Source organism: Pseudarthrobacter sp. rb, from assembly GCF_056389225.1.
On record NZ_JBWJAR010000010.1, the window covers coordinates 73,808 to 130,074 of the forward strand.

Sequence of the window (56,267 nt, forward strand, 5' to 3'; positions counted from 1 at the left end):
GCGTCCGGGAAGGGGGAGTGCGCATCACCGCTGACCGATACCAGAAGACAAATGACCACTACGTTGAAGGCCCCTCCTAGGAGGGGCCTTCCCTTTGCGCGCAGGCGGCTACAGCTCAAGACCCCGGGCCTCAGCATCTTCTTGTCCAGACGATCCCGCCAGGGCCATGCCGTAAGACTCCGGGCTGACGCGGCGGTCAGAAGCGGACGGAGAGGACGGTGTGCCATGTGCCGGCCTCTGTAGTTGGTGGCGGGGATGTAGACCGCGTGGCGGTTGGAAGTGCTCACAGAGTCAGCCGCGCTTAGTTTAAGCGGAATTGGCCCGGGAATGGGGAGCGACCAGAAATAGGGTGCCCCTAACATTTACCTATTCAGACATCGGGAATGCCGCAGGTGAATTAGGGGGAACACTACTGCGTTCTTAGTTGCAGAAGAGTCTTGCCATCAATGAGGAAGGCCTAGAATTCTTGCAAGGCCGCGCTGGGTTGGCCGTTCGTTGACCAGGGAACGCCGCCGTAGCGAGGAGGGCCAATGTCGGAGAAGAACCATACTACTTTTCTTACTGTTGCCGAAGTTGCTGCCGTTATGCGCTTGTCCCGAGCTACGGTCTATCGTCTAATGAGGGATCACGAAATTATGGCCGTCAGATTTGGCCGGTCGTACCGCATACCGGAGGCTGCCGTTGCGGAGTACATCGCTCGTGCGGGTCTTGATCTCGGCGCACTTGAAGCTTTAGAACTTTTTTAGCTGCCAATGTTGACATGACAACGAGGAATATCCTGAATAACTCCTGAACCAGGATCATCCTGCGATTGAGTCAGGCGAAATGTTGACGCCGGGTGCCGTCTCCGTATGCGGCATAACCCGGTGCCTCCCCTGCGCAAGATGACTGATCCCCGTAACTGGTGACCGAGTTTGGTCTTAAGGGTCCGCCTATCGATCCAAGACGCAGTGGAGCCAGAATTGCTCCGCATCAACGCCTACCGCGGGGCTCGAGGAACATGTTCCAGACTATTGTGCCGTGCTCTCGCTGCCATCTGCTTCGTGGCGGAAAACCTGAACCGCTTAGTTGCGCGTACCGTCGGAGAACCAGCACCGGCTGGTAGAAAGTTTTTTCTCCGGCTGATGCTTCGCAAAAGTTCGGCACATTTCTATTAAGTTTTGGGCTGCCGATGACGGTCGTGGGCTCTGATTTGTTCGTCACCATCGTCATCCGTTTCACCAGTAACATGGCGCTCTGATGCCAAGCGAAAACCAAGTGGTCGTATAACGACAAGGTTACAAAAGTGAGTACCCGGTCCAGGCCAAGCGTACGGGTACTCAGTACCGCGGCGGGGTGAGTGCGGCTACCTTTGTCCCTACCCGGTGATCGGGTTGCAGGCAGGGGCCAGCAGCGACCCCGCGTTCCTTGATGAAATCGAAACCGCCTGCAAGGAAGACGACCAAAACTCCCAACCTATTAGGGGGAAATATGCGTGTCCTAGTGGCGGGCGGAGCTGGGTTTCTCGGCCCGCATTTGTGCAAACGGTTGCTGAAGCGCAGCGACACTGTGGTCTCTTTGAGTGGTCTTTCCACCGGGCGGCAAAGCAACCTGGCGACGTTCGATCCGAAATTAGGGTTCTTGTACGAGGACCGCAGCGCGGACAAACAGGTGAAAGTAAGAACCGATGCAATAGCACACCTGCCGAGCTCCGCTTCCACGCCCGGTTGCATGCTACCGCTGGAAACGCAAGCTGTAATCAATCACCCTCAGTGTGAGCAGTATTGGGGCAATGGCGGGTTTGTCGCCCCAAGAAGTTCGGATGGATGGGCCCACCGGTCCACGTGGGGGACGGATTGACTTCACATGCCGTACTCTGTCACGCCCGTGGGCTTGCCCGCGCCGGCGGAGGCCGCACAGTCGGCGCTCCATCTGGTGGGACGATTCCTGCTCAGGATCTCGATGACGATGTTCCTCGCCTACCTGCTATTCATACTTGGCGCCATCGTGGTGTCAGGCCTTCTGCGCACGGCTCGCTTCGTTCACACGCGACTCGCGCACGACGTATCAGCCGCATCGGCAGTCCGCAGTCTGCGGCACCGTTTTGGAACGTCGACTCGCGGACGACCGGGATGGAGAACGGGTGTAGGGAACGAAGACCATGATGATTCTGTATGGCCAGCGCATCGACGTCGTCCTGATCCTGGCCGTGGGCTTGGTGCTCCTGGCGGTTCTGTACGGCATGCTGATGCTCGTGTTGTCCCGCTTCGAACCGGCGTACGCGCGAGGTCGAGCGATGACTTTCCCCGCGACCGCGGACGAGAGAGCCGTCATCTTCGTGGTGCCCTGCCTCAACGAGGAACGGGTCATCGCGGCAAGCCTTGATCGGCTCGCGGAGATGGAGTACCCGCGGATGCAGATCTTGGTGATCGACGACGGCTCGGACGACGGCACAGCGGCCATTGTGCGAGCGCACCCCGATCCCCGGGTCAGTCTGCTGCAACGACGACTGCCGACCGCCCGTCAGGGCAAGGGTGAAGCGCTGAACGCCGCGATTCGACACATCCGCTCCGGTGCGCTTGGCGCCTGCACCGACCCCTCGCACGTCGTCGTCTGCGTCGTGGACGCCGACGGGAGGATGGAGCCGCAGGCCCTGGACGAGGTAATGCCGCTCTTCGCGGATCCTCGGCTGGGCGCCGTACAGATCGGAGTCCGGATTAATAACCGCCACCAGAACCTGCTGGCACGAATGCAGGACATCGAGTTCGTGCTTTACACCGAAGTCTTCCAACGCGGTCGCCGGCACCTGGGGAGCGTGGGGCTGGGTGGCAACGGGCAGTTCGTGCGGCTCTCAGCCCTCAACAGCCTAGGCAACGAGCCCTGGTCCAGGAGCCTCTCCGAGGACCTCGACCTCGGCGTGCGGCTGCTGATCCGCGGGTGGAATATGGAATTCTGCTCCACCTCGGCTGTGCACCAGCAGGGTCTCGTGGACGTCCGGCGCTGGGTGAAACAACGGACCAGGTGGTTCCAGGGGCACCTGCAGTCCTGGACGCTGGTCCCTTGGGTGCTGCGGGATTTGACGGGCGCGCGCCGTATCGACCTGCTCTATCACCTGACCAGCCCTTGCCTCCTCCTGCTCGCCTCCTTCCTCAGCGCCGCCTTCGTGCTGTGGATCGTCAGTATCGGTATCGGCGTCTTCACCGGGTCCCTGGACTTCTCGTGGTGGTGGGTCTCGGCTTACGCCGGGGCCTTCGGACCCGCCCTGATGTTCGGAGCCGTCTACTGGCGTCACGAACGCGATCATGGCTTCGGTCCATTGGCCGCCGTCGTAGTCCTGCACGTCTACGTCGGCTACGCCGTTCTCTGGTACGTCGCCGGCTGGAAAGGTGCTTTCCGCTCGCTTGCGGGCCACAACTCCTGGGCAAAGACTGACCGGACCACAGACGACCAGGACTCTAGCCCCCAGGAGATGGACCAACCGCTGGCGGCACCGGCATGAAGAAAGCACTATTCCTGGGGTCAGCCATCCTCCTCGTAGGTTCCATCGCTCTCACAGTCGTCCTGAGCCAGCGCCACACAGGCCCGTGGTCGGATGGTGAGGTCCATGGACGGTGGACCGTGATGTACACCGGGTACGGCGACGCCTCGGGAAACGACGAGGAAGTGGTGCTCGAGCCCAAGCCGGCCGTCTCTGCGGACATCACCCACGCCGCGCTCGTGCACACTACACGCTCTTACACTGATCCTGACTTCGCGGTGACGGTGCACACCGAGGCCCAGGTGCGGGACGGTCCGCCGAACGGCTGGGAAGTGGGCTGGGTACTGTGGAATCTTCGCGACGACGAGCACTTCTACGCTGTGGCACTAAGGCCCAACGGGTGGGAGATCTCCAAACAGGACCCCGCCTATCGCGGCAATCAGCGGTTCATCGCCTCTGGTGTGGAACCGCAATTCCCTATCGGCCAGGACTACCGGGTGCGCGTGAAGCAGGACTGGCCCCGCATGACGGTGAGCGTCGACGGACGTGAGCTCGCAACCATCACCGACGACGAAAGACCGTACCGCGGCGGAACCATCGGCCTGTACACCGAGGACGCGAGAGTCCGCTTCACCCACCTGGATATCCTTCACGCCGCCTCCGACTGACCAGGCTTCGGCCTTAACCGGACACCCATAGCATCAGGAGCAATCCCATGTCTCACTCATTTCCCAGGACGCCCATCTCCATCATGGCGATCTACGGCACACGACCAGAGGCCATCAAAATGGCACCGCTCGTGATCGCACTGCGCGGCGATCCGCGCTTCGAAGTCCGCGTGGTCGTCACGGGCCAGCACCGTGAGATGCTGGATCAGGTCAATGGCTCCTTCGGAATCATCCCGGACCGCGACCTGAACATCCATGCCGCCGGTCAGACGCTGACCGAGATCACGACGCGGACGCTGCACGGGTTGGCTCAGGTATTCGACGACGACCGACCGGATGCGGTTCTGGTGCAGGGCGACACGACGACCACCTTCGCCGCGTCCCTGGCGGCCTTCTACGCCGGCGTTACGGTGGTGCACACGGAAGCGGGACTGCGAACGGGCAACAAATACTCGCCCTACCCAGAGGAGATCAACCGTCGCCTCACCGGCCAGATGGCGTCCCTCCATCTGGCCCCGACATGGGCCGCGCGAAACAATCTGCTGCACGAGAACCTACCTTCCGACTCGATCGTGGTGACGGGCAACTCGGTCATCGACGCCCTGTTTATCACTGTCGCCTCCCGGCCGAGGATCGAGGACCCCGCACTGCGCGCGCGGCTGGCCATGGGGCGTCCGGTGGTGCTTGTGACGGCACACCGCCGTGAATCGTGGGGAGAACCGCTGCGTCAGGTTGGCCGGGCGGTCGCCCGGCTGGCTGAAGCCCAGCCCGGTCACGACTTCGTCTTCCCGGCGCACCGCAATCCCCTGGTGCGCGAGGCAATCCTGCCTTCAGTGCAGCATTGCGCAAACGTCCTGGTTACGGAACCCCTGCCCTATGCACAGTTTTGCGCACTGCTGGAGCGCTCCTCCATCATTCTCACCGACAGCGGCGGAGTGCAGGAGGAGGGGCCCTCGCTGGGCAAGCCGGTGTTGGTCATGCGGGAGACGACCGAACGGCCGGAGGCCGTGGCCGTGGGCGCCGTGCAACTGGTCGGCACGGACGAGAAGAGGATCGTGGACGCGGTGTCCATCCTCATCAAGGACGAACGGATTTACCGACGCATGGCGAGAGCGGTCAATCCTTACGGCGACGGTCACGCCGCCGAGCGGACCGTCGGAGCCCTGGCGCGCCACTATGGACACGACGACACCGTGCAGGAGTTCCAGGACTGGGCAGCAGTCGTCCCAGTCGCCTGAAAGTCACCGCACGCGGAATTCCCTCCGGCCAACGAAGCCGTCACCCAAACGTCGAGGAGAATCCATGGAGAAGCAATACCAGTTGTCCAGAAGAGGGCGCATGGCGTGGTTAGTCGCCCTGGTGTCCCTGCCCCTGGTCGCCGCGGGCGCTGTCTTCGGCCTCACCGACGACAGCCTCGATGAAGGAGAGAACTCCCCACTTGCCCAGCGTTACACCACGGTAACGAATTCCGATGCTGACGCGTCGCGCCTCGGCCGACCGGACGGGAAGCGCACGCTCGTGCTCTACGACGGCCCCGGTACCGCCTCGAAGGACGGCGAGGTGTACAGCATTGCCGCTGGGAATGTAGCCAAGCACTTCGGCGCGGGCAAGGTCGCCGTCGTGGGCGACTACACCGCCGACATGATGAAGGACTTCGACGCCGTCGTATACGTCGGGAAGGACTCCGCGGCCACGCCCCCAAAGGCCTTCCTCGCCGACGTCCTGAAGGGCAGCGTGCCCGTGCTCTGGGTGGAGAAGAACATCGATGACCTCGTCGGATACGCGCCGGACTCGATCGCGCTGTTCGTGTCCCGGTACGGCTGGGATCCCACCGCCCCTCTGAAGGTGAGCGACGACCAAGCAAAATACGTGTCGTACAAGGGCCGTTCCCTTGGCCGTAGCACGCTTGACTCTGACGCCGTCTATAGCCCCCGCATTGTGGAGCCTGGAAAGGCCTTGACCCTTGCGACCATCGTGTGCGGTGACCCTGAAAGCCCCCATGCTTGTGAGGTCGAGGGCGAACCAACGATGACTGGACTGGCCTGGGCCGTAAGATCAGGCAACCTCACCTATTTGACTGAGATGCCTGTCAATGACATCGATAACAACGACCTCTACCAGATCTTCTCAGATCTGTACGACGATCTCCTCCGAGCCAGATAACCACAGGAAGTTCGCCGACTACCTGCACGATGCCGGATACCTTTCAAGGTGGCCGTCCCGCTTCGTGGCCCCCACCCCGACAAATCCCGCTGGACGGACTGAGCCTGCCAGCCGCCGGTCCCGAAGTTCAGGGTCCATCCAATGCCGAACCTGAGCGGAGCCGGCAGTGCCCGGTCGCCGCGGTGCATAGAGACCAGGCCGGCGCGCGCCAGAACCGGTCGTCGTCACGGTGCAGGCCCTGGAAGTCAAGGTGCAGGCCCTGGAACCAGCCGCCGGCAAGTTTCGCCCCCCCTGAGTCCATGATGGGCCAGAAAGAAGCCGCCATACCGCATTCTGGCCGAGGGTGTGGCCCGCGGATCCCCGCCCATGAGGTGCTCAAAGACTGCCCGCCACTGCCCGATCCGTATGGCGCCACAGAGCAGGAGGGCACACCATCATTGTTTTCGTGATTTTGGACCTGGTGTTGCTGGATCTCGTTCTGCTGGGGCCGCTCTCCGTGCTGGTGGGCACCGTGGGCGATCGCCGCCACGGTGTGGCCCCCGGGATTGGCCGGTAGAGGGGGACGTCAGCAGCCAGGTCCATGTTGAGGATGCGCATTACAGGTGAGGCTAATACATCCATCTTTTTATCCGCGTCTGCAGGAACCGCCGTTCCGCTTCGTTTTCGGTGAGGATCAGTGCCTCTTCAAACGCCATCCGGGCCTCCTTCACGCGGCCAAGCCTCCACAGGAAGTCGCCCCCGGCGGCGGCAAGGTAGGGGTAGCGCGCCAACTGTGGTTCGGCTCCCAGCGCATCCAGTTCCGCCAGGCCGGCAGCCGGACCTGCAGCAAAACCAAGGGCGATGGCCCGGTTGAGCTGCACCACAGGAGAGGGCCACCTTTTCACAAGCAGGTCATAGAGGCCCAGGATCTCGTGCCAGTCGGTGTCCGCCCAGGACCTACTCTCGTCATGCACGGCTGCGATGGCTGCCATGAGGGCGAAACGGCCGGGTGGTCGCGCAGCCAATGACACCCCCAGCAGCGACAAACCCTTCTCGATTGCTTCCCGGTCCCACTTTGACCGGTCCTGGTTTTCGAGCAAGACAATTTCCTGTCCGTCGACCCGGGCGCTGGTACGTGCCTCGGTGAGCAGGAGCAGGGCCAACAGCCCGGCGACGTCGGCATTGTCGGGAAGCAGCACGCGCAGCATTACGGCCAACTCCAACCCCCGTTCGGCGAGATCCCGGCGCATCAAGTCGGCGCCCGAGGGAGCAGTGTGCCCCGTGGTGTACACCAGGTACACCACCGCCAGCACCCCATCAACTCTCTCGTTCAGCTCCGACGCCCCCGGCACACGGTAGGGGATGTGCGCGGCTGCGATCTTCTTTTTCGCCCTGGTGATCCGTGCCGCCATCGTGGCCTCCGGGACCAGGAACGCCCGCGCCACCTCGGCGGTGGAGAGCCCGCACAGGAGCCTCAGCGTCAGGGCCACCTGCGCCTCGAACGCCAGTGCAGGATGGCAGCAGGTGAAGATCAGTCGGAGGCGGTCATCCGCGATGTCGGACGCTTCCAAGCCCGGGAGACCGCCGTCGTTATCCTCCGGGCTCAGCAACTTGGGCAGCGCCCGTTGCGCAGTTGCCGCGCGGCGGCGCATATCCAGCGCCCGACGCCGTGCCGCCACCGTCAGCCACGCCCCCGGCTTCCGGGGAATCCCCTTGTTACCCCAGCTGACCAATGCACTGGCATACGCCTCCTGGACGGCCTCCTCGGCGGTGTCGATGTCGCCGGCCACCCGGACCGTGGCCGCCAAGACGAACGCCCACTCGCGGCGGTGGGCATCCGCCACCGCCCCGGCGACCTCCGCGTTGGCGGCCCCCGGCATCAGCTGGCCACCCGCACCGGCCACACTTCTACTCCGGCGCCGGCTGGAACATCCTTGGCGATCTCCAAGGCCTCATCGAGGTCCCCGGCCTCGATCATGTAGTAACCGCCCAAGGTTTCCTTTGACTCAATGAACGGGCCGTCCGTGACCGCAAATCCACCGGACCCATCGCGTCGGATCGAGGTCGCTGTGGAGGACGGATGCAGGGCGGCTCCAGCGAGCAGGGATGAGCCGCGCCGCTGCTGGAACTCTTGGTAACTGGCGCTGATGGACTCCCCTTCGGCCTGCCTGGCCAGGGCCTCGTCCTGGTAAATCAGGATCAGGTACTTGGACATGTCATGCTCCCTTCGTTGTCAGGCCCCCTCCATAGGGCCCTACCCATACGACGCACACCGGCTATACAAATCGACAACTATGTGGACTTTCGATGCGCCTTGCCGTGGTTGTTCTCCGTCGCCGGAGGTCGGTTTCCATCATGTCAGGGGCCACGGCGGTGCGGGCACCTGGTACTTGCTGATGGCTGCCTTCGCCTGCTGATAGCGGGCATCGCTTGACATGAGCATGTCCTGCTCCATGAAGCTGAACCCAAACAGCCCGTTCACCTTCAGCTCTGCCATTTTGGCGTCATTGAAGAACCCGGCCATGTCGGCGTCGTAAACGGCCAGGGAGTTGTTGTCGGGTTTGTAGTGTGCCAAAAGGGAAAAGCCGTTTCCGTAGCCGTGCAGGGCTTTCACCATCCAGGTGGACTGCTCCACGTTCCCGCTATTGCCCATTGCCTGGAACGACTGGAAGTCGGATTCGTCCATGACGTCCTTGAAAAACGGAAGCATGGACCTGCCGCCTCCTCGGGAAGGGTCATCGAAGGTTGCAGCCCAGCCGCCCCACGTCAGGGCGACCTTCGAATTCGGCGCGAACTTATGGAAGGTGTCTTTGGCCTCGCGATAGGCATCCTTAAGGGCTCTGTAATAGTTCTGGCCCGTGTCCCAGTAATTCCCGTCCTCCCGGCAGGGGTAGGTCTGAAACTCAGTGAACATGGAAACGTACAGCGGCGGCCCGTTTGCTGCGCCCCCAGTGTTCTTTGCCAACCGCACCATGTCGGTCTGGAACTCACGGGATAAGGGGTAGCTGGCCCCGCAGACCGCCCCGTACTTTGTCTGCACAATACCCGCATCCGGCCACCCCTTCGGACCCGAAGTGTCGGTTGTGTAGCCATCCCAGATGACCAGGTGCATCGCTTTCCCGGCCGCATAGATCTGTGGTGTGACGGACGTGCGGAATTTGTCGAAAAACGCCATGTCTGACCGGTAGTTATACCAACTGGTAATCATGTCGACAGGCACTTCCTTGACGATCGGTTTATCGAGGGCGCCATAGGCCTGTGATCCCACACCGAAAAGAAAGCCGCCGTGGATCTGTTTCGACTGTCTGCCCGGGGCCGCAGCGGATGATGAGGGAGGCGCCGGTGGCGGCGACGCAATACACCCTGACAGGAGAAGGCACGCCGCGAGCAAACCGGCGACCAACCGCCCCCGAAGTGCAGTAGGCCAGCCGTGAAGGTCACGCACGGACGGAATATCGCGGAGGTATTTCCGCTGCCGTTTTCGGTCCAAAATGATCCATCCTCCGGGTGGCCCAGGCAGGAGCCTTGATGAGAAAGCCCGGGCGCAGACCCCAGCAGCCGCTCAAGGGCCGTACACATGACGACAACTAGTACCGGATCGATCAGGCTCAGGACCGCACTTTCCGACAATGTCGATATTGCCCCGTGGAATGGTCCTGCCGCCACAAGGATGACCCTAAAAATCCCGATGGTGGGGAAATTAGGGGATTTGCGCGTTCAGCTCTGTGACAGGCCGCGGACGCCCATGCCGTAACCTTATGGGGTAATTCCTGTTGCTCGGGCCGACATCTGGGAGGGCCTGCCCGGCGTCCTTTCAGGAACATGCCTCCCTCGGTCTCATAAAGGGAAAGAACCTTGACAACTACAGCCTTGCAGGCTCCCAAGCTTGGTCCGCTCGAAAACCTGGGCTGGACTTCCCTGTCCATCACTGCCGCTGCAGTGCTGCTTCCGGCGATCGGCGTCAAGGCCTTATACCGGGCAGTCTTTCCCAAGGCTGCTGCCGATGTCGACGAGCGCCATTACCTGATCCAGTAGCAGTAACCGCCGACGCCTCCGGGTACTTCCTGCCGGCTGACCCCTGCCGCACGCCCTGCAGCCGCTTCCATTTCAAGGTACCTCGCCACCGGGGCCTTGCCGCAAGACCCCGGTGCTGCAGCATACTGGCGGTCGGGCACACGAGGGGATGGCGGGGACGAGATGCACGATGTGGTGATTGTCGGGTGCGGGCCCACGGGCTTGATGCTGGCGGGGGAGCTGCGGTTGGCGGGAGTGGACGCAGTTGTCCTGGACCGGCGCCCGTGCCAGGAGCTGGCCGGCTCGCGCGGGGGCGGAATTCATTCGCGCACCATCGAACTGCTGGATCAGCGCGGCATCGCGGACCGGTTCCTCGCCGCGGGCAAGCCTGTCCAGACGGCCTCCTTCGGCAGCACACAGCTGGACCTGGGCGGAATGCCCACGCGCCACCCGTACACGCTGGCGCTGTTCCAGAACCACATCGAGCGGCTCCTGCTGGAGTGGGTGGGGGAGTTGGGCGTGGAGATCCGGCGCGGCGTTGAGGTCACCGGAGTTTCAGCGGACGACGACGGCGTCGAGGTCCAGCTTGGCGCCGGCGGACCTGTGCGTGCCCGCTATGTGGTGGGTGCCGACGGTGGGCGCAGCATGGTGCGGCGGGCGGCGGGTATTCCGATGGTGGGTCCGGACGCGACGCGGAGCAGCTTGATCGCGGAGGTGAAGGTGGCGGGGGAGCCCGTCCAGCAGGGGAAGGTGGACGGGCGCGGCATCCATGGGCTGTACCCGATGGGTGGGGGCCTGGTCCGGGTGGTGGTGACCGAAGCCTCCCTTGGCCCGGCCACCGAGCCCACCCTGGCGGAGCTGCGCCAGGCTCTGACCGACGCGTTCGGCACCGACTTCGGGGTCCACAGCCCCACATGGCTGTCGCGCTTCACGGACGCCACCCGGCAGGCGGAGTCCTACCGCAAGGGCCGGGTGCTGCTGGCCGGTGATGCGGCCCATGTCCATTCACCCACGGGCGGACTCGGCATCGGCCTGGGGCTGCAGGACGCCGTCAACCTGGGCTGGAAGCTGGGGCAGGTGCTGCAGGGTATCTCCGGCGCCGAACTGCTGGACACCTACCACGCGGAGCGCCACCCGGCCGGGGAACGGGCGCTCAAGTACACCATGGCCCAGTCCCTCTTCCAGAAGACCGATCCGCGGCAGGAGGCCCTGCGCGACCTACTCGGCGAGGTGCTCCGCGTTGATGGTGCAGGGGCACCGATCGCGGCACTGATCACCGGGCTCGACGTCGCCTACGACGTGGGCACGGGCCACCCGCTGCTGGGCCGCCGGATGCCGGACCTGGACATCGCCACTGGCTCCGGGCCAACCAGCGTGTACGGGTTACTGCACCGGGCACGGCCGGCGCTGCTGGAATTCGGTGGCCCGGGGCTGGAGCCTGGCGCGTGGGCCGGGTACGTGCAGCACGTCCGGGCAACGTACGACGACGCATGGCAGCTTCCCGTGTTGGGCGCGGTTGCCGCACCAACGGCAGTCCTGGTCCGGCCCGACGGCTACGTAGCCTGGGTGGGCGAAGGCTCAGCGGACGGGCTCACCGAGGCCCTCGGCACGTGGTTCGGCAAGCCGGTCCGGTGAAGAGTTCATGAGCCGTCCGGGCGCCACAGATGCATTAATCGCGGGAAATTGACCAAAAACTGCGGGAACGCCCCCTATTGCCAGGCGGCACGCGTTTGTTAGGCTGATCCCCGGGTCAGGCAGGCGGCCCATCTGTTGCCGCTTGAGGAACCCTTTTCCAGTGCCACCCCGCCCTTTCGGCCGGGCGATTGGCCAACCGCTCCCAAGCATGCGACCGTCCGTGAAGCTGACGCGGATGTGGCCCAGGGTATCCAATTTTCGGGGGTGGGCCACATCCCGTCTTACACTCCGGGGACCAGCAGCGTCGCTGGCCCCGGGCCACGGACTCATCAGTCGTCGAAGTGCGCCTTCGCATCCTTCGGGCCGGAAAAGCGGTTCACCAGCCCCTCGGCAAGCTCATTCAGTTTTTGGTTCCTGCTGTTGGACGCGCTGCGGAGAAGCTCGAACGCGTCGTCCTTGTTGCACTTGTTTTGCGCCATGATGATCCCGCAGGCCAAGTCAATGACGGTTCTGGTGTCCATGGCGGCTTTCAGGTTTTCAGCGCGCTGCTCCGCTGACGCGATCCGCACGGCAAGCCGGAGCGCCTTTCCCGCCATGTCGCCGAACCTTGCCGCGTCGGCGACCACCCGCTCACTGAAGAGTCCGCTGACGGGAGCAAAGAAATCGAGGACCGCGCCGGCGTCGTTATCCAGTTTCACAGGTACGCCCAGCGAGCTGGCGACGTCCGCGGCGGAAAGTGCCGTGCGGTACTCCGGCCATCGCGGGTCCGAGGACACGTCATCCAGCAGGACGGGAACCCCGGTTTCGAGGGCCTCGATGCAGGGCCCGTCTCCCAGTGATTGTTCAATGCGGTCCAGCACCACGGCGCGCCCGCTGCTGCCACCGATAGTGGCTGTGCGCTTGCGGCGGTGCAGTGTTGCTGCACACTCAATAGGCTTTCCCGTGGTGCTGGTCATGGTGGCTGCCGCGTATCCGGTCAGGTCGTCGAGGACGGATTTGATGTCCTCCATCCCGGCGATGAGATCCACAAGCTCTTCGAGGTCTTCTGCCATGTCCTGGTCAACCATGCCTTCAATGTAGAAGCGGCGGCCAGCCTTCACAAGGGCGCTCCGGCCCCTCTCTTGCCAGCCGCAGCCCAGCTGCCATCCAGCGCAGTTATGGAAACGTTATATATGCTTGCTGAGTGGTTTTGAGGTCAAGCAGCGGAAATTTGTCAGCAACAGCACGCCCGGCGGCGCCCGGAACAGGGCTCCTCGCCGGGCGCAAGCATGCCCTGGACGGGCTCCGGATCGTCGCCGTCGCCGGCGTGTTTTTCTTCCACACGGCAACCGAGTCCATGCCGGGCGGCTCCATCGGGGTGGACGTGTTCTTCGCGCTCAGCGGCTTTGTGATCACGCTGCTGATCATGAAGGAACGGATCGCCACCGGCAGGCTGCACCTGGGCATCTTCTACGCCAAGCGCCTGGCCCGCCTCTGGCCGGCACTGCTGGCCCTCTGCGCCGTGATCGTGGCGGCAGGCGCCATGTTTCCCGACTCAGGCTGGGGCGGGCAGGCGGAGTTTGTCCTTCCCGCTGCCGGCTACGTGATGAACCTGGCGCACTTTGGCATGTTCGGTGATTCCATTGCCGGCGAAACCCTGGGCCCCACGTGGACGCTGGCCGTGGAGGAGCAGTTCTACCTGGTGTGGCCGCTGCTCTTGCTGGTGATGCTCCGGTTCTGGAAGGTCCGCACCACAGCCATCGCCACCGTGGCCCTGGCCGCAGCCTTCCTGCTGAACCGGTTCCTGCTGGTCAATGCGGGGCAGCCGCTGGACCGCATCTACAACGGCCCGGACACGCGGGCCGACGAACTGCTGATCGGCTGCGCGCTGGCCCTTCTGTTCACCGCGGTGCGGCAGGGTTCCCGGCTGCACAATGCCATGGCATCGGTGGCCCGCTGGGGTGCCCCGCTTGCCGGCCTGGCTCTGGTGGCCTCGCTGTTCCTACTCAAGGAGCCCGATACCCCCGGCGCCTGGTTCAACACGTTCTGGACCGTGGGCCCCACCGCGCTCGCGCTGATCTCGGCCGTATTGATCGGATCGCTGGTCCTGCAGCCTGCCGGTTTCCTGTCGCGCATCCTCAGCCACCCCTGGCTGGCGCGCCCGGGCCGTGACCTGTCCTACGCCATGTATCTCTGGCACCTGCCGGTCTACCTGCTGCTGATGCCCCTCATTCCGGCGCTTCCGCTCCGCATCGCCCTGACCGCGGCCTTCACCGTGCTGCTGGCGTACGCGTCCTTCCGTTTCGTTGAGCGGCCGCTCCGGCTCTGGGCGAACCGGAAGCTGGAGCCTGCCGTCGTGCCTTCCCCCGGCGAGCCTGCCAGGGCGCATGTGGCGGCCTCAGCAGGCTAGGCGCCCCTCGTCCTCTGTCCGCTGCCCAAAATTCAGTCCTTCCGGACGGTCGGCAGGCCCAGCGCCTGCGTGCCGGCTGAAGCGGACGCCGAACTGGACGTGGAGCAGCCTGGGCAGCAGTCCGTCTGTTCTTCGGCGGCTTCCCCCAGGGGCGGAACAGCGCAGCAGGAGTCCCCGCGCCAGGCGTTGATGCCTTCACGGACGGCAATGGCGGCGATGACCAGTGCTGCACCGGCGTCGGCCCACCACCAGCCCAGGGTGCTGTTCAGGACCAGGCCAACCAACAGCACGGCGGAGAGGTACGTGCACAGCAGCGTCTGCCTGGAGTCCGCCACGGCCGTCCTGGACCCTAGTTCCCGCCCGGCTCGGCGCTGCGCCCAGGACAGGGCCGGCATGATGACCAGGCTCAGCGCCGCAATAATGATGCCCGGCACCGAGTGCTGTGCCTCACCGGCGCCGGCCAGGGACCGGATGGAATCCACGGCTACGAAGGCGGCCAGCGCGAAGAAGGAGACGGCGATGATCCGCAGCGTCAGATGCTCGCGCCGCTCGGGGTCCTTGGCGGAGAACTGCCATGACAGCGCCAGGGCGGAGGCCACTTCGATCACGGAATCCAGGCCGAAGCCGATCAGCGCGGAGGAATCAGCCGTTCCTCCGGCCCACAGCGCCACGATGGCCTCGATGACGTTGTAGGTGATGGTGGCTGCTGCGAAGAGCCTGATCCGCCGGCCCAGTACCCGGCGGCGGTCCAAGCTGGGTGCATTGAGTGCTCCGGTCATGCCAGGCACTCCCCATCGGGGGCGCAGCAGGCAGGGTCCACCGCGAGGACAACGCTCAGCAGATCCTTGACGGCGTGCCCGATCCGCGCATCCGCCAGCTCATACCGGCTGCGGCGGCCGTCCGGCACGGCAACCACCAGGCCGCAGCCGCGCAGGCAGGCCAGGTGGTTGGACATGCTTTGGCGGGACACTCCGAGGGTGTCCGCCAGGTCCGACGGATAGGACGGCGCCTCCGCAAGTGCCAGCAGCACCCGGGCGCGGGTGGGGTCCGAGACCGCATAGCCGAAGCGGGCCAGTACGGGGGCATGGGTCAGCGTCTGCATGCTCCCAAAGTACAGCCGCAGATGTATTCAGGCAAAATTGGATTCAGCTTGCCAGAACGGACTAGTAGCCGGTGGGGTTGGCTGACTGGCAGGTCTGGTCGCTGCCGGTCTGCGCCACCACGCTTCCGGAGGAATCAGCGGACGACGGCGGTGCGGCGGGTTTGGTGCCGGTGGCAAAGTCCGTGCCGGCGTACAGCTGCACGCCCTGGATGTTCGCCACCTGCTGGACACTGGTGGCGGGCAGGCCGAACAGCGCCGCCACATCCGCGGCGACGTCCTCAAACCCGGCGGAGTAGTAGACCATGGTCTGGCTCTGCGCCTGGGCCTGCAGCTTGGTCAGCTTGGTGAAACCGGCATCCGAGAGCAGACCGGCAATCGCGGTGCTCCGGCCCGTGACCCCCGTGCCGTTGGCGACGGAGACCGGCTGCAGGGACTTGTCGTACGCCGGCGCCGCAGGCGTTGCGGGCGTTTCCGTGGGCGCCGCGGGGGCGGGCTGGCTCAGGTCCGGGCTGTTGCGCAGGGCGGCGAAGAAGTTGGACGCCGCCGGTTCATCAAGAGTCAGCCGGTTGGGGTCCTGCGGGGACGGCACCGTGGGGGTGGTGATGAAGTTGATGTTGGCGGGATCGATGTTCTTCAGCCGGTTGGCGATGGTGAGCAGCGACGGGATGGAGGACAGACCGGAATCAACCGTCAGGTTCTTGGTGATGGTATCGGCGATGGTCAGCGTCTTCTGCGGGTTGCCCAGCGTGCCCTCGGACTTCAGCTTCCGGCTGAGTGACGCCAGGAAGCCCTGCTGGGCCTGGATGCGGCCCAGGTCCCCGCCGTTTGCGAAGGCATGCCGGGTGCGCAGGAACGCCAGCGCCTGGTCGCCCTGCACCTGGGACTTGCCGGCGGGCAGCGTCAGGTGGGAATCGGGATCGTTGACGGCAGCGGTGACGCAGACCTCCACGCCGCCCACTGCGTTGGAGAGCTCCTTCACCGCGTTGAAGTCAGCCATCATGAAGTGGTCCACTTCCAGGCCCGTGAGCTTGTTCACCGTGTCCACGGCGCAGCCGATGCCGGCCTGGGCCATGGCGCTGTTAATCATGGCGCTCTTCTGCTCGGGATACTTCTGGTTGGTCTTGGAATCCGTGCACGCCGGCACATCCACCAGCAGGTCACGGGGGAAGCTGATGACGTTGACGTGCTTGTTGTCTGCCGAGATGTCCAGCAGCATCATCACGTCCGACTGCCCATAGCCGGAGGACTGGTCCGCCGTGCCGAACTGGCTGTTGTTGCCTTCCCGCGTGTCCGAGCCCAGCACCAGGATCTGCAGCCTGTCGGTGCTGTCATTCACGGCGCCCTCGGTGCGCTGGCCGCCGGCGGTCAGCTCCGAGGTGCTGATGTTGGACTGCAGGCGCCAGGCCCAGTAGCCGCCGAACGCCAGGACGCCCAGGAGCAGCACCGACACCAGTGCGGTGACGGCCTTGACCCAGCGCGGGGCACGGCGGAAGGGCCGACGGCGGCGGGAACTTGCGGCGTACAGCTCGCCCTGGCCTGGGTAGGCGGCGGGGCTGGCGGCTTCCTGTTCCGGGCCGGGGGATTTTCTGGAACCGAACACGACAAAATGACCTTCGGGAGGGGACAGGTTTCCGCTACGCTACACGCCCAAGCTGGCAATTCGCCCAGAACCGTGGCGGTGGCGGGTGTCCCGGCGCCTCCGCCGGCGTGCGGGGGCGTACTCTTTCTTCTCGGCGGTACCCGCCCCGGAGATGGGCCCGGCCATGGGGGAAGCCCTGGTGTGCAGGCTGAGGAACGGACAGATGAATACAGGACAAAAGCAGCGCGGGACGGGCCGTCCTGCCCGGCGCGGGTTGGGCAAACTGGCGGTCTGGCTGGAGGACGACTCCCCGGGACGCCTCCGCCCGCTGATCCTGGCGGTGGTCCTCACGCTCTCGGCGATCGGACTCGTGGAGGTGGCATCGGCGTCGTCTGTGGAATCCGTGGCGGCAGGAAACAATCCGTACGATCTTCCCCTGAAGCAGGCCATGTGGACCGTGGCCGGCGTGGTGATCATGCTGGTGCTGGCGCGCATGTCCGTGCGGCGGATCAGGTGGCTGGGCTGGGGGATGTTGATCGGCTCACTCTTTGCCCTGGTGCTGGTGTTCACCCCGCTGGGTATGTCCGTGAACGGCAACCGGAACTGGCTGAGCGTGGGAGGCTTCACCGCGCAGCCGTCCGAGTTCGCCAAGCTGTCGCTGATTGTCTGGGGCGCCGGGATCCTGGACCGGAAGCAGGCCCTGCTGGGGCAGTGGAAGCACGCCGTCGTCCCGCTCGCGCCAGCCGGAGCACTCATCATGGGCATCGTGGCGCTGGGGCACGACCTCGGCACCACCATGATCATCATGATGATCCTCGCTGCCACCATGTTCTACGGCGGCGTGCGGATGAAGGTGTTCTCCGTGGCCGGCCTGATCTGCGCGGCGGGCGCCCTGGTGCTTGCAGCCACCAGCGGCAACAGGATGGGCCGGATCTCCTCCTGGCTGGGCATGGGCTCCGAGGAGGACGCGCAGGGCATGGGCTACCAGGCGCAGCACGGCGCCTACGCCCTGGCCTCCGGCAGCTGGTTCGGCGTGGGCCTGGGGCAGAGCCGGCAGAAGTGGAACTGGATCCCGGAAGCCCACAACGACTTCATCTTTTCCATCCTCGGCGAAGAACTGGGCCTGGCCGGTTCGCTCCTGGTGCTGGCCCTGTTCGCCATCCTGGCCATCGCCGTGTTCAAGACCATCGCCCGCACCACGGACACGTTCTCGCGGATCGTGGCCTGCAGCGTGATCACCTGGATCCTGGGCCAGGCCGTGATCAACGTCGCCATGGTCAGCGGGCTGCTGCCAGTGATCGGCGTGCCGCTTCCGTTCATCTCCTACGGTGGTTCAGCCATGGTCTCCTCCCTGGCCGGGATCGGGGTGATCCTTGCCGTGACCCGTCCGGAAGGAACTGTTCCCCCCGCCCGCCGCGGCATCCGCCTGGGCCGCGCCCGCTTGAACGGCGCCAGGCAGAACGGTGCTGTGGCTGATCGTGCAGTGAAGCAGGTCCGGGAGCATGCCCACCAGCGCTAGCGCCGCCGGAAGGGGTCCCGCGGCGCCCATGACCGCCATCCGCTTCATCCTGGTCTTCGGGATCATCAGCGCGCTGATGGACATGGTGTACGAGGGCGCCCGGAGTGTGACCGGTCCGTTCCTCGGTGCGCTGGGCGCGTCTGCGCTCCTGGTCAGCGTGGTCACCGGTGCCGGGGAGGCTGTGGCCCTGGTCCTTCGCCTGGTGTTCGGGCGGCTGGCGGACAGGCCCGGGCTGCGGTGGGCACTGGCGATCGGCGGGTACGCGCTGACGGCCGTGTCCGTGCCGCTGCTGGGAATCACTGACGCGCTGTGGGTTGCCTGCCTCCTGGTCCTGGCGGAGCGGCTGGGCAAGGCCGTAAGGAGCCCGGCGAAGGACACCATGCTGGCCGAGGCAGGTTCGGCGCTGGGCCAGGGCAAGGCCTTCGCGCTGCACGAGGCGCTGGACCAGGTGGGAGCGCTGCTGGGGCCGCTGCTGGTGGGGGTGGCCCTGGCGCTGTCGGGCAGCTACGGACCGGGGTTCCTGCTGCTTGCTGTTCCAGGCCTGGCGGCCATGCTGATTCTCCTCCGGCTGCGGCGGAGGGTCCCTGATCCGGCCGTTTACGAGGTGGCGGGCGCGCCCTCTGCCGCAGCCGGCCCCGCTCCCGGCGGCCCTGGCCCCGCTTCCGTGACGGCCGTTCCCATGCCCCGGCAGTACTGGCTGTACGCCGCGTTCAGCAGCCTGACCATGTTCGGCTATGCCACGTTTGGGCTGTTGTCCTTCCACCTGGTGGCCACCGGTCTCCTCCCGCCGGCGGTGGTCCCCGTTCTCTACGCCGCGGCCATGGGGGTGGACGCCGTGGCCGCCTTGGCCTCCGGTTGGCTCTTTGACCGGGTGGGGCTGAAAGTCCTCCTGGTCCTGCCCGTCCTCGCGGCGGCGGTGCCGTGGCTGGGCTTCAGCAACAACACGGCGCTCGCGGTCACAGGGGTTCTGGTGTGGGGAGCGGCCATGGGCGTCCAGGAAAGCACCATGCGGGCAGGCGTGGCGGGGCTTGCTCCGGTGGAACGGCGGGGGAGTGCCTATGGAATGTTCACTGCGTGCTACGGCCTCGCCTGGCTGGCCGGGAGCTTCCTCATCGGTGTGCTGTACGAGTACTCAAGACCTGTCCTGGCCGTCACCGTCACGGCAGTGCAGGCAGCTGCCATGGTGACTTTCGCCGTCGTGCGTCCTCATGCCGTGGCCCCCTCTGCTGCCACACAAGAAACCCAGGCGGAAGATTGATGACCCGCGCTGAGCCTGACAGGGGGCTCTTCAGCCGGGCCGACCAAGCTGATTCTTCTACGGAGCGAGTAGAAGTCCCATAAATGGTGGCCGCCGTTCCCCTAACGTTTTGAAAAACGAGTACTCACTACTCGTGCACGCTTCTCCGGGCCACGGGTCTAATGGCAGCGGGGGCAGAAGCTTCCTTGGAGTACCTGGGCGCCGAGCACCGGGACAACCAGTGAGGAGAATTCATGAGACATCCGTTGAACCGCATCCTGAGCCATGGACTGGCGGCAGTCCTGGTGCTCACGGGTATGGGAACGCTTCTGGGAGGGCAAGCATCGGCCGCTCCTACTGTTTCGGACCCCCCGGTCACCCCTACATACGGCACTCCAAGCATCAGCTATTCAGGCGCTGGGCAACCGCCTACCGCTGACAAACCGCAGAGCAAGCTGTGGTGGAACGACGGCAAGTGGTGGGCCAACATGTGGACCACCGGCAGTGGCTGGCACATCTATATGCTCGATCGCGGCTCCAAAACCTGGGTCGATACTGGCGTGGCCAATGACAGCCGTACCAACACGCATTCCGATACGCTTTGGGATGGCAAGTACCTGTACATTGCCTCGCATGTGGTTACTACCTCCACGGAGACCTCTATAACCCCTTCCTTGCCGAACCAGCCAGCAAGGTTCTATAGGTACAGTTACGCCAACGGCAAGTACACGCTGGACAGTGGTTTTCCTGCCGTCATTGCTAAAAACAGCAGTGAGTCCATGACTATCGACCGGGACAGTACTGGGACCATTTGGGCGACCTGGACGGAAGTAGCGGCTGACGGGACCAGCAGCGTCTACGTTAATCATTCAGCACCCGGCGGGGGCGGCTGGGCTGAACCCTCGGTCCTGCCCGTAGACAATCCGCATCCCGAAGCTGACGACATTTCAGCTGTTGTCGCGTTCAACAAGAAGCAGATCGGGATCATGTGGACTGACCACCTCACGGGATCCGTCTGGTGGGCTACCCATAATGATGGACAGTCGGCTGCCACATGGAAGACCCAGCCTGCACTTCGCGGCGAGGGCATCGCGGATGACCACCTGAACCTGAAGTCACTTAATTCGGACAGTGCAGGTCGCGTATATGCCGCGGTCAAAACAAGCCTCGACGTCACGTCAACGGATCCCAAGGCTCCGCAGCTGCAGATGCTGGTATTCAAGCCGGGAACAGGTGCCTTTTCAGTGAGCACCATCGCCACCGTCGCGGACTGTGTTACCCGTCCTCAGGTGGTGTTGGACTCGCAGAATAACGTGGTGCATGTCTTCCACACCGCTCCGCCGACCTCAGCCAGCGGCTGTGCTTACACCGGTACCGCGGGAAGTATCTACGAGAAGACAGCCTCCCTGGACAATCCCGTCTTTTCGGCCGGGCGCGGTACCCCAGTGATTCAGGATGGAACGTCGCCCAACATCAACAACGTGACCACCAGTAAACAGGGCGTCAATAGCACCACCGGCTTGGTTATTCTTGCCAGCGACGATGTTGCCAAACGTTATTGGTACGCGGATGTGCCGCTGGGGGGCCCGTACAAGCCACCAGCGACTTCTCCATTCACCGACGTCTCTCCCGGCCAGCTGTTTTACAACGAAATCTATTGGCTGGCAGAGAAGGGTGTCTCCACGGGGTGGACCGAACCCGACGGCACGAAGACCTTCAGGCCGCTCCTCGCGGTGAACCGGGACGCGATGGCAGCTTTTATGTACCGTCTCGCCGGCCAGCCGGCCTTCACCCCACCAGCTGTTTCACCCTTCACTGATGTCGCGGTCAGCTCGCAGTTCTACAAGGAGATTACCTGGCTGGCCAAGCAGGGCATTTCCACCGGCTGGACCGAAGCGGACGGCACTAAGACCTACCGTCCGCTACAGCCAGTGAACAGGGACGCCATGGCTGCCTTCATGTACAGGCTTGCTGGCAAGCCCAGCTTCACGGCCCCAGGTATTTCGCCCTTTACTGACGTTCCGGTCGGCACGCAGTTCTACAAGGAAATCACTTGGCTCGCCAACCAGGGCATTTCCACCGGCTGGACCGAAGCGGACGGCACCAAAACCTACCGTCCCATTCAGCCCGTAAACAGGGATGCTATGGCAGCGTTCATGTACCGGTACAACAGCAAGCTCGGCTCCCTCTAGGGCAGCGGGTATAAGGCTTCACCCCCGCACGGGGGAGGGCAAAGGAAGAGGTTCCGGCCATCGATGGCCGGAACCTCTGTCCTTTTGCTGCGGGACACGGGCCTGACCTCTGCAGTAGCCTCCGTCGGGCGTGAAAGGGTAGGTGCACGTTTACGCTGATCGCTGCCGGCTTCCCGCAACTGCTCAACTGGGCCTTGAAGCCAGTCGCCGTGCCCGCCAAGCAGCTTCTTGTCGTTCGTTCACTTCCTGGCGACGGTGAAGCGGGGCACATCAGCAGCCAAGTGTTCCGCCTGTTCTTCGCGAAGTGAGCAATGCGCCACCTGGTGGAACTTGGGGCCGATACTTAGGCCACCGCTCCGGCAACCTCGGGGCACTCAGCGCAGCGGACGTCCGCAACCAGGGAACCGGCGTCGTCCTTTTGGAAGTGGGTGACGTGATTGGTGGTCCTGCCGCAGGTGGGGCAGAAACTCTGGCTTTGTTTAGTCCACATGCATGAATAATACGGAACGCCGTGATAAAGGAAAGATTGCCGGCCGAAACCATGTGGATTTCCGCATGTCCCGTGACCGGATCTTGACCAAAGCTGCTGGCGATTCTTCAGCGAACACCGAGTTTCGCCGCGTAGTTTTGGCGCATCAGGCAGTACGGAGGCAGGACGGAAGGAGCGCAGGACAATGACCATCACCGATTACATCGTGGCTCTCGGCGGCATGCTGGCTTCACTCGGATGTGCAGGACTCGTGGCGGCCGGACTCATCAGGGCGCGGTCGCGGCACCAGGCATAACTCCCGCGGACAACAAGGAAGGTTCGCTGCAGTCCTAGGCAATCGCCGGCGGTTCGAAACGGGTTCTGGGCGCACCACTGGGCATCGCCTTCAGGATGCCGTCCGCCACGCTGCGCACCTTAAGATTGCGGTTCCTTGAGGTGCCGGCGAGCCTGCTGAAGGCTTCGGCGTAGGAGCAACGGTTTTGCGCCATCAGCACTCCGCAGGCAACATCGATGCTGGTCCTGCTCTCCAGTACCTGCTTGAGGTTGTCGCCCGCACGGATCACGCCGTGGACGTCGAGGGCCAGTTTGAGGCTCTGTGATGCCACCTCGCCGAACCATGCGGCGTCAGCGAGGATCCTGGTGGGGAAACCGTAGTCGGGCGGGCCCAGGAAAACGAGGGCTGCGGACGAGCCGGGCTGCAGTTCCAGGGGGAGGGCAAGGGCGGCGCCGAGGCCATGCTCCAGCAACCGCCGCCGGTAGCCCTGCCAGCGTGCGCCGGCCTGGCCGATCACTGTTGGAGCGGCCAGGGCGGAGCCCAATGCGGTGGGGCCGTCCACGTGCTCATCCTCCGTGGCTGCAAGGGCGGCGGTGCCCGCCGTGCTTCCGGCCGTGACGGTACAGGACCTTTGCCGGTGCAGCACGGCTGCGCACTCAACCGCCGTGCCTGCCGTGGTGCTCATCCAGCGGGCCGCTGCGCCGGCGAGTTTTTGCAGGGAGTCTGCCTCGCCGTCGGCCCCTGTCACTAAATCCAGCAGGAACCCTTGCCGGTCGGGCCCCTTATTATCTGCCGGGCCAAAAGCCACCCTGCACCCCCATCTGCGATTCCCCCGTGGCCGTGCTGCCTGGGGGTTGCACAAAAACCTATTGGGCGCGCGGGGCAGCGGCACGAGTAGCCGGTACTCTACTTTTCCTCCAAGGCTTCCGCGGGTACCCGTTCGCCCGTCGACGTGTGGAGCAACCGCCACAGCAAGTGGGCTACCATAGGTTTGTTAGACGGCCAAGCAAGTAGGATATCGAAGGAATTCGCATGAACCCGCATGGTGCAAGCGAAGGCTACTGTTACCCACCCCGCGAGGGCGCGCAGCCCGGCCCTGTTGACGTCATTAATGCCCTCAGGGAGTTTCGGACCTCTGAAAGCGCCATGAGAAGGCGCACCCGTTCCTCCGCCGCGATGGGGGAGACCGATCTTTTGGCGCTCCGGTACCTGATCGATGCGGAAGCTGCCGGCGTTGGAATCCGCCCCACCCAGCTTGCAGCCCGCCTGGGCATCACCTCCGCGTCCATGACCAGCCTTGTTGACCGGCTGGTGGCAGCCGGCCATGTGACCCGGGAACCCCACCCCTCCGACCGGCGGGCTGTCATCCTCAGGCCCACGCCCGGTGCCGAGGAGGAGGTGCGGCACAACCTTAACCAGATGCACAAGCGCATGCTTGAGGCCGCCGAGTCGCTGTCGGCGGAGGAGATCAAAGCGGTGCTGCACTTCCTGAGCTGCATGCGTGAGGCCGTGGATGCGGTGGAAGCCGCTGCTGGGGTGGGTCGGCGGTAGACAAGGAGCTAATCCTAGTTAGACTAGCTACATTGTTTGATAACTATCGGATGGCGGATCGCATGACTGCAGTACTTGAACCTCAGGCAGCGGGACAACGGATCCACGTCCAGGCCCACGACGAATTCCAGCTCCAGCCGACTGCACCAAGTGCGTTTGATAAGTCCACAGTGCCCGCGCTGATGGACGATCCGGCGCCGGCCATGGAGCTTGATGAGCCGGCCGCACCTTTCCATTGCGGCGTGGCAATGACCTCCGGGCCGGTTCCGATCGCCTCCCTGGGGTGGGCGCCACTTGAGCTTGGTGCCTCGGAATGGTCCTGTATCTGCGGCTACACCGTGGACGGCAGTCCGGCCGGCGATCCGCTGGAAGCAGTCCAACTGGCTTCGGCAAGGGTGGAGAGCCTTCAATGGGAGCTCGACGCTGCGCAGGAGCAGTTTGAGAATGCAGTCAGGAATGCCTCGAAGCACGGCGCGGGGGAGGGAGCCCTGGGCAGGGCTGCCGGCCTGAGCGCGCTGGAGCTCCGGGAATTCCTGGATGGCGAACCACGGCTGATGTAAGTTTTGGGTCCCGCTGGGGGCCCGGGCTCCGAACAACCCCGAAGTGCAGCCATCCGTCTGTTCAGATGCAGCTGCGCTTCGGGTTGTTGGAGCGGTGGAAGAAGTGGTTGACGGCCTGCTCTGGCCCGAAGCGTGGGCGCGGCGAGCGGCCGGGAGTCCTATGCGGCCAGGCGGGCCGGCGCAGTGCGTGGATGCCGCCGGTCGGCCAGCACGCTGATGGTGCAGGGCGCCTGGTCCGGATCGATCATTGCGGGCAGCTGCCTTGTCTTGGAAGCGGCGTGGAGCATGTCCAGTGCCTCCTGATCCACCCAGGCGCTGGAGACGTCGAGCTCCAGGTCCAGGCCTCCCTTGAGGGAGTTGGCGCGCTTTGCCACTACATAGAGGGCGTTGATGCTGTGGATGGTGATATGCCCCTTTGCAATCACCTGGGCCTTGCTGTGGTCCAGATCGACCCGGACCGCGATGTTCAGCTTAGAGTTCAAGATGTAAAGCCTTCCCCGGCATTGGCTGCGACGCTGCAGCTTCTTGCATGGCCTGTTTGCTTAAGCCTCAACTAGATTAGGCAACCAATGTGATGTGCGCAACACCGTGACGTTTATTACATCGACCGCAGTTTCCTATCACTTTGGGAATCGGCGGATGGCAGCCCGGGCCGCTGCTTGGCCCTGGCCTGCCAGGCAATGAAAGAATCGGACGGGGTGATCAGGGCACGCACAGAACTACTGACCACCCAACTCCTGCCCGCGCAGCCCGCGGACGCCCCGCAGTACCGCCACCGAAGGACACGCAATGAGCAAAGAACAGCTGATCATCATCGGCTCCGGCCCCTCCGGCTACACCGCCGCCATCTACGCCGCCCGTGCCGGACTGAACCCCTTGGTCCTGGCCGGTTCCGTCACCGCCGGCGGCGCGCTGATGAACACCACCGAGGTGGAAAACTTCCCGGGTTTCCCGGCCGGCGTCCAGGGCCCCGAGCTGATGGACGGGCTGCAGCAGCAGGCGGAAAAGTTCGGCGCGCGCATTGAGTACGACGACGCCACGTCCGTCGACCTGAAAGGTCCCGTCAAGCGCGTGGTCACCGGCGGCGGGGAGACCTACGAGGCCCAGGCCGTCATCCTGGCCACCGGCTCCGCCTACAAGGAGCTCGGTCTGCCGGAGGAGAAGAAGTTCAGCGGGCACGGCGTCTCCTGGTGTGCCACCTGCGACGGATTCTTCTTCCGCGAACAGGACATCATCGTGGTGGGCGGCGGCGACTCCGCCATGGAGGAAGCAACCTTCCTGACCCGCTTCGGAAAGTCCGTCACCGTCGTCGTCCGCAAGGGCGAACTGCGCGCCTCCCGCATCATGGCGCAGCGCGCCAAGGACAACCCCAAGATCCGCTTCGCCTGGAACTCCGCCGTCACCGCCATTCACGGCGACGGCAAAGTCAGCGGCGTCACCCTGACGGACACCCGCACCGGTGAGGCCCGGCACCAGGACGCCACCGGCATATTCGTGGCCATCGGCCACCTGCCGCGCACGGAACTGGTGGCCGGCCAGGTGGACCTGGACGACGAAGGCTACATCAAGGTGGATGCGCCCACCACGTGCACCAACCTGCCCGGCGTCTTTGCCTGCGGCGACGCCGTGGACCACCGCTACCGGCAGGCCATCACCGCCGCCGGCACCGGCTGCGCCGCCGCGCTGGACGCCGAGCGCTTCCTGGCCGCGCTGGAGGACGCCGCAAGCATCGCCACGGCGCTGGTGGAGGAGCCGACCCACAGCTGAATATGGTGCAGCGGGAAGGCTCCCCAGGTCAGACGACTTCGGGGAGCCTTCCCGTTAATACGGAAACGGGGGCCGATGACCAGCGCTCGCGTTCCGGCTCGTACGAGATCACCATGGACGCGTCGCTTTCGCGCGCCTCGTCGATTGCCAGCAGCAGGGCATCCTCCATGTGCCTGGCATATTCCAGCCGCTCGGGCAGCGAACCCTGCAGGCCGCCGTCGTCAATCAGTACGTGGCCCTTGCCGTCCACGATGACCTTCAGTGAATACCCGCAGTCCTCGTGCAAGGACCCTCGGGTGGATGAAATCTCGGTGACTCGGTCTGCCCGGACCAGCCCGTTGCCCAGCGTGCGGATCCATACTTCACCCATGAACTGACCTCCCCTTGGATTGGGACGCGCTTCAGCACCCCATAAGGCGAACGCTACTCCTCGCCGGGCCCTTTGTGACCCCCGCATTTTTGGGGGAGCCTGCCCGAGGAATGTGACATCTGGCCGGCAAGTAAAGTTATGGTGGGTTCCGTGCACCCGGCTGGGTTCGCCTGACTTCGGAAGGTCAATATGTGGTCAAAACTCGATACGTATCTCTTTCCACTCCAGCCCTCTGCGCAGTGTCCTTCGGGGACCTTTAAGCTGCACGTTCCCTCCGGAAAGATGGAATGGTCCGAGGGCATGTACGGCATCCACGGGCTCAAGAAAGGCGACGTGGTGCCTACCTGGGAACTGTTCATGGCCCACAAGCACCCGCTGGACCGGGAGCCGGTCCGTGCCCTCTGGACGAACCTGCTGGACGGCGGAGGCCAAGGGGCGCTGCTCCACCGGGTCATAGACGTCCGGGGCAGGGAACGGCGTGTCTTCTCCGCAGTCCAGGCCGTTCCAGAGCCGTCGGGGCAGGTGGAGTATGTCCGCGGGTTCATGGTGGACGTGACCCAGAGCCTGCGGATCGAGTCCCAGCACGCGGCGGAGGAAGCGATCGAGGGTGCGTACGGGCACAAGGCCCTCATTGAGCAGGCCAAGGGAGTTGTCATGGCGCTGGGCGGAGTGGATGGCCAGGCCGCCTTCCAGGTCCTGGCCACGCGAAGCCAGCACGCCAACACCAAGCTGCATATCGTCGCAGAGGAACTGGTCAACGCGGCGGCGGACGGCAAGGCCGCCGAGGTCCTGGCGGGTTACTGAGCCCGGGCTCTGTGGGACCTTCGGCACTTCCCGCAGCGGCGTGCCCTGCGCGACTCTGGTTTCGCGCCCGTTGACGCCCGGAGGACCCATTCCCGGCACCGATTGCTGGGTAACTGCCGTTTTGACTCCCGAAAAGGACAAATACGGAGCAATCGATGCCCATCCGGGCCGGCAATGGGATCGCATCGACCTCGGAGGAGGGGCATGGCGGACAGGACCATCAGCCGGAGCCGCAGCATTGGCTCCGCCATAGTCAATGCCCTGCTGCTGTACGGGATCAACGTCTGGCCCGGGTGGCGGGTGCTGCCGTTCCTGACTGCGGACATGCCCCGCGCCCTGGACCTCCTTAATGCATCCTTGATCGCGGGCATCATCGTGAACCTGGTCTGCGCGGTGATTCACGCCAGGGCACTCCTGGCGCTGGGAAACCTGGTGGTCATGGGCATCGGCGTGGCCGCCATGATGCGCCTCTGGGAGGTCTTCCCGTTCGACTTCGGCACCAGCTGGTCCGGCTGGCCGGTTGTGGTGCGGGTGCTCCTGGTTGTTGGGATCGTGGGTTCGGTCATCGGCGCCATTGTTGAGCTGGTCAATCTGTTCCGTGCCCTTGCCGGGCTGGAGCCGCGGGCCCGCTAAGAACCGGAGGCGCCGGGGACAGCCGGCGATGCAGGGGGTGCGGATCCGGCGGTCATAGGATAAATCCGATGACTTCCCCGGATGACCCCGAGCCCTTCAGCCTGCGCAGTATTGCGGTGGCCGCCTTCGGCCCCACACTGCTTTTCGGAATCGGGCAGGGCGCCATCCTCCCGGTAGTGGCATTGTCCGCCCGCGACCTGGGCGCCTCGGTGGCGGTGGCCGCCCTGATCGTCACCCTGATCGGGCTGGGGTCCTGGTTCTTCAACCTGCCCGCTTCCCTGGTGACCCTGCGCTTCGGTGAACGCTGGTCCATCGTGGGCGCCGCCGTCGCTGCCGGCCTGGCCCTGGCGGCCGCCGCCACCTCCGCCCTGGCCCCGAAGGGACTGTGGCTCCTTGCGGTGGCGATGACCGTCGTCGGGATGTCCGGCGCGGTCTTCGGCCTGGCGCGGCAAAAGTACCTCACCGAGGCCGTGCCCGTGGCGTTCCGCGCCCGCGCGCTATCCACGCTGGGCGGCGTCAACCGGATCGGTGTGTTCATCGGCCCGTTTGCGGGGGCAGCGGTGATGCAGTTCTTCGGCATCGCCGGCGCCTACTGGGTGGGGGTGGTGGCCATGGCGGCCGCCGCGCTGCTGTCCCTCGCCATCCCGGACCTCACGACGCCGGACGTCCACTTGGGCGCGGACGGGGGCCCCCAGCCCACGCTCCGCAGCGTCGCGGTATCCCATGCCGGCGTGTTCCTTTCGCTGGGGATCGGCATCCTGCTGCTCAGCGCATTGCGGTCCTCCCGGCAGGTGGTGATCCCGCTCTGGTCCGACCACCTGGGCATGGATGCCACCTCAGCGTCCCTGATCTACGGGCTGTCCGGCGCCATCGACATGCTGGTGTTCTACCCGGCGGGAAAACTCATGGACCGCAAGGGCCGGCAGTGGGTGGCGGTTCCGTCCACGCTGCTCATGGGGACGGCGCTGCTCCTGATCCCGCTGACCGGGTCATTTGTGGGGCTGCTGCTGGCCGCGCTGCTGATCGGGTTCGGCAACGGCATCAGTTCCGGGCTGGTGATGACCCTGGGCGCCGATTTCTCACCGGACCGCGGCCGGGGACAGTTCCTGGGCCTCTGGCGTTTCATGGCGGACGCCGGCTCCACCGGTGGACCAGTGCTCCTCTCCGGGGTGACGGCCCTCGCCTCCCTGGGCCCGGGGATCTCAGCCACGGGTGTCCTGGGCTTCGCTGCGGCGGCCGTGTTCGCCGTCGTGATTCCCCGCCTGAAGCACCGTCGCAACTACTGAGGCGTGTTTGCGGGCCCGGTTGGTGGGTAGGCGCCCCGCTGAGGTTATTCTCGACTCATGAGTGATCCCGGCGCCGCTGCCCGCATCAGTCCGCTGCAGAAGGCTGTGTGGTGGGCGCAGGACTATGTGTATGCCGCAGGCTGGCAGGTCCGCGGATTCCTGTCGCGCGTGCAGCCGGCGTCCTTCCGCAACGGGACCCGGCCGCCCGTGGTGATCATCCCCGGCGTGTACGAAAACTGGCAGTTCATGATGCCGCTCATCCAGGCCATCCACGATGCCGGTCATCCGGTGCATGTGGTCACGGTGCTCCAGCGCAACAAACTGAAGGTGCCGGACGCCGCCAAACTGGTGGCCCAGCACCTGGAGGAGGCGGGGCTGCGCGATGCCATCCTGGTGGCGCACAGCAAGGGCGGCCTGATCGGCAAGTACACCATGCTGTCCCTGGATCCCGAGCACCGGATCGACCGGATGATCGCTGTGTGCTCGCCCTTTTCCGGCTCGCGCTACGCCCGGTACATGCTGCTGCCCAGCCTCCGGATCTTCTCGCCGCGGAACGCCCTGACCCTCCAGATGTCCCGCGAGCTGACCATCAACAGCCGCATCACGTCCCTCTACGGACCGTTCGATCCGCACATTCCGGAGGGGAGCGTCCTGCCCGGGGCCACCAACATCGAGCTGCCGGTGGCCGGGCATTTTCGGATCCTCGGGGACCCCGCGACCGCCCGCATCATTGTGGAGCAGCTGAACCTTCCGGCCTGACGTCCCCGGGCAGTTGCGTTGTCCCTGATCCGCGTGGCACTTCGGCGGCGATGCACCGGGCTATGAAGGCTGCGTCCCTGCCCACGCCGTGGACCATGGAGGATGCCAGCGACTGCTGGAACGTGGCTCCCAGGAAGTACAGTCCCGCCTGGGCTTGGGCCACCCCGCGCTCCTGGTCCGGCTCCCCGTCCGGGCCGAACACCGGCAAGTCAATCCACGCCAGGTCCGGCCGGAAGCCAGTGCACCAGATGACGTTGGCGATATCCGGCGTTCGTCCGTCAGCCAGCAGCGGCCGGCCGTCCCGGACGCCTTCCGTCCTGGGAACGCGTTCGACGCCGGCACGCACCAGGTCCCGGTTCTTCACCCTGACCAGTGGCCCGCTGTGCGCAAGGATCTGCGGGCGGGCCTTCCGGCCGGCGGGAGTGTTGAGGTTGAGGACGTGGGAGAACGCGAAGAAGACAGCGAGGGTGAGGGGCCGGGCCGCCACGGCATCGATGGGCCAGGGGATCTGGCCGGGGTGCCGGCCGGAGAGGTAGGTCGTGCGGTTGGGGGCGAGTTCCAGGGCGATGTCCGCGCCGGAGTTGCCGGCCCCAACCACCAGGACAGGGCCTGGCGCAAGGTCCTTCGGGTTCTTGTAGCTTCCCGCCGTGAGTTGCTTGATGTCCGGGTTGAGCTGCTGCGCGAAGGCCGGCACCTTGGGTGTTCTGTCCCAGCCGGGTGCCACCACCACATTGCCGGCTTCCAGGTATTGGCCGCCAGCTTCGATGGTGAAGCTGTTTCCATTGTGGCTGACGCGGTTGACCCGGACGTTGTTCCGTACCGGCAGCCCAAACTTCTCCGCATAGCTGCTGAGGTACTCGGCGAACTCTTCACGCGACGGGTAGGACCAGGGCGGGGCGGGGTAGCGGCTTCCGGGAAGGGCATCGTACCGGGCCGGCGTGAAGAGCCTGAGGGAGTCCCAGCGGGTGCGCCAGCTGTCTCCGGTCCGGGGGTTCTCATCAAGGATCACGAACGAACGCTTAGCGCGGGACAAGTGGTAGCCCATGGCCAGGCCTGCCTGGCCGCCGCCGATCACCACGGTGTCGAAATGCTCTGACATGGTGTCCTGCCCTTCCGCCCCTGTTCCGCTGCGTGGATGCCGTGCCTTGCGTCTACGCCGTGCGTTGCTGTCCGGGACTTCCTGCTATAATTCATCCGAATGGCATTCGGATGAATTAAGGCTAGGCCCGGCGATGAGTGAAGTCAATGCCCCCGCACGCCGCTACCACTCGCCCCGGCGGAAGGAGCAGGCGGCTGCCACCCGCGATGCGGTGCTGGCCGCCGCCCGCGAGCTCTTTGTGGGGGAGGGGTACCGGTCCACCACGGTGGCTGGCATTGCGAGGAGGGCCGGAGTCGCCGTCGACACCATCTACGCGACCGTCGGGCGGAAGCCGGATTTGCTGCGTGAAGTGGTGGAAACAGCGATCTCGGGTACCGGCCAGGCGGTACCCGCGGAGCGCCGCGGTTACGTGGTCCGCCTGCGGGAGGCGAAGGCGGCGTCCGAGAAGATCTCCATCTATGCCCACGCTCTGGCCGGCATCCAGCCCCGCCTCGCGCCGGTCTATTTGGCGCTGCGCGACGCCGCCGGCACCGATCCCGACTGCGCTGCGCTGTGGACTGAGATTTCCGACCGCCGCGCTGCAAACATGCTGCTCTTTGTTAAGGACCTCGCTGCGACCGGGGAGCTGCGAACGGACCGCCCCGCGGCCGAACTCGCCGATGCGGTCTGGAGTATGAGTGGGCCCGAGTACTGGGTGCTCCTGGTGGACCGGCGGGGGTGGGGGCACCGGCAGTTCGCTGAGTGGCTGACCGATGCCTGGTGCAGGCTGTTGCTGACAGGGGATCGGTCGTAGGGGGCTTTCCGGCGGCTAGGAATCAGCAGGACCAAGGCGGCCTGGGTGGGCGGGCGATTCATCCACGCCCGGGTTCTCCCGGCGGGGTTCCTTCAGCTCGATAAAGAGGCAGTGTGTGGGCGTGGAGCCGGTGTTCGTCCCGGAATGTTCCTGCGCTTCGAGCCAGCGGGCTTGCCCTGCCTGCAGCTCCACGTCCGCTTCCCGGTCTCCTGAGCGGAGGCGGCGGGCGAAGGAACTGAGCGTGACCATCACGCTGTCAGGGTGGGAATGGGTGCCGGTGGTGTCTCCGGGGCCGTCGCTGTACTCGAGGACGCGGACCCGGTCGTTTTCGAAGACGAGCCGGTAGTGCTGCGGATTCACTGCAATGGGATCGGCCACGGGAAACCCCTCGGTGAGTCTTTTATGGGACATCCGTACCATAACGGTACGTCTGTATCATAAGTCTTGTGCCCGTACGCCACAATGAAAAATATCTGGAGACCGGCAGGACCCGGCAGAAGTCGCGCACCCGTGAAGAGCTGGTGTCCTCGCTCCGGGACCTGCTGAAGGACGGGCAGGATCCTTCGGTTGCGGAAGTCGCCGCCATTGCCGGGATATCGCGGACGACTGCCTACCGCTACTTCCCGGACAAGGAGGCCCTCCTGCACGCGGCCCTCCCCGAGACCGGGTTGGGGTCGCTGCTCGGCGAGGAACCGCCGTCGGACGTCCGTGCCCGCCTGGTGCGCACCCTGGACGCGCACTTCGAGTTCATCCGGACCTGGGAACCGCAGTTGCGGGCATCGCTGCGGCTGTCCCTTACCCCGGGCACCACCCGCCCCACTCTTCGCGGGGGCCGGGCTGTGGGCTGGTACCGCGACGCCCTGTCTCCGCTGGAAGCCGCCGGATCCGGGATCGACATCGCCGCCCTTGCCGTGCGGCTTCGTGCGGTTGCAGGGATTGAACCATACGTCTGGCTGCGGGACGTGGCAGGCCTCCGGCCGGACCAGGCATTCAGTGCCATGCGCGCCAACGCCCTGGACATTCTTGACGCCGAACTGGGCCGGCAACGGTAGCTGGCGCGCTGCCCGGCAGGGGAGGCGCCAAGAGCAGCATTTGCGATAGAAGCGCAGGTCAGGGCAGGGTTGAATGAATTTTCACATAACTTGAGCTTTTGTTGACGTTTTTCCTCCTCGCTTCCTGAGGTTGGACGGGCAAAGTGGTCCTCAGCTAGACCACCACCCCGGCGGGGGTCAGGATCGTGGCCACTTTCGCAGGCGGTGCCCAGGCCACTGCATCCGTGAAGGTGAGCCTGGAGATCGGCACGGGACTTAAGAAGATCTATTGCGCCTGAGGTTTCCACCCGCCAGCTCGGCGGAAGAAGGTGCCGCTGCATCCCCCCATGCAGTGGCACCGTCTCCCGCCGAGCTGGCTATTTGGGTATTTGGGCACGTTGGATCGTGCCGGCGACGTGGGGGTGCTGAGATGGTTGTTCCGGGAATGGGCCCGGGCGACGCGCATATTCCTGTCCGACCCGCCGCTTCCCCTGTGCTCCGGATATTGGGGCCGCGAGAGGCAGGATGCGGGTCGCGGATGCATGTCCGCGTCGAGGGGAGCAGGGGCGCCGGGACGGATCATCGGGTTGCAGGGCCAGCGAAGGTGCGTGCTGCCGTCGTGCCTTCCCCGTGTCCGTACGGCCGGTGGCTTGGGGCGATCCGTACACTGGCACCATGTCATGCCGAATCAGTGAACTGGTCCTGAACTGCGACGACCCGGAACTGCTTGCGCGGTTCTGGAGTGACGTCCTTGGTTATGTCGAGCTGGACAGGGAGGACGGCATGATTGAGATCGGGCCGGCTAACGCCGGGTTCGGCGGCCTGCAGGCCACGATCATCTTGAGCGCCAGCAGCAACCCGCGGGTGGGGCGGCTTCCGCTGCACATCGACGTCAACCCGGTGGACCGGGACCAGGACGCCGAACTGGAACGGCTGCTGGCCCTCGGTGCCCGGCCGGCCGACGTGGGCCAGACCGGGGACGAACAGTGGCACGTCCTGCAGGACCCCGAAGGAAACGAATTCTGCCTCCTGCGCAAGCGCCTCGATCCCTGACACAGGATCGCGCAGCGGAAAAGGCGCGAGGGGCAGTGCCGGGCGGCGCCCACTTCAAAACGCCGCCCTGGCACCTGCAACTATTCACCGCGCCGATCAAGGCGGGGGACTCCAATTCCTCAAGGTTGCCGCAAGACTTCCCGGCAGGACGCCTGCTCGTGCTAACGCGGAGCGCCATCCTGAAGGCTTTCCTCGGTAAAGCGCAATGTGCCTGAACGCGGGACGTGTGCCTGGCATGCCCGCCCACACGGAGGCCGGGGCCTACCAATAACTTAGGGCTCATCACCCTTACGGGCCAGGCGCGGAAACGCTACATTGTAGCTACGCTTGCGGGCGCTTCCCATCCGAGCCTGTTTGCTACTAGGGGATCGACGTGGAACTCTTCAGCGACAAACCCGCGCTGGCCGCGGCCGCCCTCACCCGGCTCGTCGCCGCGGATGCCCGGAGCCACGGTAGGCCTGCGGGCCGCCTCCAGGCCTACCTCAGTGACCTCGTGGTGCGCAACGGGCCGAGCATCGTTGAGCAGTTGGCCATCGAGTTGGCGCGCCAGCACCTGGCAACGCTGGACCGCCTTGCCCAGGCCACGGGGCAGCCCGCCGCGCGCTACCTGGACGAACTGGAACTCGCCGCCGCCATGCAGGAAAGCATCGGCCGTGACAGTGCGCAGTTGGACACCACGGACCTCGGCGAGGGCAACTGACACGTGTGCCGGGTGGGGAGGAGGCGCCCGGGTGAGCCTCTACCGCCTGGACGCGCCCTGCCGCCGTGCGGCGTACGCGAACAGGGACGTAGTGGCCACCGTGGCCAGGTATCCCGCGATCACGATCAGCGAGATGCCGGCCCAGAAGTAGTTGGTGGTGCTGGCTTCCTGCCACGGGCTGGGCGCAATCCGGATGAGCGAGTACACCGCAACCCCGGCCGAACCCAGCCCGATCAGCACCGGCAGCGTAAGCCAGATCCGGGCCGAACCGAGGTGGTCGCCGAACCCGTCCCACTCGTTCCAGGACCCGCGCCGGAGGATCAGCCAGCCCGCCGGAATCATGAAGGCGCCCACCAGCAGGAACGCCGCCACCACGTCCGCGGGCCGGTGCCACTGGTTGATCAGGGTGGACACCCCGGACGCGATGGCGAACGAACCGCCAATGAAGCCGGCCATGGGCCGCCAGCGCGGGGACGCCATGAGGAAAACCGCGGCGGCAGCGGACGCCGCCAGCGTGGTGTGGCCGGAGGGCAGCGAGTTCAGCTCCAGGGTCAGCACGCCTTTGTCCGGGCGCGGCGGAAGCAGGTCCTTGAGCACCTGCGTTGCCACGTTCGCGCCGATGCACGCGGACACGGCAATCCCGGCCTCCGCCCAGTGCCGCCGGATCACGGTCACAAACAGGACCACGACGGCGGCCATCACCAGGGAAATAGTGGGCAGCCAGTCGAGGAACTGGGTGGCGGCCTTCCCCGCGGGCCCATGGATCTGCACCGCTTCCACCAGCGCGGACTCATCGATGAACTGGCCCGTGGTGGTCTGGACGAAGAAGTAGTAGGTGGCAACCAGCCCGGCAATGCACGCCACCGTGGACAGCACAAACAGGGACGCCGAGCCCGGGGCAGGCCGTGCCGGAGTCCTGGTGGAGAGTTGCCGTGAAGAAGTCATCGCGGTTAAGGGTGACACAAAAAGCTGGAAGGCCGCTCAGGCGGTGGGCTTGACCGGGTCCAGCCGGGGGACGGCGGCGGCGGCCACCAGCAGTGCCAGCGCGCCCAGCCCGAACGGCAGGGCGGTGGCCGTGGCAATGGCGCCCACCAGCAGGGGTCCGCCGGCGTCGCCCAGTTCGCGGCCCAGCTCTGCCGAGCCCATGGTCCGGCCCATCCGCTCCGGCGGCGTGGTGTCGGCCAGGTGCGCGAACCCCAGCGGGGTGGCCACGCCGATGCCCGAGCCAATCAGTGCAGCCGCAACGAAGATGGTGACCACTCCCGGGGCGGCCGCCACCAAAGCGATGCCGGCGGCGATCAGCAGCAGGCCCGTCGTCGTGCCCTTGTTGTCGCTGACGGCGTGCCGGTCCCGCAGCCTTCCGATCCACGGCTGGGTGAGCACCGAGCCCAGCGCCACGACGCTCACCGCCGCCGTGCCGGCGAATGCGTCCAGCCCGTGGCGCGTGGCCAGCGCCGGGAGGAAGCCGACGGCGGCACCCAGCGCACCCGTCGAAGCGGCAAGCACCAGCGTCGGGACCAGGAAACGGCGCTCGCCCACCTGCCGGGCCAGGTCCATCACGGTGTACCGCTTGCGCGGCAGCGGCGCCAGGTGCGGCACCGACACCAGCACCCAGACGGCCGTGGCGGCCGCCAGCGCGGACAGCGTGCCAAACAGCAGGGGGAACCCGGCGGCCAGGATCAGGCCGGCGCCCAGCGGCGGGCCAATGATGTAGCCAAGGCTCTTCCAGGACCCGTACCGGCCAAAGTAGGTCCCGGCCTTTCCGCCGCGGGCCATCCTTGCCACCATGGCGGACGACGACGGCGAGAAGGCCGACGCTGCGGCCCCCTGTCCCAGCCGGGCCAGGGCCAGGATGAACGGGTCGGCGGCGCCGAGGCCAATCAGCGACAGTGCCGCGAAGGCGAACAGGCCGCCGACGATGACAGGTTTGGCGCCGATGCGGTCGCTGAGGGCGCCGAAGACCGGCTTGAGGAACACCTCCGCCACGTCGTATAGGGCCAGCAGGATGCCGAGGTTCAGCAGGGTCAGGCCGATGTTTTCGCTCTGCGCGCCCAGCCCCGCCGCGATGCTGTGGGCGCCGAAAGCCGTGACGAAGCCCGCCGCATACAGCGGTGCCGTCGACGAGCGGGTGGCCTGCGCGCCTGGCACGGATCTGTCGGGGGTCATAGCTGGGACTTTAGTACCTTCACAAAGTTGTGAAAACTTCTAAGACTTGGACCATGAATACCGTTGTCCAAACAGTGGGGTTGCACAAACACTTCGGCCACGTCCGGGCCCTCGACGGGTTGGACCTGGAAGTCCAGCGCGGGGAGATCCACGGATTCCTTGGCCCGAACGGCGCGGGAAAGTCCACCACCCTGCGCGTCCTCCTGGGCCTGGCGCGGGCAACCTCCGGCTCTGCCACCGTCCTGGGATACGAGCCCTGGACCCAGGCCGTGGAACTGCACCGCCGCCTGGCCTACGTGCCCGGCGACGTCCGGCTCTGGCCCAACCTCTCCGGCGGTGAAACCATCGACCTGCTCTCGCGGCTGCGCGGCGGCGCGGCGGACGGTGCCGCGTACCGCCGGCGGAAGGACCACCTGTGCCAGGTGTTCGACTTTGATCCGGCGAAGAAGGGCCGCGCCTACTCCAAGGGCAACCGGCAGAAGGTTGCGCTGATCGCCGCCCTCGCCACCGAAGCCGAGCTCTACCTGCTGGACGAGCCCACCAGCGGCCTTGACCCGCTCATGGAGGAAGTGTTCCGCCGGGAGCTGCTCGCCGCCGTCGACCGCGGGGCCACCGTGCTGCTGTCCAGCCACATCCTCTCCGAGGTGGAGGTGCTGTGCCAGCGCGTGAGCATCATCCGGGCAGGCAGGATTGTCGACGGCGGCACGCTGGACTCGCTGCGGCACCTCACCAGGTCGGAAGTTTCCTTCGCCGCGGACGGGCTGGACCCGGAGGCCCTGGCCCGGCTGGGTGCGGTGCATGACCTGGCGCTCGACGCCGGACGGGTCCGGTTCAGCGCGGACTCGGACCGGATCGCAGAGGTCCTTCCCGCCCTGGGCGCCCTGGGCGCCCTGGGCGTGCAAGGCTTGACGATCGTCCCGCCGTCCCTGGAAGAGCTCTTCCTGCGGCACTACGGGGATACCTCCCTGGGCGCTGAAACCGGGGCCGAAACGCCTTCCGAATCCACCCACGGCTCCCGGCGGCACCTGCTGGGCGCCAGGGGGCGGAGCTGACATGGGCGTCCTCCTGGTCCTCTGGGGCCAGCGGATCCGCCGGGACCGCTGGCAGCTGCTGAGCTGGGTGGTGGCTATCGGTGCGTTTGCCATGTTCGCGGCCGCCGCCGTCACCCAGACCTACGGCAACGTGGCGAGCCGGACCGAGATCCTGCAGGTGGCCATTGCCACGCCCGCCATCCTGATGCTGCGCGGCCTGCCCCGGGGCGCAGACCAGGGCGCCTTCACGTTCTTCCTGATCTACGCGTTCATCGCCCTGCTGGCAGGCCTGATGAGCACCTTCCTGGCGGTACGCCACTCCCGGGCCGACGAGGAAAGCGGCGGCGCGGAAATGGTGGCCGCCACACCTGCCGGACGGCTGCTGCCCAACACCGCCACCCTGCTGCACGGCATCACATCCAACATCCTGGTGGCGCTCGCAGTCTTTGCCGGGTTCATGTCGCAGGGCCTGGAGCCCCAGGGTTCCCTGCTCGCCGGCGCCGCGACGGGCGCCGTCGGCCTCGCTTTCCTGGGCGTGGGGCTGCTGGTGGCCCAGTTCATGGGGACCTCACGCGGAGCGAACGGCGTCTCCGCCGCGCTGGTGGTCCTGGCCTACGTCCTGCGCGGGATCGGGGACGCCACGGGGACGCCCGGCGCCAGCGGGACCACGATGACCGAAGGGGCGGCCAGCTGGTTCTCACCCATCGGCTGGGGCCAGCAGACCTTTGCGTACTCGGGCAACCGTGGCTGGCCGTTGCTGCTGCCGGTGGGGCTGGGCGCAGGCTGCCTCGCGGGGGCGTGGCTCCTCTTGGGCACGCGCGACAGCGGAGCCAGCGTCTGGGAAGCGCTGCCGGGACGGGCAGCCGCCCGGCGGGGCCTGAGCGGTCCCGTGGCCCTTGCCCTGCGGCTGCAGGCGGGATCCATCATCGGTTGGGGCTTCAGCGGCCTGGCCCTGGGCCTGCTGGCGGGGTCGCTCGGAAAGGCGATTGCCGCCGTCGACACGCCGGACACCAACATCACGGCGATGCTGCGCGCGATGCTCCAGTCGCAGGGAACCTCACTCACCCAGCTCATGGTGTCGGTGCTGTTCTCCATGGCCGGGGTCCTGGCTGCCGCGTGCGCCCTGCAGGCGGTGATCAGGCTGCGGCAGGAGGAAGCGGCAGGGACCGCTGAACTCCTGCTGTCCGCCCCGGTGGGACGGGTCCGGTGGCTGGCCGGCTACCTGCTGCTCGGCGGGGCTGCCGTGGTGCTGGTGGTGGGCCTGGCCGGAGTGGGCGCGTGGGCCACTCTCACCGGCACCGGCGATGAATCCATGCCTGCCGACGCCCTCTGGCAGACCGCCGCCGCCCAGCTGCCGGCGGCACTGATCTACCTGTCGGTTCCGGCACTGGTGTTTGTCCTGTGGCCCGCCGCCACCATCGCCGCCAGCTGGGCCTTGCTGGCCCTTGGGGTGATGCTGGGAATCTTCGGGGCCATGCTGGGCATTGACCAAAGCCTGCGCGACCTCTCGCCGTTCGCCCACACACCAGTGCCCCGCGGCGACGCGACGGACTGGAGCGGAGCATGGTGGATGCTGTTGATTTCCGCCATTGCCGCCGCGCTGGCCGTTGCGGTGATGCGGCGGCGGGAGGTGGGTTCGGCATGAGCGCCGGCCCTGAGGTGGCAGCTGCCAGGGACACGCTGGCCACCGCGGCGTCCACCGCCGCCGCGGCCGAACGGACTGCGGCCGCGTTCGCCGCAGCAGGGTTCCCCAAGATGCCCGCCAGGACGCTGCTGGCGCTGGTGTCCTCCGAGCAGGGGAGCCTCACGGCCGCCGAACTCGCGGACCGGCTGGGCGCCAGCGCCGCCGCGGTTTCCGGCGCCGTCCGGTACCTGCAGACCGTGGGCTTTGTGCACCGGATCTCGCAGCCCGGCAGCCGCCGCGACCTCTATGCCCTGCACGAGGACGAGTGGTACGTGGTGTCCATGCGCAACAGTCCCGTCTACGAGAAGCTCGCGGCACTGACCGATGCGACAGCGGAAACACTCCCGGAGGGCTCCCCGGCACGCGCCAGGGTGGCCGAGATGGCCAGGTTCTACCGCTTCCTGAAAGCGCGGATGCCGGCACTTTTGGACGAATGGGAGCGCGAGCGGGAGGGGGAGCGGTGACCATCATCGACAACGCCGTCTACGTGAACGGGCTGCGCACCGAGGACCCGGAAGACCTTGACGAGACGTACTTCCTGCTCCGCCAGCGCGAGGGGATGGCGTGGATCGGCCTCTACCGGCCGGACGCGGAAGAACTGCAGTCCGTGGGCGAGGAATTCGACCTCAACGCCCTGGCCATCGAGGACGCGCTCGCCGGCCACCAGCGGGCCAAGCTGGAGCATTACGGGGAGTGCCTGTTCCTGGTCCTCCGGCCGGCCCGGTACCGGGATGACGTCGAGAAGGTGGACTTCGGCGAGATCCACGTCTTTGTCGGCGATGAGTACGTGGTCACCGTCCGGCATGCCGAGTCGCCGGACCTGGCCAAGGTCCGCCGGCGCATGGAGGCCATGCCGGAGTTCCTGGCTCTGGGACCCGATGCCGTGCTCTACGGCATCCTGGACCAGGTGGTGGACGAATACGAGCCCGTAGTGGCCGGCCTGGAAAACGACATTGACGAAATCGAGGACGACCTCTTCGGCGCAGACCCCGATGTGTCCCGCAGGATCTACGAGTTGTCCCGCCAGGTCATCACCTTCCAGCGGGCCACGAGTCCCCTCGCGGGAATCCTGCAGGCCCTCATGGCCGGAACCCCGGACCGCGATCAGGCCACCGAACTCAGGGACCATTACCGGGACGTCCTGGACCACGTCATCCGGCTCAACGAACGGGTGGCTTCGTTCCGCGCCTTGCTCCAGAACGCGCTCGCCGTCAACGCCGCCCTGGTGGCGCAGCGGCAAAATGACGAGATGCAGCGCATGACCGAGTCCAGCTTTGAACAGAACGAGCAGGTCAAGCGCATCTCCTCCTGGGCCGCCATCCTGTTCGCCCCCACCCTGGTGGCATCCATCTACGGCATGAATTTTGCCAACATGCCCGAGCTGGCCTGGACCTACGGCTACCCGTATGCGCTGGGCCTGATGGTGGCCATGGGCCTGGTCCTCTACCTGGCGTTCAAGCACAACAAGTGGATCTGAGCCGCCTTTCCTGAAACGGACTTCCCAGATTCATGCCCTACCATGGGCTACGAATCCTAAGCTTGCTTAGTAGTGGGGGGCTTGGCAGCCGATCGCGAGCGGAGAAGACCGGATGAGCAAGGCCGAAACCACCGTGCCACCCCACGTTGAGGGCACGGCCCCTGGCGCAGCACCCAGGTCCCTCCTGCGCCGTTTCAGTTCACTCCTCGGCCCCGGCCTGGTGACCGGTGCCGCGGACGATGACCCATCGGGGATTGCCACCTATGCAAAGGCCGGCGCCACCTTCTCCAACGGCATGCTGTGGACCGCGCCGGTGGTCCTGCCCATGATGATGGCGGTCCAGGAGATCTGCGACCGTACCGCGCTGGCTACCGGCGAAAGCCTGGGCAGGCTGGCCCGGCGCAAGTTCACCCGCCGCCCGCGGGTGGTGATCGCCGTGCTCATCATCGCCCTGCTGGTGGGCAACATCCTCAATGCCGCAGCGGACCTCATGGCAATCGGACAGGGCATGCAAATGCTTGGTGCCGGCCCTGACCACCTCTGGAGTGCTGTAGCGGGAATCGGGATTGCCGTGGCGCTCATCAGCGGTTCGTTTGCTTTCATTGCGAGGGTCTTCAAATGGCTGTGCCTCACCCTGCTGGCGTACGTCGCGGTGCTGTTCGTGGCCAACGTGGATTGGCCCGACGTCCTTGAAGGCATGCTGGGCATGAAGTTCAGTTTCGCCCCTGAATACCTTGGCCTGGTGGTCGCCGTGCTGGGCACCACCATCTCGCCGTACCTGTTCTTCTGGCAGAGCGCCCACCGGGTCCAGGAACTGCGGGCCGAGGACCACGGCGGTGACGAGGCCGTGGGCCTGAAGGACCGGCCGGACGCTGCCGCCGCCGCCCACACCCTCCGGAAGGCCCGGGCCGACGTCTTCATCGGCATGGTCTTCTCGGTCCTGGTGATGTTCTCCATCATGGCGGCCACGGCAGCAACCCTGGGCAGGGACGGCACCGAGGTGACTACGGCAGCCGACGTGGCCAAGGCGCTGGACCCTGTTGTGGGGCCGGCCGCCACCATCCTGTTCGCCGCCGGTTTCATCGGCACCGGCATCCTCGGCGTTCCGGTACTCGCAGCCTCCGGGGCAGCGGGGCTGGCCGGCCTGCTCGGCAGGGATTGGGGCCTGGACCTCAGCCCGCGGCGCGCCCCCTTGTTCTACACGCTGCTGGGGGTGGGCATTGTGGCCGGCGTCCTCATCAGCTTCTTCTCCTCCGACCCCATCGGACTCCTGGTCTTCAGCGCCACCGTCAACGGCATTGCCGCCGCCCCGTTTCTGGTGGTCACCATGCTGATCTCACGGGACAAAGCCATCATGGGCGAGTACCGCAACGGCAGGCTCGCAGCCACGCTGGGCTGGTTCACCGCCGCAGTCATGGTGGTGGCAGGCGCCGTGGGCGTCTGGACGACCCTCACCGGAGCGTAGCCCGACCGCCTCACGGTACTGCCGCCGTCGTACCCGCCCCTTTGAAACCCGTACCGCGACCCTACTGACCGATCCAACGGAAGGAACAACAGCATGGACCACAACGAAGCGCCGTTGCTGGACGCACTGGACAGCTATCACAAGTTGGACCGCTACGGCTTCACCCCGCCCGGCCACCGGCAGGGCCGCGGCGCGGATCCCCGCGTCCGGGACATCCTCGGGGCCGACACCTTCCGCGCGGACGTCCTCGCCTCGGCAGGGCTGGACGACCGCTCCTCTTCCGGCGGATACCTGAAGAAGGCAGAGCAGCTGATGGCTGATGCCGTGGGCGCCGACCAGGCCTTCTTCTCCACCTGCGGCAGCTCGTTGTCCGTAAAGGCAGCCGTCATTGCCGTGGCCGCCGGCAAAGGTGATTTGCTGGTCAGCCGCGATGCCCACAAATCCATCACGGCCGGACTGGTGTTCTCCGGTATCCAGCCGCGCTGGATCCGGCCGCGCTGGGACCCCAACCTGCATATCGCCCACCCGCCGTCACCCGCGGATGTGGAGGAGATGTGGGAACGCTACCCGGATGCGGCCGGCGCCCTGATCGTCAGCCCCACACCCTACGGCACCTGCGCGGACATCGCCGCCATCGCGAAGATCTGCCACGACCGCGGGAAGCCCCTGATCGTTGATGAGGCCTGGGGTGCACACCTGCCGTTCCACGCGGACCTGCCCACCTGGGCAATGAGCGCCGGAGCCGACGTCTGCGTGGTGTCGGTGCACAAGATGGGCGCCGGTTTTGAGCAGGGTTCCGTCTACCACGTCCAGGGGGACCTGGTGGACGCCGCGCACCTGTCCCAGTGCGCGGACCTGCTGATGACCACCAGCCCCAACGCCATCCTGTACTCGGCCATCGACGGCTGGCGCCGCCAGATGGTCCAGCACGGAACCGAACTCCTTGGCAACGCCCTGGGCCTGGCCAGGAGGCTGCGCAGCGACATCGAGGCGCTCCCCGGGATCCATGTGCTCGAGGACGAGCTCCTCGCCGAGGAATCCTCGCACGACCTGGACCGGCTGCAGATCCTCATGGACCTTTCGGGACTGGGGATCAGCGGCTACCAGGCGGCGGACTGGCTGCGGGAAAACTGCCGGATCGACATGGGGCTCAGCGACCACCGCCGCATCATGGCCACCATGTCCATGGCCGACGACGACGCCTCGGCGGAGCGGCTGCTGGCGGCGTTGCGGGCCCTTATCGACGCCGCCCCGTCACTTCCGGCCCCGCCGGAGGTTTCCGTGCCCTCGCCGTCGGACCTGGAACTGGAAACGGTTGCCCTTCCCCGGGACGCCTTCTTCGGTCCCCGCGAGGATGTGCCCGCCCGGGAAGCAGTGGGACGGGTCGCTGCCGAGCAAATCACGCCCTACCCGCCCGGCATCCCGGTGGTTGTTCCCGGCGAAAGGATCAACAAAGCCGTCATTGAGTACCTGGAATCGGGGCTAAAGGCCGGGATGGTCCTGCCCGATCCCGCCGACCCGTCGCTGGGCACCATCCGGGTGGTGCGGGAGTGACCGGGCCGCACCCGGCCTGCGGCGTACAGTAAACGGCATGCCCAACCCCGGTCTCCCGCCCGCTCCTGCCAACCCGCCCCAAGCAGTTCCCCCGCTGGCGGAACTGCTGGCCGGAGCACGCGTGGTCAGCCTGCCCATGCGGGTGAAGTTCCGCGGGATCATGCAGCGCGAATCCCTCCTGCTCCAGGGTCCCGCGGGCTGGGGCGAGTTCTGCCCGTTCCCGGAGTACGGCGACGCCGAAGCCTCCCGCTGGCTGGCTGCCGCCATCGAGGCGGGGTGGCAGGGTTTCCCGGCCCCGCTGCGGGCGACGGTTCCGGTCAATGCCACGGTCCCGGCCGTCCCCGCCCACCGGGTGCCGGACGTGCTGGCACGGTTCGGCCGGGTGGACGCCGTCAAGGTCAAGGTGGCCGAGCAGGGGCAGTCACTGGACGACGACGTTGCACGGCTTCACGCCGTCCGCGCCGCCTTGCCGGATGCTGCCGTCCGCGTGGATGCCAACGGCGGGTGGGATGTTCCAGGCGCCGTGGAGGCACTGACGCGGCTGGCGCCGGTGGGGCTCGAGTACGCAGAGCAGCCGGTGCCGTCCATCGAGGGCCTGGCCGAGGTCAGGACCCGGCTCCGAGACGCGGGAACTCCCGTGCTGATCGCCGCGGACGAGAGCGTCCGCAAGGAGACCGACCCCCTCCGCGTGGCCCGGGCCGGTGCGGCGGACCTGATCGTGGTCAAGGTGGCACCGCTTGGGGGAGTGCGGCGCGCCCTGGACATCGTGGCACAGGCCGGACTTCCCGCCGTCGTCAGTTCAGCTTTGGACACCTCGGTGGGCATCCGCGCCGGGCTGGCGCTGGCCGCCGCCCTGCCGGACCTGCCGTACGCCTGCGGCCTGGGCACCGTGTCGCTGTTCGAATCGGACATCACGCTGGACCCCTTGGTGGCCGACGACGGCGCCATCCGCCTCCGCGACGTGGCCCCCGACGCCGGGCTGCTGGAGCGGTTTGCAGCTTCCGCTGAGCGGCGGGACTGGTGGCTGGACCGGCTCCGCCGCGTCCACGCCCTCCTCACCCCATCGATTGCTCCATAACTGCCGTTTTCAAGCCCGAAAACGGCAGTTACTCAGCAGCCGATGAGGCGGTCGGCGGGACTTGGCCTTTTCGGAGCGCTGATCGTGCTGGTGCCGTACCGGGGACGCGAACGCTGGGCCTGGTACGCACTCTGGCTTTATCCGTTGTTTTGGGCGGCGCATCTCATAGGGAATCTCCCTCCGGGTTACGACCACGTCCACCAGGTGGTCTTCATCGCCCTTTCGCTCGCCGGGCTCCTGCTGCCGGTCCGCGCCTTCTTCCCGCCACGGAGCAGCCGATGAGGGATTGGGCAACGTTCCTGCAGGTCACGGGCGGTTAACCCTAACTTCATCAACTGGATGGGTTCCTGTAGGAAGCGGCTGGAAGGGTGGTCGGGCACCCCAGAGAGATTCCTTGGAAGGTTCCCCATGTCTGAAACCGCCCGCAAGTTCACCCTGCTGCCCATGCTCGGCCATACCAAGGGCAAGCGCAGCCCCGTCACGTGTGCGCTCAAGTGCGACAACGCCTGCGCCGGTGACGTCTGCAACACCAGCTCCAACAGCTACTTCCGCGACATCGCCTCCGCCACCATGTCCCGCCGCGCCGCCCTGAGCCTTGGCGCCGCCGGTGCGCTCGCCGTCGCCCTCGGTTCAGCCGTGAGCTCCGCCGAACCTGCCTCCGCCGCGGGCCTGTCCAAGGCCGCCAAGGAAGGCTTCGGCAACTCCAAGCTGCAGTTCACCGCCATCAAGCCGGTCGACAAGGCCGTCGACGCCTTTACCGTGCCGGAGGGCTTCACCTGGCAGCCGATCATCCGCTGGGGCGACCCGCTGTTCAGCGATTCCCCCGAGTTCGACCTGAACAACCAGACCGCCGCAGCCCAGGCCCGCCAGTTCGGCTACAACAACGACTACACGGACATCGTGGAAATCCCGGGCAGCAAGGGCCGCCGCGCTGTGCTGTTCACCAACCACGAGTACACCAACGAAAACATCATGGTGCCGGCTGGCTACGACCCCGTGGAAACCCGTGCCATCGGCCGCGCCGCGCACGGCCTGGCCGTGGTGGAGTTGGAGCGCAAGAACACCACCAAGCCGTGGAGCTACGTGAAGGGCGCGCCGCTGAACCGCCGCTACCTCTCGGACACCACCTACGAACTGACCGGCCCGGTTGCCGGCTCGGCGCTGGTGAAGACCGTGGCCGACCCGTCCGGCCGCGCCATCAAGGGCACGTTCGGCAACTGCTCCGGCGGCACCACCCCCTGGGGGACCATCCTCTCCGGCGAGGAAAACTTCAACGGCTACTTCGTCGCCGGCGGCACGTCAGCGGGCGACAAGCGCTACGGGCTCACCGCCAAGCCCACCGCACGCAAGTGGGAACTCGATGACCCCCGCTTCGACACCCGCAATGCCGGGTACGAGAACGAGGCCAACCGCTTCGGCTGGATCGTCGAAGTTGACCCGTTCGACCCCACCTCCACCCCCAAGAAGCGCTCCGCCATGGGCCGCTTCAAGCATGAGGGCGCGAACGTGATCGTGGCCGAGTCCGGCCACGTGGTGGCCTACATGGGCGACGACGAGAAGTTCGACTACCTTTACAAGTTCGTCTCGGCGGATAAGTACCGGGAGGGCGACCGCAGGCACAACATGAACCTGCTGTCCGAGGGCGACCTCTACGTTGCCAAGTTCACCGGCAACTCGCCCGCCGCGGAGATCACCGGGACGGGGGCGCTTCCCTCCGACGGCGCGTTCGACGGCACCGGCGAATGGCTGCCCCTGGTGGTCGGCGGAAAGTCGGCAGTCCCCGGCATGTCCGTCGAAGAGGTCCTGGTGTACACCCGCCTGGCCGCGGACAAGGTGGGCCCCACCAAGATGGACCGCTGCGAGGACGTCCAGCCCAGCCTGCACACCGGCAAGGTCTACGTGGTCTGCACCAACAACTCCGACCGCGGCACCGGCACCAAGGAAGGCGCCACGGAGGTCAACCCGCGCACGCAGAACCGCGACGGCCACATCGTGGAAATCACCGAAACCGGCGACCAGACCTCCACGAAGTTCAACTGGACCCTCCTGATGGTTTGCGGCGATCCGGCGCAGGGCGACGTCACCTACTTCTCCGGCTACCCGGCGGACAAGGTCTCGCCCATCTCCTGCCCGGACAATGTGGCCTTCGACTCCGTGGGCAACCTCTGGATCTCCACCGACGGCGCCCCCTCCGGCATCGGCTACAACGACGGCCTCTTCAAGGTCACCCTGGACGGCGCCGAGCGCGGCAAGGTGGAGCAGTTCCTTTCCGTTCCCCGCGACGCCGAAACCTGCGGCCCGGTCATCCACGATGACGAGCGCACCGTGTTCGTCTCCGTGCAGCACCCGGGCGAGGAAGGCACCTTCGAGGCGCCGCACTCGTTCTTCCCGGACTACGTCCCGGCAGGCACGACGCCGGCACCCGGCCAGGTGCGCGCGCCCCGTCCCTCAGTGGTCCAGGTGTTCCGCGGCTAACCCCTTCCAACCGGGGACGCGCCATCACCTTTGGGGGCTTTTCCGGCGACGCGCCATCACCTATGGCGGCTTTTCCGTCAACGCCCGCTCACCTTCTGCCCCTTCCGGCGGAATGGTGGGCGGGCGTTTCGGGCTTAAACGCTGCCCTACCCCGCTGCCGCGGAGGCACCCCCATGTGATGCTTGACACGTGTTAGGTCGGTCATCTACAGTTCCTAACACGTGTTAGGAAGGAAACGGACATGACCGGAGCCATAGACGGGCACCTGCGGGACATCACCCGCCGTACCGCCCTGGGTGCCCTCGGCGCGGGAATCATCGGAGCAACCGTGGCGTCGTGGCCGCGGCTCTCCGGAACGGACATTCCGGGCCGCGAAGACAACAGCCTCAGCATCGCCATCATGGGCACCGCCGCGGACGCTGCCGCCCGCCAGCGGGCCATCGACGCGTTCACCCGCCTCCACCCGGAAATCCGGGTCAAGGTCCAAGCCATCCAGGCCGTGGACTGGAAAGACTTCTTCACCAAAATCCTCACCATGGTGGCCGCGGGAACCCCGCCGGACGTGGTGTACGTGGCCACCGAGGGCGCGCAGCTGTTCGCGGAAAAGCTGGCCCACCCGCTGGACGAGTACATCCGCCGCGATGCCGCGGACATGCGCGAATTCTTCGACGACGTGCACCCCAGCCTGGTGGAAGCCTTCATGTACAAGGGCAGCCTGTACCAGCTCCCCATGGACTGGAATGCGGCCAACATGTACTACAACACGGCCGCGTTTGCGCAGGCAGGCCTGGACCGGCCGGCGGACGACTGGACCCACATCGATTTCCGCAACAGCCTCGCCGCGATGCGCAAGGCCCGGACCTCCGACTTCACGCCCTACTACTGGACCAACAGGCTCTTTGGCGGCGTGGTGCCGTGGCTCTATGCCAACGACACCAGCTTCCTCAAAGAGACCAGGTCCGCAGGCGGCGACTGGCTCTGGGACGGCTTCTACGCCAACGACCCCTCCCGCAGCCTCCGCTCCGGCGGCTACCAGTGGCTGGAACCGAACGCGAACGACGACCGGGTGTTCGAGTCGTTCGACTACCTCCGCGGCCTGGTCAAGGACGGGCTGGGCGTCCGGCCGGAAGAAGGCGGGGGCAGTTCCCTGGTGGGCCTGTTCGCCTCCAACCGGATCGGAACCACGCCCGCCGGCGGCTACTGGGTGCAGGGCCTGCATGAGGCCGGCATGGGCGCCAACGACTTCGACGTCCAGTTCTTCCCGCGCTGGAAGACCCAGCGCCACCAGTTCGGCACCGCCGGCTACGCGATCATGAAGACCGCCAAGGACAAGGATGCCGCCTGGGAATGGATCAAGTTCAGCTCCAGCCGCGAGGCGATGGAGCTGATCTTCCCCAGCCCGATCACCACGCCGGCGCGCCGCTCCATGGTCAACGAACAGCTGTATGCCGGCAAGGGTCCCGCCCACTGGAAGGTCTTCTACGACACCCTGGACCGGTTCCCCACCACAGGCCCCATCCCGGCACCACCCCAGCAGGCCGCCGTCGAAACGGCCCTGATGAAGAACGTATCCCTTGCCGTCAGCGGGGACGAGCAGCAGCTCAAGCAGGCCCTCGCATCCATGCAGCGCGACCTTGAACTTGCCCTGAGGAGGCAGTCATGAGCACCACCACTCCGCCCCGCGAACGGCCCAGGCGGGCAGCCGGCCGGGCAAGTACGACGACGGCCCGCACCCACGCCGCCAGCGGCACCAGCGGTGCCTCGGGCTCCGGAGGCCGCACCACCGGCGCCAGGCACAACCAGCGCTGGCTGGCCTGGATCTTCCTGGCGCCCACCATCCTGGGCATGGGCCTGTTCACCCTGGTTCCCATCGTGGCCTCGGTTGTCCTGGCCTTCTTCCGCTGGGACATCATCTCGGCGCCAACCTTCGTGGGCTTCGACAACTTCTCGGAAGTGGTCCAGGACCCCACCGTGCGGGTGTCCTTCCTGAACACCATCGTGTTCGTGGTGGTGGCGGTGGCACTCCAGCTGGGACTCGCCCTGGCACTGGCGGTCATGGTGCAGGAGAAGATGCCGGCGTGGCTGCGGGTATTCTTCCGGTCCGCGTTCTTCTTCCCGCTGATCCTGTCCGCCGCCTCGGTGTCCATCTTCATGCGGTACCTCTTTAACGAACAGTTCGGCGTGGTCAACTGGTTCCTGTCCCTGGTGGGCATCCCCGCCGTGCCGTGGCTGACCACACCGGGCGGATCGGCCGCCGTCGTGATCCTGGTGTACGTCTGGCAGAACTTCGGCTTCTCCTTCCTCCTGTTCATCGGGGGCCTGGCCTCCATTCCCGTCGAGACATACGAGGCAGCCGCGATTGACGGCGCCACCGGCTGGCGCAAACACCTCCACGTGACGTTGCCGCTGCTGAGTCCCACCACGCTCGTTGCCTCGGTCATGGCCATCATCAGCGCCCTGCAGGTCTTCGACCAGCCCTACGTCCTGACCCGCGGCGGCCCCGGCGACTCCACCCGCACCGCCGTCATGGTCATCTTCGAATCGGCGTTCCAGCGGCTCGAATTCGGCCAGGCGTCCGCCATCGGCGTGCTGCTCACGCTGATCATCATGGCCATCACGGCCGCACAGTTCCGGCTCAGCAAACGATTCGTCTTCTACCAGTAAGGCCAGCCATGACAACCACCACTGACCACGGCCTGGCCGGACATTCCCCCCGGCTCTCCCAAGGCCTCCCCGTCACCACGCCCAACCGGAAGAAGTTCAACTGGAACTTCGCCGTCCGGACCCTCCTGCTGCTGCTCGCAGCCGCCCTCACGCTCGGACCTGTGCTCTGGACCCTGTCAACGTCGCTGCGGTCGCCGTCGGAATCGTTCAAGCTGCCGCCGTCGTTCATTCCCTGGAACCCGGACTTCACCTCCTACGGCGAAGTATTCAAGCAGCTGAATATCTTCCTGCTGGTCCTTAACAGCGCCCTGGTCACAGGCGTGATCGCGGTGGGCCAGATGGTCTCCGCCGCCCTGGCCGGCTACGCGTTCGCCCACCTGAAATTCCGTGGTCGCGGGGCGCTGTTCTCGATCGTGCTGGCCACCATGATGGTGCCCGTGCAGGTGACGATCGTCCCCGTCTTCATGCTGATCCGCGGCATGGGCCTGTCCGACACCCTGCTCGCGCTGATCCTGCCGGCCATCCCGACGGCGTTCGGCACATTCCTGATGCGCCAGTACTTCATGGGGCTGCCGGCCGAACTCGCCGAAGCCGCCTCGATCGACGGCGCCAGCCCTTGGCGGACATTCCGTTCGGTGTACGCGCCGCTGGCGATGCCCGGCATGGCGATCGTGGGAATCCTCGCGTTCAACTTCCACTGGAACGAGTTCTTCCGCCCGCTGATCCTCACCATTTCCGAACAGAACTTCACCCTCCCGCTGGGCCTCGTCTCACTGCAGGGCAACCTGGGCACCGGCAGCATTTCGGTGGTCCTGGCGGGCGTAGTCCTGTCCATGATCCCCGCGCTGGTGGTCTTCATCTTCGGCCAACGCGCCCTGCAGGACGGCCTCACAGCCGGAACCGGCAAGTAAACCCTTCCTCCCTCAAGCCCGAAAGGCCGTTCCATGACCTCCCCGGACCTCGCCGCCGTCCATCCCGGCACCGTCATCTTCGACGACGTTGCCGCCGCCCACCCCGACCCCGCCTTCCCCCGCTTCCACCCGCGCCCGGCGCAGGGCTGGATCAATGACCCCAACGGCGTCAGCTTCATCAACGGCCGGTACCACGTCTTCTTCCAGTACAACCCGGACTCGGCCCGGCACCACAGGATCGCCTGGGGACACGTGAGCTCAGTGGACCTGGTCCGCTGGGAGGAGCACCCCGTGGCGCTTCGCCCGCAGGATGGCGGCCCCGACGAGTACGGCTGCTGGACAGGGGTGGTGACGGACGACGACGGTGTTCCCACCGCTGCCTACTCCGGCGTCCGCGGCGACGGGGGCCACTCACAGGTGGTCATCGCCCGCGGCTCGGAGGACCTTGTCCACTGGGAGCAGGCAGGCCACGTTTCCGCCACCATGCCCGCCGACGGACTGGTGACCGCAGTCCGGGACCCGTTCATTTTCCGCTTCAACGGCAAGCGGTACGCCATGCAGGGCGCCGGACTGGCCAACGGGCACGCCGCCCTGCTGCTCTACACCGTGGACGATCTGACCGACTGGAAGTACCAGGGCATTTGGCTAACCTCGGAGAACCCGGTTGCCGCCACCTTCACGCCAGCGGAGATCTGGGAATGCCCGCAGCTGGTGCAGGTGCCCGACAACAATGCCCCTGCCGGGGGCAGCTGGCTGATGATGTTCTCGCTCTGGCTCGCCGGCGACTCACACGAACACGCCAACGGCGTGGGCCACCTGATCGGATCGCTGGCCGAAGACCCCGCCACAGGGCTGCCCGTCTTCACGCCGCGGACCGGCGGAAAGTCCGATCTCGGCCGCGACTTCTACGCCCCGCAGGTGGTGTCCCTGGCGGACCGGGCCCTGTTGTGGGGCTGGGCCAACGAAGGCCCGGGGCGGGACGGGCGCCGCGGCCGCAGCCAGTCAGAGATCGACGCCGCCGGGTGGGCCGGAGTCCTGACCTTCCCGCGCGAGCTGTCGATAGTCGGCGGTTCCCTTGCGGTCAGCCCTGCCCCGGAGGTCGATGCCTACCGCGGGGAGCTGCTCGCCGGCCAGGCATCCGGGACGGCGCCGTTGCCTGCCTTCGCCGAGGCCGTGGTCACCGCAGGAATGGGCGGTGCGGTGGAATTGCTTCTGGTGGGGAACGGAAGCCGGCAGGTGGTCTTCAGCGGCAGCGCCGACGCAGGGGAGGAGCTGCGGGTGTTCGTGGATGCCTCCCTGGTGGAGGTGTACCGTTCCGGGTCGGTGGCAACCACGCTGCGTGCTTACCCGGCTGCGGGGGAGGAGTGGCACCTAAGCCTTCCCGCAGGGGCAACGGCGGACGTCTGGAGCCTGGCCAGGCCCGCGTAACCCGCTCCAAACCGTCCGGTAGGTCCCGGCCGGCGGCGTGGTCAGCGTCCGGCCGGGACCGGGCCGGTGGATTCCCTGACCACCAGCCGGCAGGGAACCATCGTCTCCCTCGCGGTGCCGGAGACGGCGGCGGCAGCCGGGCCGCCGTCGTCGGACGTTCCCTCCGGTGCAGACCCCACCTCGGCGAGCAGTGACGCCATGGCTGCCGCCCCCATCTCCCGGAGCGGCAGGGCCATGGTGCTCAGCGCGGGGACCATGGCCTTCGCGATGCGGAATTCGTCGTCGTACCCCATGACGGACACATCCTGCGGGACGCTCAGGCCCAGGCGGTAGCAGGCCAGCACTACACCGATGGACAGACGGTCGTTGGCGCACAGGATGGCAGTGGGCCGGGCGGCCGGTTCCACGCCTTCGAGGAGTTTCATGGCACCGTGGAAACCGGCGTCGATGTCCCAGCCCACCTGGATGACGCGGTCCTCGTTGACGGGCATCCCCGCGCCGCTGAAGGCCGCACGGTAGCCCTCGATCCGGCGGGGCGCCGCGGGGGTCAGGGAGTCGCCGGCGAGGAATGCGATGTCCCGGTGGCCCAGGGACATCACGTGCTCTGCGGCTTCCCGGCCACCGCGCACTTCGTCAGGAATCACGGCCGGAAGCCCTGCCTCCGGACGGTCATCGAAGCAGTTGGCCAGGATCGACGGTACACGCGCCATGTTTGCGGGCACGTGCAGCGGCCGCAGGCCCACGGTCACGTACATCAGGCCATCCACCTGGCGGTCGAGCAGGGTTTCCACGGCGCTCTCATCGCGGGACTCGTCCAGCTCGGTGTCCATCACCACGGTCACGAAGCCGTGTTCCCGGGCCACCGCATCAGCGCCGGCAATGATGTTGCCGTCGAACGGGCTCGTGACCACCTGGTCGGACACGATGCCGATGACCCGCGATTGCTGGTTGCGCAGGCTCAGGGCGATCTTGTTGGGGGAGTAGTTGAGCGCTGCCGCCGCCTCCCGGATCCGTTGCTGGCTTTCGAGCGCAACGTTTCCGTCGCCGCGGCCGTTCAGCACCAGCGACACGGCACTGCGCGAAACGCCTGCCAGTTTGGCGACGTCGAGGGCGGTGGCCTTGCGCTTCATGGGCGGTCCTTCGCGTGCTGGAATCTCTTGCTTGGGTGAAGTTTACCTAACTCGTGTGAGCTTCCGCTCCCGTTCCGACGCCCCATCACCTCTAGCCCCCTTTCCGGGAACGCCCCATCACCTTTCGCCCCCTTCCCGGGAACGCCCCATCACCTCCCGGGGGCGCCGGGGCAGGAGGTGATGGGGCGTTTGACGATTCGGTGCAGGAGGTGATGGGGCGTATGGCGATTCGGGGCAGGAGGTGATGGGGCGTTGGAGGGTGGCAAACTGGGTTGGTGACTTCGTTGAACGAACCTGCCCCGGACACCCCCGGGCTGAGCAGCCCTGACGCCCCCGACGCTGAGCTGAGTGCGCTCGCTGCGGCGAGGATCGCCGTCGACGTCCTGCTCGACGGCGGCGTGCGGCACGTGGTGGTATCGCCGGGTTCGCGGTCGGCCCCCATGGCATACGCCCTCGCCGAAGCCTCCGCCGCGGGCCGGGTGGACCTGCTGGTCCGCATCGATGAGCGTTCCGCAGGCTTCACCGCGCTGGGCCTTGCCCTGTCCAGCGGCTCGCCCGCAGCCGTCCTCACCACGTCCGGAACCGCCGTCGGAAACCTGATGCCTGCGGTGATGGAAGCCAACCATGCCGCTGTCCCGCTGATCGTCCTTTCGGCAGACCGGCCCGGTGAGCTGCGCGGAACCGGGGCCAACCAGACCACGGTGCAGCCGGACCTCTTTGGCGAGCACGTCCGGTTCGCCGCCGATGTTCCCGCCGGCAGCAACCCCGAGCGGGCCATCCAGACCGGACTCTCCGCAGCAACCGGCGCATTCCCGGACCTTCCGCCGGGCCCGGTCCAGCTCAACCTCGCGTTCCGCGACCCGCTGGTTCCCGCCCCCGGGGACCGGCTGCCCGACGCCGTGGAGCGCCAGCGCTACCGGGTGGGATCCGAGCCCCTGGTCATGAACCTGCCGCCGGCGGCTGACACGCTGCCGGAACGGCGCACGGTGGTGCTGGCAGGGCACGACGCCGGCCCCGTGGCCGAAGCGTTCGCCCGCGCCCACAACCTGCCGCTGCTCGCCGAACCATCCTCCAACGCCCGCTTCGGCCCCAATGCCGTGGGCCCGTACCGGCTGCTGCTGGAGCACTTCAGGGCCGGTTCCGCGCAGCCCATCGAACGCGTGGTGTTGTTCGGCCGGCCCACGCTGTCCCGTCCGGTGGCCGCGCTGCTGGCCAGTGCCGACGTCGAATCTGCCCTGTACCAGCCTGTCCCGGTGGCCTGGTACGAGCCCGGGCGCCGCACCGAACTGCCGCTGGAAAACCTCGCGGACCTCGCCGGGTTCGCTGGCCGCGGCAGCTCCACCTGGCTGGACACGTGGCTGCTTGCCGGATCGGCCGCGCAGCACGCACTGGACCAGGTGGTGTCTGCCGACCCCGCTGCCACCGGCCCCTCGGTGGCCTCGCTGGTCTGGAAGCATTCGCGCGGCCAGCTGCTGCTCGGTTCCTCCAACGGCATCCGCGACGTGGACCTCGCCGGACTTCCCGCCGCGGATCCAGCCGCCACCGTGTACGCCAACCGGGGCCTGGCCGGCATCGACGGCACCATTTCCACCGCCACCGGCATCGCTTTGGGCGGCCGGCAGCAGACCACCGTCCTGCTGGGCGACGTGACCTTCCTGCACGACGCCGGTGGGCTCCTCCTCGGCGCCGGGGAAGAAGAGCCGGACCTGCGGATCGTGGTCCTGAACGACGCCGGCGGCGCCATCTTCAGCCTACTCGAGCACGGGGGAGTGGAGGAAGGCGGCCGCTACGGAGACGCCGTCGAGCGCCTCTTTGGCACCCCGCACTCGGTGGACATCGCGGCACTCGCGGCGGCGTACGGCGTCGGGCATTCCGTGGTCAGTACGACGGCGGGACTCGCCGAGGCGCTTGACCGGCCTGTGCAGGGACGCAGCATCGTGGAGGTCCGCACGGACCGCGGGGCGCTGCGCGAACTCCACGCCCGGATCAAGGAAGCAGTCTCCGCCGCCGTGGAGGCTGTGCTGTCGGGGCAGTAGCTGCCGACGCGCACAATCCGCTGTGACACGGAAATGCCCTGCCGCTACCGATATACCGGCAGCG

54 protein-coding genes are annotated in these 56,267 nt (G+C 66.3%); 37 read left to right on the forward strand and 17 right to left on the reverse strand.

Annotation, left to right across the window (positions count from 1 at the left end; translation table 11 throughout):
- The first annotated feature begins 530 nt into the window (after positions 1-530).
- The 6 genes from ACWRN3_RS14455 to ACWRN3_RS14480 all read left to right on the forward strand — a co-directional run bounded on the left by ACWRN3_RS14455 (position 531) and on the right by ACWRN3_RS14480 (position 6,288).
- Entirely contained in the window at positions 531-746 is a 216-nt protein-coding gene (locus ACWRN3_RS14455) for a helix-turn-helix domain-containing protein (protein WP_476741067.1), read from the forward strand.
- Positions 747-1,470: 724 nt separating this feature from the next.
- On the forward strand, positions 1,471-1,839 hold the full coding sequence (locus tag ACWRN3_RS14460) for an NAD-dependent epimerase/dehydratase family protein (RefSeq protein ID WP_476741125.1): 369 nt from the start codon (positions 1,471-1,473) through the stop codon (positions 1,837-1,839).
- A 301-nt stretch (positions 1,840-2,140) separates the two neighbouring features.
- The gene (locus ACWRN3_RS14465) at positions 2,141-3,478 is read left to right on the forward strand and encodes a glycosyltransferase family 2 protein (RefSeq protein ID WP_476741068.1); all 1,338 of its coding nucleotides are present in this window, start codon (positions 2,141-2,143) and stop codon (positions 3,476-3,478) included.
- The gene (locus tag ACWRN3_RS14470; RefSeq protein ID WP_476741069.1) at positions 3,475-4,125 is read left to right on the forward strand and encodes a calcium-binding protein; all 651 of its coding nucleotides are present in this window, start codon (positions 3,475-3,477) and stop codon (positions 4,123-4,125) included. Before ACWRN3_RS14465 ends, ACWRN3_RS14470 begins: the two co-directional genes overlap by 4 nt.
- An 83-nt stretch (positions 4,126-4,208) precedes the next feature.
- Positions 4,209-5,363: a non-hydrolyzing UDP-N-acetylglucosamine 2-epimerase gene (wecB, locus tag ACWRN3_RS14475; RefSeq protein ID WP_476741070.1), complete on the forward strand. Its 1,155-nt coding sequence runs from the start codon at positions 4,209-4,211 to the stop codon at positions 5,361-5,363.
- A gap of 64 nt (positions 5,364-5,427) precedes the next feature.
- The gene (locus ACWRN3_RS14480) at positions 5,428-6,288 is read left to right on the forward strand and encodes a hypothetical protein (RefSeq protein WP_476741071.1); all 861 of its coding nucleotides are present in this window, start codon (positions 5,428-5,430) and stop codon (positions 6,286-6,288) included.
- A gap of 127 nt (positions 6,289-6,415) precedes the next feature.
- Here the strand turns inward: ACWRN3_RS14480 and ACWRN3_RS14485 are convergent, their stop codons facing one another.
- From ACWRN3_RS14485 to ACWRN3_RS14500, 4 genes are all read right to left on the reverse strand, one after another.
- Complete coding sequence (locus ACWRN3_RS14485; protein WP_476741072.1) at positions 6,416-6,613, reverse strand: hypothetical protein; 198 nt, start codon at positions 6,611-6,613, stop codon at positions 6,416-6,418.
- Between the two features lie 283 nt (positions 6,614-6,896).
- Positions 6,897-8,171 (reverse strand): RNA polymerase sigma factor, encoded by a 1,275-nt coding sequence (locus ACWRN3_RS14490; protein ID WP_476741073.1) that lies wholly within the window; start codon positions 8,169-8,171, stop codon positions 6,897-6,899.
- Positions 8,147-8,482: a YciI family protein gene (locus tag ACWRN3_RS14495; protein WP_476741074.1), complete on the reverse strand. Its 336-nt coding sequence runs from the start codon at positions 8,480-8,482 to the stop codon at positions 8,147-8,149. Before ACWRN3_RS14495 ends, ACWRN3_RS14490 begins: the two co-directional genes overlap by 25 nt.
- Before the next feature lie 138 nt (positions 8,483-8,620).
- A complete protein-coding gene (locus ACWRN3_RS14500) occupies positions 8,621-9,535 on the reverse strand; it encodes a hypothetical protein (protein ID WP_476741075.1) in 915 nt (304 codons plus the stop codon).
- Between the two features lie 587 nt (positions 9,536-10,122).
- Between ACWRN3_RS14500 and ACWRN3_RS14505 the strand changes: the two genes are divergently transcribed.
- On the forward strand, positions 10,123-10,302 hold the full coding sequence (locus tag ACWRN3_RS14505; protein ID WP_476741076.1) for a hypothetical protein: 180 nt from the start codon (positions 10,123-10,125) through the stop codon (positions 10,300-10,302).
- A gap of 162 nt (positions 10,303-10,464) precedes the next feature.
- Positions 10,465-11,916 (forward strand): FAD-dependent monooxygenase, encoded by a 1,452-nt coding sequence (locus tag ACWRN3_RS14510; protein WP_476741077.1) that lies wholly within the window; start codon positions 10,465-10,467, stop codon positions 11,914-11,916.
- Positions 11,917-12,245: 329 nt separating this feature from the next.
- On the opposite strand, the gene ACWRN3_RS14515 is transcribed toward ACWRN3_RS14510, so the two are convergent.
- Positions 12,246-12,983 carry an ANTAR domain-containing protein gene (locus ACWRN3_RS14515; RefSeq protein WP_476741078.1) on the reverse strand — a complete coding sequence of 246 codons (738 nt, stop codon included), beginning with the start codon at positions 12,981-12,983 and terminating at the stop codon, positions 12,246-12,248.
- 143 nt (positions 12,984-13,126) lie between these two features.
- Here ACWRN3_RS14515 and ACWRN3_RS14520 point away from each other — a divergent pair, with 143 nt between their 5' ends.
- Positions 13,127-14,305, forward strand: coding sequence for an acyltransferase family protein (locus tag ACWRN3_RS14520; RefSeq protein WP_476741079.1), 1,179 nt, complete (start codon positions 13,127-13,129; stop codon positions 14,303-14,305).
- Between the two features lie 32 nt (positions 14,306-14,337).
- Here the strand turns inward: ACWRN3_RS14520 and ACWRN3_RS14525 are convergent, their stop codons facing one another.
- The 3 genes from ACWRN3_RS14525 to ACWRN3_RS14535 form a co-directional block, all read right to left on the reverse strand.
- Positions 14,338-15,084, reverse strand: a complete 747-nt coding sequence (locus ACWRN3_RS14525; RefSeq protein ID WP_476741080.1) for a cation efflux transmembrane domain-containing protein — start codon at positions 15,082-15,084, stop codon at positions 14,338-14,340.
- Positions 15,081-15,407 (reverse strand): ArsR/SmtB family transcription factor, encoded by a 327-nt coding sequence (locus ACWRN3_RS14530; RefSeq protein WP_476741081.1) that lies wholly within the window; start codon positions 15,405-15,407, stop codon positions 15,081-15,083. Before ACWRN3_RS14530 ends, ACWRN3_RS14525 begins: the two co-directional genes overlap by 4 nt.
- Before the next feature lie 61 nt (positions 15,408-15,468).
- Positions 15,469-17,007 carry an LCP family protein gene (locus ACWRN3_RS14535; RefSeq protein WP_476741082.1) on the reverse strand — a complete coding sequence of 513 codons (1,539 nt, stop codon included), beginning with the start codon at positions 17,005-17,007 and terminating at the stop codon, positions 15,469-15,471.
- Positions 17,008-17,209: 202 nt separating this feature from the next.
- On the opposite strand from ACWRN3_RS14535, the gene ftsW reads away from it, so the two are divergent.
- The 3 genes from ftsW (at position 17,210) to ACWRN3_RS14550 (ending at position 21,934) form a co-directional block, all read left to right on the forward strand.
- Positions 17,210-18,505 (forward strand): putative lipid II flippase FtsW, encoded by a 1,296-nt coding sequence (gene ftsW / locus ACWRN3_RS14540; protein WP_476741083.1) that lies wholly within the window; start codon positions 17,210-17,212, stop codon positions 18,503-18,505.
- The gene (locus tag ACWRN3_RS14545) at positions 18,489-19,763 is read left to right on the forward strand and encodes an MFS transporter (protein ID WP_476741084.1); all 1,275 of its coding nucleotides are present in this window, start codon (positions 18,489-18,491) and stop codon (positions 19,761-19,763) included. Before ftsW ends, ACWRN3_RS14545 begins: the two co-directional genes overlap by 17 nt.
- A 233-nt stretch (positions 19,764-19,996) precedes the next feature.
- Positions 19,997-21,934: an S-layer homology domain-containing protein gene (locus tag ACWRN3_RS14550; protein ID WP_476741085.1), complete on the forward strand. Its 1,938-nt coding sequence runs from the start codon at positions 19,997-19,999 to the stop codon at positions 21,932-21,934.
- 343 nt (positions 21,935-22,277) lie between these two features.
- Here the strand turns inward: ACWRN3_RS14550 and ACWRN3_RS14555 are convergent, their stop codons facing one another.
- Entirely contained in the window at positions 22,278-22,424 is a 147-nt protein-coding gene (locus ACWRN3_RS14555; RefSeq protein WP_159631085.1) for a hypothetical protein, read from the reverse strand.
- A 329-nt stretch (positions 22,425-22,753) separates the two neighbouring features.
- Entirely contained in the window at positions 22,754-23,446 is a 693-nt protein-coding gene (locus ACWRN3_RS14560; protein ID WP_255173004.1) for an ANTAR domain-containing protein, read from the reverse strand.
- Positions 23,447-23,844: 398 nt separating this feature from the next.
- Between ACWRN3_RS14560 and ACWRN3_RS14565 the strand changes: the two genes are divergently transcribed.
- Complete coding sequence (locus ACWRN3_RS14565; RefSeq protein ID WP_476741086.1) at positions 23,845-24,249, forward strand: MarR family winged helix-turn-helix transcriptional regulator; 405 nt, start codon at positions 23,845-23,847, stop codon at positions 24,247-24,249.
- 62 nt (positions 24,250-24,311) lie between these two features.
- Positions 24,312-24,809, forward strand: a complete 498-nt coding sequence (locus ACWRN3_RS14570; protein WP_476741087.1) for a hypothetical protein — start codon at positions 24,312-24,314, stop codon at positions 24,807-24,809.
- A gap of 158 nt (positions 24,810-24,967) precedes the next feature.
- On the opposite strand, the gene ACWRN3_RS14575 is transcribed toward ACWRN3_RS14570, so the two are convergent.
- On the reverse strand, positions 24,968-25,291 hold the full coding sequence (locus tag ACWRN3_RS14575; protein ID WP_476741088.1) for a hypothetical protein: 324 nt from the start codon (positions 25,289-25,291) through the stop codon (positions 24,968-24,970).
- Positions 25,292-25,598: 307 nt separating this feature from the next.
- On the opposite strand from ACWRN3_RS14575, the gene trxB reads away from it, so the two are divergent.
- Positions 25,599-26,576 carry a thioredoxin-disulfide reductase gene (gene trxB / locus ACWRN3_RS14580; RefSeq protein WP_324642806.1) on the forward strand — a complete coding sequence of 326 codons (978 nt, stop codon included), beginning with the start codon at positions 25,599-25,601 and terminating at the stop codon, positions 26,574-26,576.
- Between the two features lie 28 nt (positions 26,577-26,604).
- Here trxB and ACWRN3_RS14585 read toward each other — a convergent pair whose 3' ends face one another.
- Complete coding sequence (locus ACWRN3_RS14585; RefSeq protein WP_476741089.1) at positions 26,605-26,946, reverse strand: hypothetical protein; 342 nt, start codon at positions 26,944-26,946, stop codon at positions 26,605-26,607.
- A gap of 282 nt (positions 26,947-27,228) precedes the next feature.
- Between ACWRN3_RS14585 and ACWRN3_RS14590 the strand changes: the two genes are divergently transcribed.
- From ACWRN3_RS14590 to ACWRN3_RS14605, 4 genes are all read left to right on the forward strand, one after another.
- Positions 27,229-27,750: a PAS and ANTAR domain-containing protein gene (locus ACWRN3_RS14590; RefSeq protein ID WP_476741090.1), complete on the forward strand. Its 522-nt coding sequence runs from the start codon at positions 27,229-27,231 to the stop codon at positions 27,748-27,750.
- Between the two features lie 204 nt (positions 27,751-27,954).
- Positions 27,955-28,383, forward strand: a complete 429-nt coding sequence (locus tag ACWRN3_RS14595; RefSeq protein ID WP_476741091.1) for a hypothetical protein — start codon at positions 27,955-27,957, stop codon at positions 28,381-28,383.
- 68 nt (positions 28,384-28,451) lie between these two features.
- Entirely contained in the window at positions 28,452-29,669 is a 1,218-nt protein-coding gene (locus ACWRN3_RS14600) for an MFS transporter (protein ID WP_476741092.1), read from the forward strand.
- A gap of 57 nt (positions 29,670-29,726) precedes the next feature.
- Positions 29,727-30,428, forward strand: a complete 702-nt coding sequence (locus ACWRN3_RS14605; RefSeq protein WP_255172996.1) for an esterase/lipase family protein — start codon at positions 29,727-29,729, stop codon at positions 30,426-30,428.
- Here the strand turns inward: ACWRN3_RS14605 and ACWRN3_RS14610 are convergent.
- A complete protein-coding gene (locus ACWRN3_RS14610; protein ID WP_476741093.1) occupies positions 30,397-31,527 on the reverse strand; it encodes a flavin-containing monooxygenase in 1,131 nt (376 codons plus the stop codon). The genes ACWRN3_RS14605 and ACWRN3_RS14610 overlap by 32 nt on opposite strands.
- 133 nt (positions 31,528-31,660) lie before the next feature.
- On the opposite strand from ACWRN3_RS14610, the gene ACWRN3_RS14615 reads away from it, so the two are divergent.
- A complete protein-coding gene (locus tag ACWRN3_RS14615; protein WP_476741094.1) occupies positions 31,661-32,320 on the forward strand; it encodes a TetR/AcrR family transcriptional regulator in 660 nt (219 codons plus the stop codon).
- Between the two features lie 15 nt (positions 32,321-32,335).
- On the opposite strand, the gene ACWRN3_RS14620 is transcribed toward ACWRN3_RS14615, so the two are convergent.
- Entirely contained in the window at positions 32,336-32,698 is a 363-nt protein-coding gene (locus tag ACWRN3_RS14620) for a cupin domain-containing protein (protein WP_476741095.1), read from the reverse strand.
- 68 nt (positions 32,699-32,766) lie between these two features.
- Between ACWRN3_RS14620 and ACWRN3_RS14625 the strand changes: the two genes are divergently transcribed.
- The 3 genes from ACWRN3_RS14625 to ACWRN3_RS14635 all read left to right on the forward strand — a co-directional run bounded on the left by ACWRN3_RS14625 (position 32,767) and on the right by ACWRN3_RS14635 (position 35,104).
- Positions 32,767-33,372, forward strand: coding sequence for a TetR/AcrR family transcriptional regulator (locus ACWRN3_RS14625; RefSeq protein ID WP_476741096.1), 606 nt, complete (start codon positions 32,767-32,769; stop codon positions 33,370-33,372).
- Positions 33,373-34,026: 654 nt separating this feature from the next.
- Complete coding sequence (locus ACWRN3_RS14630; protein ID WP_476741097.1) at positions 34,027-34,404, forward strand: VOC family protein; 378 nt, start codon at positions 34,027-34,029, stop codon at positions 34,402-34,404.
- A gap of 373 nt (positions 34,405-34,777) precedes the next feature.
- Complete coding sequence (locus ACWRN3_RS14635) at positions 34,778-35,104, forward strand: hypothetical protein (protein WP_476741098.1); 327 nt, start codon at positions 34,778-34,780, stop codon at positions 35,102-35,104.
- Positions 35,105-35,143: 39 nt separating this feature from the next.
- On the opposite strand, the gene ACWRN3_RS14640 is transcribed toward ACWRN3_RS14635, so the two are convergent.
- Together ACWRN3_RS14640 and ACWRN3_RS14645 are read right to left on the reverse strand one after the other, a co-directional pair.
- Positions 35,144-36,049 (reverse strand): phosphatase PAP2 family protein, encoded by a 906-nt coding sequence (locus ACWRN3_RS14640; protein ID WP_476741099.1) that lies wholly within the window; start codon positions 36,047-36,049, stop codon positions 35,144-35,146.
- 36 nt (positions 36,050-36,085) lie between these two features.
- The gene (locus ACWRN3_RS14645; protein WP_476741100.1) at positions 36,086-37,270 is read right to left on the reverse strand and encodes an MFS transporter; all 1,185 of its coding nucleotides are present in this window, start codon (positions 37,268-37,270) and stop codon (positions 36,086-36,088) included.
- Between the two features lie 53 nt (positions 37,271-37,323).
- On the opposite strand from ACWRN3_RS14645, the gene ACWRN3_RS14650 reads away from it, so the two are divergent.
- The 13 genes from ACWRN3_RS14650 to ACWRN3_RS14710 all read left to right on the forward strand — a co-directional run bounded on the left by ACWRN3_RS14650 (position 37,324) and on the right by ACWRN3_RS14710 (position 53,037).
- Complete coding sequence (locus ACWRN3_RS14650; protein WP_476741101.1) at positions 37,324-38,322, forward strand: ABC transporter ATP-binding protein; 999 nt, start codon at positions 37,324-37,326, stop codon at positions 38,320-38,322.
- 1 nt (position 38,323) lies between these two features.
- A complete protein-coding gene (locus ACWRN3_RS14655) occupies positions 38,324-39,946 on the forward strand; it encodes an ABC transporter permease (RefSeq protein WP_476741102.1) in 1,623 nt (540 codons plus the stop codon).
- A complete protein-coding gene (locus tag ACWRN3_RS14660; RefSeq protein ID WP_224026770.1) occupies positions 39,943-40,449 on the forward strand; it encodes a GbsR/MarR family transcriptional regulator in 507 nt (168 codons plus the stop codon). The genes ACWRN3_RS14655 and ACWRN3_RS14660 overlap by 4 nt, the downstream gene beginning before the upstream one ends.
- Positions 40,446-41,462, forward strand: coding sequence for a magnesium/cobalt transporter CorA (corA, locus tag ACWRN3_RS14665; RefSeq protein ID WP_159636203.1), 1,017 nt, complete (start codon positions 40,446-40,448; stop codon positions 41,460-41,462). The genes ACWRN3_RS14660 and corA overlap by 4 nt, the downstream gene beginning before the upstream one ends.
- Before the next feature lie 112 nt (positions 41,463-41,574).
- Positions 41,575-42,927, forward strand: a complete 1,353-nt coding sequence (locus ACWRN3_RS14670; protein WP_275179723.1) for an Nramp family divalent metal transporter — start codon at positions 41,575-41,577, stop codon at positions 42,925-42,927.
- Positions 42,928-43,020: 93 nt separating this feature from the next.
- Positions 43,021-44,481, forward strand: coding sequence for an aminotransferase class I/II-fold pyridoxal phosphate-dependent enzyme (locus ACWRN3_RS14675; RefSeq protein ID WP_476741103.1), 1,461 nt, complete (start codon positions 43,021-43,023; stop codon positions 44,479-44,481).
- A 37-nt stretch (positions 44,482-44,518) separates the two neighbouring features.
- Positions 44,519-45,559 (forward strand): o-succinylbenzoate synthase, encoded by a 1,041-nt coding sequence (locus ACWRN3_RS14680; RefSeq protein ID WP_476741104.1) that lies wholly within the window; start codon positions 44,519-44,521, stop codon positions 45,557-45,559.
- A gap of 42 nt (positions 45,560-45,601) precedes the next feature.
- Positions 45,602-45,841, forward strand: coding sequence for a hypothetical protein (locus ACWRN3_RS14685; RefSeq protein ID WP_476741105.1), 240 nt, complete (start codon positions 45,602-45,604; stop codon positions 45,839-45,841).
- A 126-nt stretch (positions 45,842-45,967) separates the two neighbouring features.
- Entirely contained in the window at positions 45,968-48,034 is a 2,067-nt protein-coding gene (locus tag ACWRN3_RS14690) for a PhoX family protein (RefSeq protein ID WP_476741106.1), read from the forward strand.
- A 241-nt stretch (positions 48,035-48,275) separates the two neighbouring features.
- On the forward strand, positions 48,276-49,697 hold the full coding sequence (locus tag ACWRN3_RS14695) for an extracellular solute-binding protein (RefSeq protein ID WP_476741107.1): 1,422 nt from the start codon (positions 48,276-48,278) through the stop codon (positions 49,695-49,697).
- Positions 49,694-50,698 carry a carbohydrate ABC transporter permease gene (locus ACWRN3_RS14700; RefSeq protein ID WP_476741108.1) on the forward strand — a complete coding sequence of 335 codons (1,005 nt, stop codon included), beginning with the start codon at positions 49,694-49,696 and terminating at the stop codon, positions 50,696-50,698. The genes ACWRN3_RS14695 and ACWRN3_RS14700 overlap by 4 nt, the downstream gene beginning before the upstream one ends.
- 8 nt (positions 50,699-50,706) lie before the next feature.
- Positions 50,707-51,609, forward strand: a complete 903-nt coding sequence (locus ACWRN3_RS14705; RefSeq protein ID WP_476741109.1) for a carbohydrate ABC transporter permease — start codon at positions 50,707-50,709, stop codon at positions 51,607-51,609.
- A 33-nt stretch (positions 51,610-51,642) separates the two neighbouring features.
- Positions 51,643-53,037 carry a glycoside hydrolase family 32 protein gene (locus ACWRN3_RS14710; protein WP_476741110.1) on the forward strand — a complete coding sequence of 465 codons (1,395 nt, stop codon included), beginning with the start codon at positions 51,643-51,645 and terminating at the stop codon, positions 53,035-53,037.
- Between the two features lie 41 nt (positions 53,038-53,078).
- On the opposite strand, the gene ACWRN3_RS14715 is transcribed toward ACWRN3_RS14710, so the two are convergent.
- Positions 53,079-54,167, reverse strand: coding sequence for a LacI family DNA-binding transcriptional regulator (locus ACWRN3_RS14715; RefSeq protein ID WP_476741111.1), 1,089 nt, complete (start codon positions 54,165-54,167; stop codon positions 53,079-53,081).
- Between the two features lie 275 nt (positions 54,168-54,442).
- On the opposite strand from ACWRN3_RS14715, the gene menD reads away from it, so the two are divergent.
- Positions 54,443-56,203, forward strand: a complete 1,761-nt coding sequence (menD, locus tag ACWRN3_RS14720) for a 2-succinyl-5-enolpyruvyl-6-hydroxy-3-cyclohexene-1-carboxylic-acid synthase (protein ID WP_476741112.1) — start codon at positions 54,443-54,445, stop codon at positions 56,201-56,203.
- Positions 56,204-56,267 lie beyond the last annotated feature (64 nt).

Bases quoted from the DNA above. Each gene is read 5' to 3' on its own strand.
- ACWRN3_RS14695 (WP_476741107.1), top strand. From the start codon at position 48,276: ATGACCGGAGCCATAGACGGGCACCTGCGGGACATCACCCGCCGTACC.
- ftsW (WP_476741083.1), top strand. From the start codon at position 17,210: ATGAATACAGGACAAAAGCAGCGCGGGACGGGCCGTCCTGCCCGGCGC.
- ACWRN3_RS14460 (WP_476741125.1), top strand. From the start codon at position 1,471: ATGCGTGTCCTAGTGGCGGGCGGAGCTGGGTTTCTCGGCCCGCATTTG.
- ACWRN3_RS14595 (WP_476741091.1), top strand. From the start codon at position 27,955: ATGGCGGACAGGACCATCAGCCGGAGCCGCAGCATTGGCTCCGCCATA.
- ACWRN3_RS14590 (WP_476741090.1), top strand. From the start codon at position 27,229: ATGGAATGGTCCGAGGGCATGTACGGCATCCACGGGCTCAAGAAAGGC.
- trxB (WP_324642806.1), top strand. From the start codon at position 25,599: ATGAGCAAAGAACAGCTGATCATCATCGGCTCCGGCCCCTCCGGCTAC.
- ACWRN3_RS14710 (WP_476741110.1), top strand. From the start codon at position 51,643: ATGACCTCCCCGGACCTCGCCGCCGTCCATCCCGGCACCGTCATCTTC.
- ACWRN3_RS14565 (WP_476741086.1), top strand. From the start codon at position 23,845: ATGAGAAGGCGCACCCGTTCCTCCGCCGCGATGGGGGAGACCGATCTT.
- ACWRN3_RS14530 (WP_476741081.1), bottom strand. From the start codon at position 15,407: ATGCAGACGCTGACCCATGCCCCCGTACTGGCCCGCTTCGGCTATGCG.
- ACWRN3_RS14690 (WP_476741106.1), top strand. From the start codon at position 45,968: ATGTCTGAAACCGCCCGCAAGTTCACCCTGCTGCCCATGCTCGGCCAT.
- wecB (WP_476741070.1), top strand. From the start codon at position 4,209: ATGGCGATCTACGGCACACGACCAGAGGCCATCAAAATGGCACCGCTC.
- ACWRN3_RS14645 (WP_476741100.1), bottom strand. From the start codon at position 37,270: ATGACCCCCGACAGATCCGTGCCAGGCGCGCAGGCCACCCGCTCGTCG.
- ACWRN3_RS14545 (WP_476741084.1), top strand. From the start codon at position 18,489: ATGCCCACCAGCGCTAGCGCCGCCGGAAGGGGTCCCGCGGCGCCCATG.
- ACWRN3_RS14465 (WP_476741068.1), top strand. From the start codon at position 2,141: ATGATGATTCTGTATGGCCAGCGCATCGACGTCGTCCTGATCCTGGCC.
- ACWRN3_RS14660 (WP_224026770.1), top strand. From the start codon at position 39,943: ATGAGCGCCGGCCCTGAGGTGGCAGCTGCCAGGGACACGCTGGCCACC.
- ACWRN3_RS14495 (WP_476741074.1), bottom strand. From the start codon at position 8,482: ATGTCCAAGTACCTGATCCTGATTTACCAGGACGAGGCCCTGGCCAGG.
- ACWRN3_RS14470 (WP_476741069.1), top strand. From the start codon at position 3,475: ATGAAGAAAGCACTATTCCTGGGGTCAGCCATCCTCCTCGTAGGTTCC.
- ACWRN3_RS14485 (WP_476741072.1), bottom strand. From the start codon at position 6,613: ATGGCGGCTTCTTTCTGGCCCATCATGGACTCAGGGGGGGCGAAACTT.
- ACWRN3_RS14650 (WP_476741101.1), top strand. From the start codon at position 37,324: ATGAATACCGTTGTCCAAACAGTGGGGTTGCACAAACACTTCGGCCAC.
- ACWRN3_RS14515 (WP_476741078.1), bottom strand. From the start codon at position 12,983: ATGGTTGACCAGGACATGGCAGAAGACCTCGAAGAGCTTGTGGATCTC.
- ACWRN3_RS14605 (WP_255172996.1), top strand. From the start codon at position 29,727: ATGAGTGATCCCGGCGCCGCTGCCCGCATCAGTCCGCTGCAGAAGGCT.
- ACWRN3_RS14480 (WP_476741071.1), top strand. From the start codon at position 5,428: ATGGAGAAGCAATACCAGTTGTCCAGAAGAGGGCGCATGGCGTGGTTA.
- ACWRN3_RS14555 (WP_159631085.1), bottom strand. From the start codon at position 22,424: ATGTGGACTAAACAAAGCCAGAGTTTCTGCCCCACCTGCGGCAGGACC.
- ACWRN3_RS14570 (WP_476741087.1), top strand. From the start codon at position 24,312: ATGACTGCAGTACTTGAACCTCAGGCAGCGGGACAACGGATCCACGTC.
- ACWRN3_RS14640 (WP_476741099.1), bottom strand. From the start codon at position 36,049: ATGACTTCTTCACGGCAACTCTCCACCAGGACTCCGGCACGGCCTGCC.
- ACWRN3_RS14675 (WP_476741103.1), top strand. From the start codon at position 43,021: ATGGACCACAACGAAGCGCCGTTGCTGGACGCACTGGACAGCTATCAC.
- ACWRN3_RS14705 (WP_476741109.1), top strand. From the start codon at position 50,707: ATGACAACCACCACTGACCACGGCCTGGCCGGACATTCCCCCCGGCTC.
- ACWRN3_RS14615 (WP_476741094.1), top strand. From the start codon at position 31,661: ATGAGTGAAGTCAATGCCCCCGCACGCCGCTACCACTCGCCCCGGCGG.
- ACWRN3_RS14680 (WP_476741104.1), top strand. From the start codon at position 44,519: ATGCCCAACCCCGGTCTCCCGCCCGCTCCTGCCAACCCGCCCCAAGCA.
- ACWRN3_RS14715 (WP_476741111.1), bottom strand. From the start codon at position 54,167: ATGAAGCGCAAGGCCACCGCCCTCGACGTCGCCAAACTGGCAGGCGTT.
- ACWRN3_RS14610 (WP_476741093.1), bottom strand. From the start codon at position 31,527: ATGTCAGAGCATTTCGACACCGTGGTGATCGGCGGCGGCCAGGCAGGC.
- ACWRN3_RS14525 (WP_476741080.1), bottom strand. From the start codon at position 15,084: ATGACCGGAGCACTCAATGCACCCAGCTTGGACCGCCGCCGGGTACTG.
- ACWRN3_RS14700 (WP_476741108.1), top strand. From the start codon at position 49,694: ATGAGCACCACCACTCCGCCCCGCGAACGGCCCAGGCGGGCAGCCGGC.
- ACWRN3_RS14550 (WP_476741085.1), top strand. From the start codon at position 19,997: ATGAGACATCCGTTGAACCGCATCCTGAGCCATGGACTGGCGGCAGTC.
- ACWRN3_RS14585 (WP_476741089.1), bottom strand. From the start codon at position 26,946: ATGGGTGAAGTATGGATCCGCACGCTGGGCAACGGGCTGGTCCGGGCA.
- ACWRN3_RS14655 (WP_476741102.1), top strand. From the start codon at position 38,324: ATGGGCGTCCTCCTGGTCCTCTGGGGCCAGCGGATCCGCCGGGACCGC.
- ACWRN3_RS14600 (WP_476741092.1), top strand. From the start codon at position 28,452: ATGACTTCCCCGGATGACCCCGAGCCCTTCAGCCTGCGCAGTATTGCG.
- ACWRN3_RS14685 (WP_476741105.1), top strand. From the start codon at position 45,602: ATGAGGCGGTCGGCGGGACTTGGCCTTTTCGGAGCGCTGATCGTGCTG.
- ACWRN3_RS14455 (WP_476741067.1), top strand. From the start codon at position 531: ATGTCGGAGAAGAACCATACTACTTTTCTTACTGTTGCCGAAGTTGCT.
- ACWRN3_RS14630 (WP_476741097.1), top strand. From the start codon at position 34,027: ATGTCATGCCGAATCAGTGAACTGGTCCTGAACTGCGACGACCCGGAA.
- ACWRN3_RS14670 (WP_275179723.1), top strand. From the start codon at position 41,575: ATGAGCAAGGCCGAAACCACCGTGCCACCCCACGTTGAGGGCACGGCC.
- ACWRN3_RS14510 (WP_476741077.1), top strand. From the start codon at position 10,465: ATGCACGATGTGGTGATTGTCGGGTGCGGGCCCACGGGCTTGATGCTG.